This is a genomic window from Pararhizobium sp. (genome assembly GCF_035497515.1).
Lineage (GTDB): Bacteria > Pseudomonadota > Alphaproteobacteria > Rhizobiales > Rhizobiaceae > Pararhizobium.
On record NZ_DATJDJ010000246.1, the window covers coordinates 1 to 48,921 of the forward strand.

The following is a 48,921-nucleotide window of genomic DNA, read 5'->3' on the forward strand; positions in this document are numbered from 1 at the left end:
TCCGGCGGTTCCGGCTTGCAGAAGATACAGCCGAGCAGCCTGCCATCCTCGACCGCGGCATAGGATTTTTCGACCATCGCCTTTTCTCGCAAGGAAGCGAGTGTCAGCCGCAAGGCCGATGACGGCGGATCGATGCGTGGACGCATGTAGGCGAAGGAATCGAGGATCAGCGCCAGCAGCGCGCCCCAATCCTTGAACGTTTCATCGATCGCCAGGAGCTGCATCGGGCGCTTTCTTACGGCTGTATTTGATCGTCTCGAACCGCGCGGCGAGCGCGTCATACATCAAAAGGCGCCCGATCAGTGGTTCGCCGGCGCCGCTGATGATCTTGATCACTTCCATAGCCTGCAATGTGCCGAGCACGCCGGTCAGCGCCCCGACAATGCCGGCCTCGGCACAGGATGGGACGACGCCCGGCGGCGGCGGCTCTGGAAAGAGGTCGCGGTAACGCGGGTTCTGCCGTCCGTCCTGTGCGGTCTTCCAGGGCTGCAGGACGGTCAGAGATCCATCGAAGCGACCAACGGCTGCCGACACCAGCGTGACCTCCATCCGCTCGGCGACATCGGCGGCGAGATAGCGAGTCTCGAAATTGTCGGAACCATCGACGACGATCTCGTAACCGCTGAAAAGCTGTTCGACATTGTCGGTGCTCAGCCTTTCGGCATGGCGGATAACCGTCACATGCGGGTTGATTCGCTGGATGGTATCCGCAGCGCTGTCTATCTTCGGTCGGCCGATATCCGGCGTGCCATGGATGACCTGCCGCTGCAGGTTCGACAGCGAGACCGTATCGTCATCGACGATGCCTAGGGTGCCGATCCCCGCGGCGGCAAGGTATTGCAGCACCGGCGCACCGAGGCCGCCGGCCCCGATGACCAGTACACGGGCAGCCTTTAGCGCCTGCTGGCCGCTACCGCCGATCTCCGGCAGCATGATATGGCGCGCATAGCGTTCGATCTCTTCGGAATTGAGTGTGCTCATGCTGGAATGTCACCCCGAAACGCTGCCATTGGCAACCGTCAGATACCGCGCCCGCGCCCCGAGCGCCGAGAACATCGATTGATCCGTGCCGGTCATGAAGGCCTGGCCACCGAGACCATCGACCAGATCGAACAAAGCCGCCCGCCTGCCCTCGTCCAGATGGGCGGCGATTTCATCGAGCAGCAGGATCGGCGCATGGCCGGTCATGTTGCCGACGAGGCGGGCATGGGCAAGCACAAGGCCGACGAGAAGCGCCTTCTGCTCTCCGGTCGAGCAGCGCGCGGCTTCCATGTTCTTGGTGCGGTGACGGATCAAAAGATCGCTGCGATGCGGGCCATCGAGCGTGCGCCCGGCCGCGGCATCCCGGTAACGCCCCGCTTTCATCATGTCGAGATATTGTTCTTCCAGATCGAAGGCCGGGCGGTTCCATTCGCCGTCGAGAAAGCCGGATAGCGCGAGATCGGCGACGGGAAACACGCCGCCTTCCTGATTGCGCTCTACCAGCCCGGCCAGCAGGCCGAGCATTTCCTGCCGCGCCAGCGCCATGGAAATCCCAAGCTCCGCCATCTGGCGCTCCAGGCCTGTCAGCCAGACGGGATCGGGTCGTCCTTCGGACAGCAGCTTGTTGCGGCTGCGCATGGCGCGCTCGTAGTCGGTGGCGCGGCGGCCGTGCTCGGGATCAAGCGACAGGACAAGGCGGTCGAGGAAGCGGCGGCGATCGCTGGAGCCCCCGGTAAACAACCCGTCCATGGCAGGCGTCAGCCAGAGCACACGGGCATGGTCGAGCAGTTCGTCAACGGTTTTTGCCGTCGTGCCGTTCAGCCGCAAACGGCGCGCCTGTCCATCCTCCGCACCGGCCGTTCCCGTGCCGATTTCCACCGGTCCGTCCATGCCTTCCAGTTCCGCAAAGACGGAAAAGCCCGTCTCGGCGCCGACGCGTGCAACATCCGCATAGGCGGCGCGGCGCAGTCCCCGGCCGGGAGAGAGGAATGAGACAGCTTCCATCAGGTTGGTTTTTCCCGCCCCGTTTTCGCCGGTCAGCACCACATGGCGCGCGTCGAGGTCCAGCGAGAGGCCCACGTAATTGCGGAAATCGCTCAGCTTCAGACGAGAGAGGGAAACCTTGTGCGGCATGAAGAATCCGGTTGCGTGTCGCCCGAGAGCTAAGCGCGCGAACCGCCAATGGCAAGATGGAACGTTGTTTTTCGATATGCTCAATTCGATGCCGAGGCTTTTCACGCAAGATTGCCGCAACGCACATACCCTTATTGCGCATCTGCGGAAATTCAAATAAGAATGCTTATCTTATGCATGCTTACTATATGGCGCCCTCCCCATGAACCTTGCTCCCACCGTTGGCTTCCTGCTGCACGACGTTGCGCGCCTGCTGCGCAAGCGGTTCGAACAGCGGGCGAAGCATATGGGTCTGACCCGCTCGCAATGGCAGACGATCGCCTATCTGGCGCGCAATGAAGGCATCCATCAAAGCGGCCTGGCGGAGCTTCTGGAAATCGAACCGATTACCCTGATGCGCGTTCTCGACAAGCTGGCCGAACGCGGCTTCATCGAGCGCCGGCGGCATGAGACCGACCGCCGCATTTCGCTTCTCTACACAACCGAACTGGCGCGCGGGCTGCTGTCCGACATGCGCGCCATCGGCGACGCCACCCGCAGCGAGGCGCTGCTGGGCATTTCCGACGACGACCGGGAACGGTTGCTCGCCATCCTCGACCTGATGAAATCCAACCTCCTGCAGGCCTGCCGCGCGCCGGCCGACAAAGAAACGCAAAATGGCTGACACATCTTCTCTTCGCGTCCCCGCAAATGCCAATGTCACCGCTCTGGAGCCCTCGGAGCCCCCGACGGCGGAAGCCAGGATCGCCGTGCCGACAGCCGCCGAGCCTGGTTCCGGTTCCGTTGCCAAGCGGCGCCGCAGCCTCAAGCGACCGATCCTCTTCGCCCTGCTGCCGATTGCCCTCGTAGCGGGCGCTTACTACTACGTCACCGGCGGCCAGATCATGGAGACGGACAATGCCTATCTGCAGGCCGACATGGTCGGCGTCTCCACCGACGTCGCGGGTATCGTTGCTTCGGTCGATGTGCACGAGAACGAAGAGGTGAAGGCAGGGCAGGTGCTGTTTCGCCTGAAGCAGGATTCGTTCCGCATCGCGCTTGAGGGCGCTGAGGCAAAGCTTGCCGCTGCCCGTAACCAGCTTTTGAACCTGAAGGCGAGCTATGCGCAGACACTTGCGCAGATCGCACAGGTCGAAGCCGATATCCCCTATTACCAGACCGTCTTCGACCGGCAGCAGACGCTGATTTCGAATGCGGCGGCATCGCATGCGACCTATGACGAGGCCAAGCACAATCTGGATGCCGCAAAGCAGAAGGTTTCGGTTGCCAAGGCCCAGGCGGCAACCACGCTGGCCCAGCTCGGCGGCGATGCCGATCAGCCGGTCGAGAAGAACCCGCTCTACCTGGAAGCGAAATCGGCGGTGGACGACAGTCAGCGCGAGCTGGACAATGCGACGGTCCGGGCGCCTTTCGACGGGGTCGTCACCAATGTCAACGCCCTGCAAGTCGGCAGCTATCTCGACGAGGCGCAGCAGGCGTTTTCGCTGGTCTCCACCAGGAATATGTGGATCGCTGCGAATCCGAAGGAAACCGAGCTGACCTATGTGAAGCCCGGCCAGCCGGTGAGCATCACCGTCGATACCTATCCGGGCGTCGAATGGAAGGGCAGGGTCGAAAGCGTCAGCCCGGCCTCCGGCTCGAGCTTCGCCCTGCTTCCGGCACAGAACACATCCGGCAACTGGGTGAAGGTGGTGCAGCGGATTCCGATGCGCGTGACGCTCGACGATACGGAGGGCAAGCCGCCGCTGCGCGTCGGCATGAGCACGCTGATCGCCGTCGATACCGGCCATGCCCGCGGCCTGCCTGATTCGATCCGCAATCTGCTCGATCATTCGACCGCGCAGGCGCACGAGTAAGCACTGTCATGAGCAGCACCCCATCCGCGGCCACGACGCCGGTCGCCAATCGCGGCGCGATCACGGCCTGCATCATCCTTGCCGTGATCATGCAGGCATTGGACACGACGATTGCCAATGTGGCGCTTCCCTATATCCAGGGCAGCGTCGCGGCCAGCGCCGACCAGATCAACTGGGTGCTGACATCCTATATCGTCGCCGCCGCGATCATGACGCCGCCCTCCGGATTTCTGTCGCAGAAATTCGGCCGCAAGCGCGTGTTGCTGGTGGCGATCGTCGGCTTCGTTGTCGCGTCGGTTCTCTGCGGCCTTGCCCAGTCCCTGCCCCAGATCGTCGGCTTCCGGCTGTTGCAGGGCCTGTTCGGCGCAGCGCTCGTGCCGCTGTCGCAGGGCATCCTGCTCGACATCTATTCCGTCGAGGAACGCGGCTCGGCCATGGCGCTGTTCGGTGTCTCCGTCATGGTCGGCCCGGTGCTCGGGCCGGTGATCGGCGGCTGGCTGACGGAGAATATCAGCTGGCGCTGGGTGTTCTACATCAACGTGCCGATCGGCGCGCTCGCTTTCGCCGGCATCAGTATCTTCGTCAAGGAAACCAAGATCGACGCCCAGGCGAAACTCGACTGGTTCGGCTTCGGCATGCTCAGCCTCGGCATCGCCTCGCTGCAGCTCTTCCTCGATCGCGGCGGCCAGCTCGACTGGTTTTCCTCCGGCGAGATCATCGTCGAGGCGGTCGTCTGCGCCAGTGCCTTCTATCTGCTCTTGATCCACACGCTGACGACGGAAAAATCCTTCATCAATCCGCGCCTTTTCCGCGACCAGAATTTCACGGTGAGCATGCTGTTCATCTTCGTTGTCGGCGTCACCTATCTGGCATCGCTGGCGCTGATGACGCCCTATCTCCAGTCGCTGATGGGCTATCCGGTCATCACGGCCGGCCTCGTCATGGGCCCGCGCGGGCTCGGTACCATGGTCTGCATGTTCGTGGTCGGCCGGCTGATCGGCAAGGTCGACACGCGCATCCTGTTGTTCACCGGGCTCGCGATCACCGCCTGGGCGATGTACGACATGATGGGCTGGACGCCGGATGTCTCCCAATGGACGATCATATCGGTCGGTTTCGTCCAGGGCGCCGGCCTCGGCTTCCTGTTCGTGCCGCTGACGACGATCGCATTCGCTACCCTGCCTGCGGACATGCGCGGCGACGGCACCGGGCTCTATAACCTGTCCCGCAATGTCGGCTCGAGTGTCGGCATTGCCGTGGTCGCGGCGCTGCTGGTGGAAAACACGCAGGCCAACCATGAAGCCATTGCCAGCTATGTGACCCCGTTCAACCATGCCTTCCAGGCACCGGCGGCAGCCGCTCTCGATCCCATGACCGCCGTCGGCCGCGCCTCGCTCGACAGCATCGTCACGCTGCAGGCAACGATCATTGCCTATATGGACGATTTCAAGCTCCTGATGGTGATGTCGCTCGCCGTCATGCCGCTGGTCTTCCTGTTGCGCAAGCCGAAGGCACCCCCCGTGATCGACCACAGCGCGGCGATGGAATAGCGAACTATGCCCGGTCCAACTCTGGATAATACCGGAAGATGCCGCCCTCGTTGAAAGCGAGTCGGCGGCCGGATGACAGATAGGCCTCGATGCGCGGCAGGGCCTTCACCTGCGCGTGGAGGGCAACCATCATCGGGTAGTCCGGCTCGGCCGTCGCCATGGCTCTCGGGAAGGCATAACGCAGGCCTTCAACGACATGAAACAGCGACAGATCCACATAGATCAGCGCATCGCCGACCGCGTGGATCTCGCCTTTTCCATTCTTGCGGAGTTGTCTCTCGAAATAGCCGAGAAATTTCGGCAGGCGCTCGTCGCGAAAATCCTCCGCCCGACGCAACGCCTCGTCCTTCTGGTCCTCATAATACAACGAAACGCCGATCGGATGGTGCACGTCGTGGATCTCCGCCACGAAATCGGTGATGCTGAGCTGCAATCCATTGGCTTCGAGGCGGCCCGCCTCGTCCTTCGGCGCGAGACTGAGCTTGCCGCCGAGGTGCTGCAGGATATTGGCGACATGGGAAACCAGCAGATCGCCATCTTTCAGGAAGGGCGGCGCGAACGGCACGAAACCGTTGGCCCTGCCCTTCAGCACCGCCATCATCCGCGCCATGCCACCCTCCTCGCGAACGACATCGACATAATCGGCGCCAGCCTGCTCCAGCGCCAGCCGGACGAATTCGCCACGGCCTGGAATTCCGTCCCAGTAATAGAGTTCGTAGGTCAAGGGGCACCTCTCTCGCTATCGGGTTCGGTTCGCGCGCCGCGACCGTCCACATCTGCCGGCGGCTGAAAATGAAAAGGCCGGAAGCATTGCTGCTCCCGACCCGGATATACCGCCGATCGTCTGTTCGACCAGTCGCGCCGCGACAGTCATTCGATATCGAAGAAATCCTTCATGCGGGAGAAGAAGCCCGCCGATTCCGGATTGTTCTCTTTCGAGGACAGGTCTTCGAATTCCTTCAGCAGCTCGCGCTGACGCTTGGTCAGCTTCTGCGGCGTCTCGATCTGGATCTGGATATAGAGATCACCGACCTGGCTGGAGCGTAGCACCGGCATGCCCTTGCCCTTCAGGCGGAACTGCTTGCCGGCCTGCGTGCCTTCCGGCACCGAAACGCGCGACTTGGTTCCGTCGAGCGTCGCCACGTCGAACTTGCCGCCGAGCGCCGCCGTGGTCATCGAGATCGGCACGCTGCAATAGAGGTCCGCGCCGTCGCGCTGGTAGAACTCGTGCGGCTTGACCGACAGGAAGATATAGAGATCGCCGGCCGGGCCGCCACGCGCGCCTGCCTCGCCCTCGCCCGACAGGCGGATGCGGGTGCCGTCCTCGATACCGGCCGGAATGTTGACCGAGAGCGAGCGCTCTTCGGTGATCCGGCCATGGCCGTGGCACTTGGTGCAGGGATCGGCGATCGTCTGGCCGCGCCCCTGACAGGTCGGGCAGGTTCGCTCGATCGAGAAGAAGCCTTGAGCCGCACGCACGCGGCCGGAGCCCTGACAGGTGGCGCAGGTCGTCGGCTTGGTACCCGGCTTGGCGCCGGAGCCGCTGCAGAGGTCGCAGGTGATCGACGTCGGCACGCGGATCTGCGCGGTCTTGCCGGAATAGGCTTCTTCCAGCGTGATTTCCATGTTGTAGCGCAGGTCGCCGCCGCGTTCGCGGCCACCTGAAGACCGCCGCTGGCGGCCGCCGCCCATCATCTCGCCGAAAATGTCTTCGAAGATGTCGGAGAAGCCACCGGCACCACCCATGCCCGCGCCGGCGCCACCCATGCCGCCCTGCTCGAAGGCCGCATGGCCATATCGGTCATAGGCTGCCCGCTTCTGCGGATCCTTCAGCGTCTCATAGGCCTGGTTGATTTCCTTGAAGGTCTTTTCCGATTCCGCATCGCCGGGATTCTTGTCCGGATGGTATTTCATTGCCAGTTTGCGGAAAGCGCTTTTCAGCTCCTTTTCATCCGCTGTTTTCGCAACGCCGAGCGTTTCGTAAAGATCACGTTTCATACTTGCAGGTTGTCCCGTTGAATAGGCGCGTCAAAACCGGCTGCCCGGTGGTCGCCAAATTTCCTTGCACAGGATTTAGTGAACCTTCACCCGCGATACCATAGGCAATACAGCATCATTGCCGTTTTTTATTGGAAAAGACCGGGTTCCCGCGGCTTTCAGGTCGCGGCTGCGCCCGCATGCGCTTTGCGTGCGCTCCTGTCCCAGCCGCAGAGGCGATTGATGCGCTCGCTCACCGGTTTTTCAAAGTAGCGATCGGAGCCCATGGCAACGAGAACGGCGATGATCATCGGTACGATCAGGAACTGGTAGAAGCTGATGATGCCGAGCGGCTCGATACCGTGACGCCAGACGAGGGCGAGCACGATGGTCTCCACCACCGGATGCCAGAGATAGATGCCGAACGAGACCTTGCCGACCGGCGAGAAGAACGACAGGATCTTCGCACCCCCGGGATTGTTGCGCTCCACCACGGCAGCGGCGAACATGGCGATGCCGAGCAGCCCGACGATGACATAGGCAGGCCACAGCATCATCATGCCGGCCATGGCGAAGGCGAAGAGACCCCAGGCGAGTGTATGGGAGCGCCATTTGAGGCGGCTGTCGCGAGCGAGCAGCATGACCAAGCCGCCGATGGCGAAGTCGGCAAAGGCGCGATAGGCGCCCCAGGTATCGGCCAGCAGCCAGCTCTTGAACGGGATGAGACCAACCCGCGTCGCAACCTCCAGCAGGACGACGCTGACCACGGCAAGTGCCGCCAGCCCTCTCACGCCGGCACGGCGGATGACGAACACATAGACCGGCAGCAGCAGGTAGCAGAACCATTCGGCCGATAGTGACCAAGAGACATAGTTGAAGCTCAGCTCCTTCGTCGTCCCCCAGGCCTGCAGCAGCAGGATATTCTGCGGCAGGATGCTGTAATCGTAGCGTTCCGGCACCGTCGATGACACCAGCCCCAGATGCAGCATCACGCCGACGAGGACGAAGAAGGTCAAGGTAACAAGATAAAGCGGATAGAAGCGCGCAAGGCGGCGGACGATGAACGACCTGTAGCTGGGCCAGTCCTTCAGCTTGTCGCCGTAGCGCAGCAGGATGAGGAAGCCGGAGATCATGAAGAACATGTCCATCAACGGCAACAGGCGCTCGAGTACGTGGCTCAGGTCATATTGGAAGGGATCGCCGGGTCCGAACCGCAGGAAATGGTAGGTCATCACCAGAATGGCCGCCATGAGCCGCCAGGATTCGAAAATTCTGAAATGCATGACACAATCCCCGCCGACATGGTCGCGACACTGTTCATTGGCACGGTTCTTATATCAGCGTCTTGCAAATCATCCGTTAAGGTGAATCCGCCGTCGCAGTTCCTCAAATGAAAAAACCCGGGATGCTTTCACATCCCGGGTTCGGTGTTCGGTCGTCGAAGACTTATGCGGACTTCTTGCGATCGTCCTCGTCGTTGACTTCCTCGTAGTCGGCATCGACGATGTCGCCATCGCGGGCCGCATCCGCCTGCGCATCGGCATTGGCGGCGTCGGCCTGCTGGGATTCGTACATCGCCTGGCCAAGCTTCATCGAGGCTTCGAGAAGCGTCTGGGTCTTGGTCTTGATGTCCTCTGCATCCGGATCGGAGGCTTCGACGGCGGTCTTCAATGCAGCAATCGCATCGGAGATCGCCGTGCGCTCGACTTCCGTCACCTTGTCACCGAATTCCTTCAGCGACTTTTCCGACGAGTGAATCAGGCTCTCGGCCTGGTTCTTGGCTTCTACACCTTCGCGGCGCTTCTTGTCGGCTTCGGCATTGGCCTCTGCGTCCTTGACCATCTTTTCGATATCGGCGTCGGACAGACCGCCCGATGCCTGGATCCGGATCTGGTGCTCCTTGCCGGTGCCCTTGTCCTTGGCCGAAACCTGCACGATGCCGTTGGCGTCGATATCGAAGGTAACTTCGATCTGCGGAACGCCACGCGGTGCCGGCGGGATGCCGACCAGGTCGAACTGGCCGAGCAGCTTGTTGTCCTGCGCCATTTCGCGCTCGCCCTGCGAAACGCGGATGGTCACGGCGTTCTGGCTGTCTTCGGCCGTCGAGAAGGTCTGGCTCTTCTTCGTCGGAATCGTCGTGTTGCGCTCGATCAGGCGGGTGAAGACGCCACCGAGCGTTTCGATGCCGAGCGACAGCGGGGTCACGTCGAGGAGCAGGACGTCCTTGACGTCGCCCTGCAGAACGCCGGCCTGGATGGCGGCGCCGAGAGCGACGACTTCATCCGGGTTGACGCCCTTGTGCGGCTCCTTGCCGAACAGCTGCTTGACGACTTCCTGTACCTTCGGCATGCGGCTCATGCCACCGACCAGAACGACTTCATCGATCTCGGCCGCGGTGACGCCGGCATCCTTGAGGGCTGCCTTGCACGGTGCGACGGTGCGCTGGACGAGATCATCGACCAGGCTTTCGAACTTGGCGCGCGACAGCTTCATCGTCAGGTGCTTCGGGCCGGACGCGTCAGCCGTGATGAACGGCAGGTTGATTTCGGTCTGCTGCGAGGATGACAGTTCGATCTTCGCCTTTTCGGCAGCTTCCTTGAGGCGCTGCAGGGCAAGCTTGTCGTTCTTCAGGTCGATGCCCTGGTCCTTCTTGAATTCGGCCGCGAGATATTCGACCAGACGCATGTCGAAGTCTTCACCGCCGAGGAAGGTGTCGCCGTTGGTCGACTTCACTTCGAAGACGCCGTCGCCGATTTCGAGAACCGAGATATCGAACGTACCGCCACCCAGGTCGTAGACGGCGATGGTCCTGCCGTCCTTCTTGTCGAGGCCGTAGGCAAGAGCAGCTGCGGTCGGCTCGTTGATGATGCGCAGGACTTCGAGACCGGCAATGCGGCCGGCATCCTTGGTTGCCTGGCGCTGGGCGTCGTTGAAGTAGGCCGGCACCGTAATGACGGCCTGCGTGACCTTTTCACCAAGATAGGATTCGGCGGTTTCCTTCATCTTCTGAAGGATCATGGCGGAGACCTGTGACGGCGAATATTTTTCGGCATGCGCTTCGACCCAGGCATCGCCGTTATCGCCCTTGACGATATTGTAGGGAACGAGGCCCTTGTCCTTTTCCACGAGCTTGTCGTCGTAACGGCGGCCGATCAGGCGCTTGACGGCGAACAGCGTGTTTTCCGGATTGGTGACGGCCTGGCGCTTGGCCGGCTGGCCGATCAGACGCTCCCCGTCGTCGTTGAACGCAACGATCGAAGGGGTCGTGCGCGCGCCTTCCGCATTTTCAATAACCTTCGCGTCCTTGCCGTCCATGACGGCGACGCAGGAATTGGTCGTTCCCAAGTCGATACCGATTACTTTTGCCATGTCATTCTCTCCTTGAAGCGGACTGTCAGAACCCGGTCAGGCATTCATTTGACAGCCCCTAACGGGATGGGTCTGTGGGATGTTCGCAGCGATAGCCACGGTGATGGGGCGTATATAAGGACCAGTGTTTCGGACTGCAAGACATCTCGCGGGCCGAAAACGCGCGAAAACAAAGCGACTGGGCGCAAAAACAACGAAAAACACGCATCGAACAAAAGGCTCTATTTCACACACGGCCTGCCTCGCTTGAAAGGCGCCGTCCGGCAGCAACGAGTGCTGACCCTCATGTCCAGAAATGGGGATGAAAGACGGCGGTTCAACCGCCCGTCAGGATATCGAACAGCGTCGTCCGGCGAGTGGCGCCCGTCGTCTCGCCGACATCGGCCGGCGGCAGGAGGCCGGAATTGGCGGCATCGGCCGGCTGCTGCACTCCCTGACCATTGGCGATCTGGCCATCAGAAACCGGCGCCTGCGGGAACTCGTCGATCGCACCGCCAGAAATGACGTTCCCGATGCTTTCGGGGGATGCCTGATTGTCCTCGAACACCGGCTGGACGCCCGTCGTGCCGAAGATCGGCGACGGCGACAGGCCCTCATGCGCGGCTGTCATGTAATCGTGCCAGGCCTTGGCCGGCAGACCGCCGCCCGTCACCTTCTTCATCGACTTGCCGTCGTCGTTTCCGAACCAGATGCCGGTCGTCAGGTTGCTGGTGAAGCCAACGAACAGCGCGTCGCGGAAGGACTGGGTCGTGCCTGACTTGCCGGCCGCCTGCCAGCCCTTCAGCCGGGCAGCCTTGCCGGTACCATGATCGATGACGCCGACCATCATCCGGTTCATCTCGCTGACGATGGCGGGATCCAGCACGCGTGGCGGGCTGTCATAGGTGTTTTCATACAGCACCGTGCCGTCGGCAGTCGAAATCCGCTTGATGACATGCGGCGTCGCCTTGAAGCCACCATTCATGAACGGTGCATAGGCCGATGTCAGCTCGACGAGGCTAACTTCGGACGTGCCGAGCGCGATCGAGGCATTGGACTGCATCTCCGATTCGATGCCGAGCCGGCGGGCGAGCTTGATGACGTTCCGCGGCCCGACCTCCATCACCAGTTGGGCGGCGATGGTATTCAGCGAATTGGCGAGGGCCGTGGCAAGCGAAACCTCGCCGCGATATTTCTGGTCGTAGTTTTCCGGCGTCCAGTTGCCGATGCGCACCGGCCCGTCGTTGCGGATCGACATCGGCGTGCGACCGATTTCCATGGCCGCGGCATAGACGAATGGCTTGAAGGCCGAGCCCGGCTGGCGCTTGGCCTTGACGGCGCGGTCGAACTGGCTGTCGGCATAGTCGCGGCCGCCGACCAGCGCGCGGATGGCCCCGGTGCCGTCGATCGAAACGAGCGCGGCTTGGCTGACATTGAGCTTCTGCCCGGATTCGTCCAGGCTCGCGGCCAGCGTCTCTTCGGCCTTCTTTTCGAGGTCGAGATCGAGCGTGGTATCGACGATCAGGTCCTGGCTGATGTCGCCGACCATGCCCGGCAGCTGGTCCATGACCATGTCGGCGGCATAATATTGCGCGCCGGACCAGAAGCTCTTGGCCTTGGTCGGAGGTTGCGACATCGCCGTCTTGATCTCGGCATCGGTAATGAAGCCTTCCTCGCGCATCGTGCCGAGAACAACCTGCGCCCGCTCTTCCGCCGCCTTCGGATCACGCGCCGGCGACAGGCGCGAGGGTGCCTTGAGCAGACCGGCCAACAGCGCTGCCTCGCCGAGGTTCACATCACGCGCGGATTTGTTGAAATAGCGCCTCGACGCCGCCTCGACGCCATAGGCGTTCGAGCCGAAAAACACCCGGTTCAGATACATCGCGAGAATCTGGTCCTTGGTGTATTTCTGCTCCAGCCAGATGGACAGAAGCACTTCCTGCACCTTGCGCTCGAGCGTGCGCTCCGGCGAGAGGAAGAGGTTCTTGGCGAGTTGCTGGGTGAGCGTCGAACCGCCCTGCACCAGGCGGCCGGTGGTGATATTGGTCAGCATTGCGCGCGCCAGGCCGAGCGGATCGACGCCAAAGTGCGAATAGAAGCGCCGGTCCTCGATGGCGATGACCGCCTGCGGGATATAGGGCGACATGTTTTCGAGAGACAGCGCCTCGCCGCCGGTGGCGCCGCGATTGGCGATGATCTCGCCATTGACGGACAGGATCTTGACGTTCGGCGGCCTGTCCGGAATGGCCCAGCTGGTGGCGCTCGGCATGCGGGCACCGTAATACAGCACCAGACAACCGATGCCGACGGCGCCCCAGATGCCGAGAACCACGCACCAGTAGACCAGCGAGCGGATCAGCCCGGTAATCCCGCCGCCGCCCCGCGAGCCACGACGGCCGCTCCTTGATCTGGCTTTCCGCGCCGGCGGTTTCGAGTTTCTCGAGCCACCCGACTTCTTGCCCCCGCCGGCAACACGATCGCGGGCATCCGCGCGCAGTTCCCCATCATCACGCCTTCCCCGTCCGCCTTCGAAGGAAGGCTCGATCCTCTGCGATGATGTGCGATTTCCTGCCATGTCGGGACGGGGCGGCTCCGGATGAGCGTTTCAGGAGCGCAAGCCGAAGGCCGCGCCGATTTCAATCGGTGCGATGAAGTGTAAATACGGCGATTTAAGGGGGAGTTAAATTCAGGCGGGAGAAAACACTGGCGGTTCATGGGCTTGCACTTCGGTCCCGCTCCCGCGATGGCCCGACCGTACGGACAGATTCGGCACGGTGCGGAAGGCATTTGATTTCGAAGGCGTCTCAGCCTCATAGAAAACCCTTCGGCATCATTGCCGGCAACATCAGTGCCCGGCGATAATTTAAAGATGAATAATACATAATTGAATAATTATCTAATTAATTGCGATTATTGAGAAAAATATTGAAATTAACGGATTGTTAACCAAGAAGGCGGTCTATTATCTGCAGATCATCCGCCCATGATGGGCAATCAATCCATTTATCAGTGTGCCATTTTGACCAGCATCCATACGAATGCGGGCGCTATTGCTGCGCTCCAGACTTTGCGCTCGATCGACAGCGACGTGACATCCACGCAAGCGCGGGTCTCCTCCGGGCTGCGCATCCAGACGGCGGCTGACGACGCCGCATACTGGTCGATCAGCACGACCATGAAATCGGACAACGGGGCAATGTCAGCGATCTCCGACGCACTTGGCTTCGCGGCCGCGAAGGTGGACACCGCCTATATGGGCCTGAGCGCGGTTATCGACATTCTCGGCGATTTCAAAGCCAAACTCGTTGCGGCGAAAGAACCCGGTGTCGACAAGGGAAAAATCCAGAAAGAGTTGAGCGAACTGAAGCAACAGGTTCAAAGCGTCGCCCAATCTTCCAGTTTCAGCGGCCAGAACTGGCTCGTTACCGACATTTCAAACATATACGACTACGATCTGAACGCGGCCCCGAGCGCGGCCTCCTTCGCGCGAAGCGCCTCGGGCAGCGTCTCCGTGAAGACCATGAACATCCACCTGTCTGACGTTTCGCTTTTCAACAGCACCGGCGGCGGGCTGTTGCAAGCCGACGCGCGCGATCTTGAGACGCTGGGCGGCATGCGCAATCTCAGCCCCGGCACCACTCCGCCGACAGCTATCGATTCCACGCCCTACGATGGAAACCAGGGTGCCGGCTGGATGTATCCCAGCCGTTCAATGGGTGTGGCGGGCAGCTTCAGATTGAACGACTTTCCCGTCGGATCACCGCTGGACTTCAATGCGCCGGGTGCCCAGATCAGCTTCGACATCATCCTGGACAAGGAAGACACCAACCCGCACGGCTATACGGGCACGATGGCCGATCTCGATGAACTGCCCGGCCCATATTATCCGGGGTATTCAAAAACCATCACGATCAACAAGGCGGTGATCGACGCGTACAATGCAGCATTGGGCGGAATCATCTCGACGAACACAGACTTCGCTGGCGTTCTGAACTCCGTACTGAATGCGGAAGGCGCTTTTGTATCTGCCAACGCCATCATACAGGATCCTCCGGGCTCGGGTCCTTGGGTACATGATAAAAAGACGATGACCATCAGCACGAACCAGATCCACGGCGACGGTTCCTATGTTGAGATTGCGAACCTGAGCAGCGTTGCCGTAGGCACGGGTGGCCTGACTACCGGTTTCAAATACGGCACGAGAGGCTCGGGGATGGAGCTGAGCTTCCAACAGTTCATTGTTCACGAGGACGGAGACAACGAGGACGGCGTAAACATCAATTTTTCATTCTCGCTAAACGGCGCTCCGCCCAAGTCATATTCGTTCGACAGAACCTATGTGAACACGCTCTTTGGAAAGGACAGCGGAAAGGTCGAGACGGCCGGAGAGATGGCGACGCTGTTGAACTCGCTGCTCGCGCCGGATTGGCCGGATCTCATCATCGCGGCAAACTCCGCAACGACCGTCATGATGAAGTCAGATCCCGCTTTGGACCGGACATGGGGCAGCGGAACGGACATCAATTTTGATCAGATCCGTGTCAGCATCGAGCCCATCCCAACGATCAATTTTCTCGATATCGACATCGCGCAGAACCCTGACAAGCTCGACAGCTACATTGCCTACATCGACATCGTCAGCGAGAGAATAACGGATGGCGCGACCGCGCTCGGAGCCTTCCAGAGCAGGATCGACATGCAATCCGATTTCGCGTTCGAGTTGATGTCGATCATCGACAAGGGTATCGGCCGCCTCGTCGATGCCGATATGAACGAGGAATCTACCCGCCTCAAAGCGCTGCAGACGCAGGAACAACTCGGCGTTCAGGCGCTGCAGATCGCCAATTCGAATTCGGAAAATATCATGGCGCTCTTCCGCTGAGACCGGCGCGGCGTAGCGCCTGCTCCCCGTCAACCGAAGCGCGCCACACCTCAATTCGCATTCGCGCGAGCGATCCGGTGCGTTGCGTCGTCCAGGGCATGGCTGGTCTGGACGCCGTCCTTCTGCATTCCGCGCACCGTGTTGCCGCAACCGGCAAGGGCGAGCACGGAAAGGCAGGCCAAGGCGATCATGATTTTCGACATCGTCATTCCTCCAACAAAATGCCGATTGATCGGCAGAATCGGAAATGATGCAGGAGCGGCGCAAATCAACGCGGCGAAAGCACAATCAGCCTGCATTGGCCGACATTTTCAGGACAGTCGGTTCGCGTCGGGCGCCGCCGGCAGAAAAAAATCCGCCACGTCGGGCGCAAAACCCAATGAAAACAACGGCGATGACGAAATAAAAATAATAGAACTTGACTGCGCCACCTCGGTAAACTATCTGAGCCTTGATCGATATTTGTTAGATGACTTTGGTTTTTGCGACTTTGTGCGCAATTGGACGAACTTTCCTTCAGATTCGAACATCAAGCCTCGCTGTAATACCACGGCTTGGTCACTATAATTTGCTAGAGAAAGGGATCGTTATGGCCACTGGCACAGTAAAATGGTTTAACTCGACAAAGGGCTTCGGCTTCATTCAGCCGGACGACGGCAGCCAGGACGTTTTCGTCCACATTTCGGCTGTAGAGCGCGCTGGCATGCGCGGCCTCAATGACGGCCAGAAGATCAGCTTCGAGCTGGTCAAGGACCGCAAGTCCGGCAAGATGTCTGCTGACAACCTGCAGGCTGCCTAATACCAAATCTGGCGCGATGATCCGCGCCGGGGAAATGCGCTTCCGCGGTTGACCACGGATGTACTGGAAAGTGTGTCGAAGCGCATTGTGAAAGGTCGGGATTTCCCGGCCTTTTTGTTTTTTTACGGGGTAATTTCCCCGAAGACACCTCCCGATCTTCAAATCGCCCCATCGGCGTTGAACGGTGCGCTCTCAACACGGGAGCGACGCGCATGAAGACGATTTTGATTTCCACCGCATTGCTGGCGGCACTGTTCGCGAGCGCCCTTCCGGCGCAGGCGCAGGACATTCCCTATATCGACGATCGCTCGGATGGGGCGGCGCTCGTCAAGTCGCTCTACAACGCCATCAACCGCAGGGAATTTTCCCGCGCCTACAGCTATTTCAGCGAGCCGTTCGATGACTACCCATCCTTCGTGAAGGGTTATGCCAAGACCGTCGATGTCGAAGTGATAACCGGCAAGGTGACGACGGAAGGGGCAGCCGGCAGCATCTACGCGCCGGTGCCGGTGGCGATCAAATCGACTGAAGAAGGCGGAAAGGCACGTGTCTTTGCCGGATGCTACATTACCCGCATCGTCAATGCCGCGATCCAGGAGCCGCCTTTTTCACCGCTGCACATCGAGAGCGCCGAACTCGAAGAGGTCGACGGACCGCTGGAGAAGGTCCTGCCGAAGGTCTGCCACTCGCCGTCATGACAGCTGGCCCACTGCATAATTCCCTAAATCGAAATCGATTTAAGGATCAGATTATGCAGCATATCTAAAGTGCTACAGCGACCTTTGCGCGTCCGATTTGACGCGCGCGCTTTAGCGGAGGTCCTTGACGTCTGCCCGCTTGGCTTTACGCGCGTCAAGAAACTGCTCGCGCTCGAAGATGACGACGACGATCAGCGCCATGGCGAAGGGGATGACAAGATAGAACAGCCGGAAGATCACCAGCCCGGCCAGCACCCCGGCCGGGTCCATCTCCGGCAGGCCGGCGATGAACATCAGTTCCAGAACGCCGAGCCCGCCTGGCGCATGCGACAGGAGGGCTGCCGAAAACGAGGCGAGGAAGACGCCGAGGATCACCAGGTAACCCGGGTTTCCGGCCTCAGGCAGCGCAAAATAGATAATGGCCGCCGCCGCGATCAGTTCGACCGGCGCGATCAGCAATTGCCGCAAGGCCAGCGAGGGTTTGGGATATTCCAGCTTGAACCAGCGCGTCTTCAGCGGCCGGAAACCGACAAGGCTTCCGACGATATAAAGCGCGATCAGGCCGAGGAGGACCAGCCCGGTGGAGATCGACGCGCTAACCGGCAGGAACTTGGCAAACCGGGCAGTGATGTCAGGCTCGACCAGAAGAACGATCGCAGACAGCATCAACGTGCCGAGTACGAATGTAAACGAACAAAAAGCGACGAGAACACCGGTTTCGGCGGCTGTCAGCCCTTTTGATCCATAAGCACGATAACGAACCACAGCACCCGAAAACACCGAGGCGCCAACCGTATGCGACAGGGCATAAGCGGTAAAGGAAGAGACGGTGATGAACCAAAGGGAAATTCTGTGGCCGAGATGCTCCAGTGCCAGATGGTCATAGGCTGCAAGCGCGGCATAGGCGCCCAGCGTCGCGCATCCGGCAAGCAGCCAGGCCTTCAGTGACACCGCCTCGACGCTCGAAAGGAAATCATCGGTCGAGAGACCGCGCAGCTCGTGATACAGGCCGTAGAGCGAAAACAGGATGGCGGCCAGCCCGATGACCGGCCAGGCAAATTTGCGGACCGTTTTCATGAGGCGCGGATTCTGGGAAAATGCAGGCAAAATGTCATCTTGACGATGAGAACACCCCCGACCGATGGGGTCAAGGGTGCTAACCGTTAACAGCGGGGCGTTCAGGCAGCCAGCGCGTCGAGAATGCGGATCCAGGAACGGATACCCTTGTGGAAGGACTGCAACTCGTATTTCTCGTTCGGCGAATGAATGCGGTCGTCGGACAGGCCGAAGCCGACCAGCAGCGATTCCATGCCGAGCATCTTCTGAAAATCACCGACGATCGGGATCGAGCCGCCCATGCCGATGACCACGGCGGGCTTTGGCCATTCGTCCGACAGGGCAGACTTCGCGGTGTTGAGCAGCGGCGAATCATAGGGCAGCTGGATGGCTGGCGAGCCGCCATGCTTGTGGAACTCGACCGAGCAATCCGCCGGGATTTGTGACGTGACATAGGCGCGGAAGGCTTCGCGGATCTTGTCCGGGTTCTGGGTACCGACGAGGCGGAACGATACCTTCGCGGAAGCCTGCGCCGCGATCACGGTCTTGAAGCCCTCGCCTGTATACCCGCCCCAGATGCCGTTGACCTCCGCCGTCGGGCGCGCCCAGGTCAGTTCCAGCACCGAGCGGCCCTTTTCGCCGGAGGGGATGGACAGGCCGATTTCGCCGAGGAATTTTTCGGCCGTCTGGCCCAGCGTTTCCCAGGCAGCCTTGATCTGGGTCGGGGTTTCCTCGACGCCCTCGTAGAAGCCGTCAAGTGTAACGCGGCCGGTTTCGTCATGGAGGCCGGCAAGGATTTTCGTCAGAATATGAATGGGATTGGCCGCAGCCCCGCCGAAATAACCTGAATGCAGATCGCGATCCGCCGCCGTGACGACGATCTCCTCGCCGACGAGGCCACGCAGTCCGGCCGAGATCGCCGGCGTATCGCGGTCCCACATGCTGGTGTCGCAGACCAGTGCGTAGTCGGCCTTCAATTCCTCGGCATTGGCTTCCAGGAACGGCTTCAGCGATGGCGAGCCGGATTCCTCCTCGCCTTCGAACAGGATGGTCACCTCGCAGGGCAGCGCACCTGTGGTTTCCTTGTAGGCCCGACAGGCTTCGACAAAGGTCATCAACTGGCCCTTGTCGTCGGCCGTGCCGCGCCCGGTGATAACCTTGCGGCCGCCATCCAGTTCCTTGATCGACGGCTCGAACGGCGCCGTATCCCACAGGTTGAGCGGATCGACCGGCTGGACATCGTAATGGCCATAGAACAGCACATGCGGTGCGCCGGCCTTTTCGCCGGCATGATGGGCGACGACCATCGGGTGACCGGGCGTATCGCGCACGGAAGCCTCGAAGCCGAGGCTGACCAGTTCGGCCACCAGCCATTCAGCCGCCTTGCGGCACTGGGCCTTGTAGGCCGGGTCGGTGGAGATCGACTGGATGCGCACGAGATCGAAAAGCCTGCCGAGGCTCTTGGGGAGGTTTTCATTCGCGCGGGCGAGAGTGCTGGCCGTCTCTGTCATGTCCGAATCCTTCGTGTTTCGGGCGAAACCTAGAGCGTTTCACATCCAAACGGAAGCAATTCTGTTGGCTCAATTGCGCGTCCCGTTGGCGATCGCCATGCGCATGTATTCGAGCAGGAGTTCGCGCTCGAAGCTCCGGAAGCCGGAAAACAGCGATTGATCGGCGGCCTGCGCCGCTGCCTTCGCCGCCGTTTCCATCTGCTTTGCCCTGTCGGTCAGAAAAATCTGCTGGGCGCGTTTGTCGGTCGGATGTTTGCAACGGACAATCAGACCATCGCGCTCCATGCGCGCCAACGTGTTGGCCATGGTCGCCTGTTCGATGTCCATACGGTCAAGAAGCTGTTTCTGGGTCAGCCCCTCCTCGCTCCAAAGTTCCAGGAGGACGGGAAACTGGCCGGGCGCAAAGCCGAGTTTCTGGCCTCTCTCCTGCAGCGCGCGGGAGAAACTCTTCGCCAGAAGACTAGCCAGGTATGTCGCGGAATCCATACGATCGAAGGCCATGTCTATGGGTACCTCTCGCCTGCCTCGAACACAAGTTGCATTGCAGGCGATGGACCATCCGGAAACAAGATTCACGCTGTTGTGATGGCCCGCGCCTACTGCATGATTTGCGCGTCATATTTGGCGCGCGGCGTTGTCAGCAAACAAAAACCGCCATGGCGGAGGCGGAGCCACGGCGGTCTTGTTAGATTTGGACAAAGGCCCGGAGAGGGGGATAGGCCTTTGTCCTTACATCTGGCTTCGGCGGGGGACAGGCCTTTGACCAGATGACGGCGTGTTCAGGTGCCGTTGGGTATGATTTGTGGTCTCAAATGTGGCTTTTCAAGGGAGCACGGCAGGAAGCGCGCATTACAAATTGGTAACATTCCCGTGAGGGCCCTCAGTTCTTTCACCCGCACAAAAGTCGCTGCCTGCCAGAATGAAATATGGACGCCCATCGCGGCCCGCGCTATCCCTTGTCGCCATGAAAAAAGGTGATCATCTCTTCCTCGTCGACGGCTCCGGATTCATCTTCCGGGCGTTCCACGCCATCCCGCCGCTGAACCGGAAATCGGACGGCCTGCCGGTCAATGCCGTCTCCGGTTTCTGCAACATGCTGTGGAAGCTGCTGACGGATGCGCGCGATACGTCCGTCGGGGTGACGCCGACCCATTTTGCGGTGATCTTCGACTATTCGTCCAAAACCTTCCGCAACGAACTTTATGACCAGTACAAGGCCAACCGCACAGCGCCGCCCGAGGATCTCATTCCGCAGTTCGGATTGATCCGGCATGCGACCCGCGCCTTCAATCTACCCTGCATCGAGAAAGAAGGCTTCGAGGCCGACGACCTGATCGCTACCTATGCCCGGATGGCGGAGGCGGACGGCGCCGACGTGACGATCGTTTCTTCCGACAAGGACCTGATGCAGCTCGTGAGCGCCAATGTCTCCATGTATGACAGCATGAAGGACAAGCAGATCTCGATCCCGGAAGTGATCGAGAAATGGGGCGTGCCGCCGGAAAAAATGATCGACCTGCAGGCGATGACCGGCGATTCGACCGACAATGTGCCGGGCATTCCCGGCATCGGCCCGAAGACCGCGGCGCAACTGCTGGCGGAATTCGGCGATCTCGAGACGCTGCTTGCCCGCGCCGGCGAGATCAAGCAGCAGAAGCGCCGCGAGAACATCATCGCCAATACGGAGCTTGCCCGGCTATCCCGCCAACTGGTCATGCTGAAGACCGATACGCCGATCGACGTGCCGCTGGAAGATTTCGAGCTTCATCCACAGGACGGGCCGAAGCTCGTCGCCTTCCTGAAGGCGATGGAATTCACCACGCTGACGCGCCGCGTCGCGGCCGCGACCGAGACGAATGCGGATGCGGTCGACGTCGCCAGCGTTCCCGTCGAATGGGGAGCCGCCGCCCACGGGCCGGACCTCGACAAGGGCGAGCTGTCATCTCCGCCGCCGCCCTCTGCCCTGTCTTCGGCAAAATCCGCGGCCCTCGGCAGCGCTGAAGACGCAGCGGCGACACTTTCGGGTGCAATCGATAGCGGACCGCCGGTCGCGACGCCCGGAAGCCTTGCCCAGGCCCGCGCCGAACTGTTCGCCAAGGCCAGGATCGACCGCAGCACATATGTGACCATCCGCGACGTCGCGACGCTCGACGCCTGGATCGCCGCCGCCCGCGAAACCGGCCTTGTCGCCTTCGACACCGAAACGACCTCGCTCGACGCCATGCAGGCCGAGCTTGTCGGCTTCTCGCTTGCAATCGCCGACAACGGCAGGAACCCCTCTGGCACCGATATCCGCGCCGCCTATGTGCCGCTGATCCACAAGACCGGCGGCAACGACCTGTTCAGCGATGGCTTGAAGCTGGCGGAAAACCAGATTCCGGTTCCCCTTGCGCTGGAACGACTGAAGGACCTGCTGGAGGACCCATCGGTCCTCAAGATCGCCCAGAACCTCAAATACGACTATCTCGTCATGCGGCGCCACGGTATCACAATCGCCAGTTTCGACGACACGATGCTGATGTCCTATGTGGTCGATGCCGGCGCCGGCACGCACGGCATGGATTCTCTGTCCGAAAAGTGGCTCAATCACCAGCCGATCCCCTACAAGGACGTTGCCGGCACGGGCAAATCCTCCGTCACTTTCGATTATGTCGATATCGACAAGGCGACGGCTTATGCCGCCGAGGATGCCGACGTGACGCTGCGACTCTGGCAGGTGCTGAAACCGCGGCTGGCGGCGAAGAACCTCAACACGGTCTATGAGCGGCTGGAACGGCCGCTGGTTCCGGTACTGGCGCGCATGGAAGAGCGCGGCATCACCATCGACCGGCAGATCCTCTCGCGCCTGTCTGGCGAACTGGCGCAGGGTGCCGCCGGCCACGAGCACGAGATCTATGCGCTGGTCGGCGAGAGTTTCAATATCGGCTCGCCAAAACAGCTGGGCGACATCCTGTTCGGCCGTCTCGGCCTTCCCGGCGGTGCAAAGACCAAGACCGGCCAGTGGTCGACCTCGGCGCAGGTGCTGGAGGAACTCGCCGCCGAAGGCCACGAACTGCCGCGCAAGATCGTTGATTGGCGCCAGCTGACCAAGTTGAAATCCACCTATACCGACGCCCTTCCCGGCTTCGTCCACCCCGAGACGAAGCGCGTCCACACCTCCTACGCGCTGGCCGCGACAACCACCGGCCGGCTGTCCTCATCCGATCCGAACCTGCAGAACATTCCGGTTCGCACCGCCGAGGGCCGCAAGATTCGCACGGCTTTCATTTCGACGCCGGGACACAAGCTGGTATCGGCCGACTACAGCCAGATCGAACTGCGCGTGCTTGCCCATGTGGCTGAGATCCCGCAGCTGAAACAGGCCTTTTCGGACGGTATCGATATTCATGCCATGACGGCGTCGGAAATGTTCGGCGTACCGGTCGAGGGCATGCCAAGCGAAATCCGCAGACGCGCCAAGGCGATCAACTTCGGCATCATTTACGGCATTTCGGCCTTCGGCCTTGCCAACCAGCTGTCGATCGAGCGCTCCGAGGCGGGCGATTACATCAAGAAGTATTTCGAGCGCTTCCCGGGCATCCGCGACTATATGGAAAGCACCAAGGCTTTCGCACGCGAGAACGGCTATGTCGAAACCATCTTCGGCCGGCGGGCGCATTATCCGGATATCCGCTCGTCCAACCCCTCGCACCGCGCCTTCAACGAACGCGCCGCCATCAACGCCCCGATCCAGGGCTCCGCTGCCGACATCATCCGCCGTGCCATGGTGAAGATGGAGCCGGCGCTGGAACAGGCCGGCCTTTCACAGCGCGCCCGGATGCTGCTGCAGGTGCATGACGAACTGATCTTCGAGGTCGAGGATGCCGATGTCGAGCAGTCGATCCCGTTGATCGTCGAGGTCATGGAGAATGCCGCCATGCCGGCGCTCGACATGAAGGTACCGTTGAAGGTTGACGCCCGCGCCGCCCATAACTGGGATGAAGCGCACTGAAGCGCGTCGCGATCTTGCAGATTCGCTCTCGCGCTTTCGTTTCTTGTTTTATCGCATGCCGCGCAGAACCGCTGCGCACTTTTGCGCGACATGCTTTAGGACGGCAAAAAGCTGCGACTTGCGTCGCGGCTTTCCGGCTGCATGATGGGCGATACCCCTCGTATGCGGAGACTGCTGAATGACCGATCGCGCTTTTCCTGTTTTCGACCTCGGTACTTTCGAGACGGCCGACAGCGCCACGAAACGGATACTCGGCGACAGGGTCGATGCGATCTGCCGCGAAACCGGATTTCTCGCCATTTCCAATCATGGCGTGCCGCAGACGGTGATCGACGCCGTCTGGCGGAAGGCGCACCAGTTCTTCGACCTTTCCCCGGACGACAAGCAGAAAGCCCGCGCGCCCTATAAGGGCTATCCCTATGGCTATCTCGGGCCGGAACTGGAGGCATTGGCGAAATCGCGCGATGTCGATAGCCCGCCCGATCTCAAGGAAAGTTTCAACGGCGGCCCGCTCCGGCAACCGACCTCCATCACCGATCCGGAAGCGCTTGCCTTCTGCTACGCGCCGACGATCTGGCCGGAACAACCGAACGGCTTTATCGAGGCCTGGAAAGCCTATTATGCCGCGCTTGAGGATCTTGCCGCCCGCGTCATGCGGCTCTTCGCCGTGGCGCTGCGCCTGCCGGAAGATTATTTCGAGAGCTTCATCGATGCGCCGATCAGTGCGCTCAGGGCACTCAACTATCCGGAACAGCCTGTGCCGCCGAAGCCCGGTCAGTTGCGCGCCGGCGCCCATACCGACTATGGCAGCCTGACGATCCTCTTGCCGCAGGAAGGTTCGAAGGGCCTGGAGATCATCACGCCGGATGGTGGATGGACGGCTGTTCCGCCGGTCCCCGGTGCCTTCGTCATCAATATCGGCGACCTGATGGCACGCTGGACCAACGATCGCTGGGTTTCCACCCTCCACCGCGTCGTCAATCCTTCGCCGGAGGATGGCGGTACGGCGCGTCGGCAATCACTCGCCTTTTTCCACCAGCCGAACTGGGATGCACAGATCAGTGTGCTCGACGCCTGCCTCGTCGAAGGCGAAACGGCGAAATATGGCCCGGTCCTTTCTGGCCCCTATCTGATGAGCAAGTTCAAATCCACAGCCGCTTGATGTTTTTCAATGAACGGCGGCCATATCGGCACCAGCATGGACGGGACGGAAACTGTCGAACAGCCGCTTCAGTCCTTCCTTGCCCTCGACCGCCAGATCGAAGCGGCGGCCGAACAGCAGCCATTCGCTGCACAACCCTTCCATCATCCAGCGCAGCGCCTTGGTCGCCGATTGCGGCGTCCAGTTTCCGCTGAGGAAACCTTCGCTCTTTGCGCGAGCGAAGGCATTGTCGAGCATGACGGTGTGCCGGTCGTCGACCTCGCGCTGTTTTTCGAGGACCGGCATCAGGTCCTCGCCATAGGGGCAGCGCAGCAGGATGGTAAAGATACGCTGGCGATGCTCGTCGGCAGCCAGTTCGTCCAGCCAACTGCCGGCCGACGTCTCGATGACGCCGAGAACATCGGAGGCCGGCCGTTCCGTGTCGCGGACGACCATGTCTTCCAAGGGGAGCGATACGGTGTTGTAGAGTTCGAGGAAAAGGTCGGTCTTGTTGGCGAAATGCCAGTAGATCGCGCCACGCGTCACGCCGGCAGCCTTGGCGACATCGTCGAGCGAGGTGTTGGAGACACCCTTTTTGAAGAAGACCCGCTCGGCGGCATGGAGAATGCTGCTACGCGTCTCTTCCGCCTCGGCCTTTGTCCTGCGCATCGCGCCCTCCCCTTTTGAAAAAGGCCCGCCTCCCGGCGGGCCGCTTCCATTATTCCGTCGGCGCCGTTACCGCTTCGTCGGCGCCGATCGGCTTCAGCGTCGTCCGGCGGAAGAGCTTCATGATGAAGACGAAGAACACCGGGACGAAGAAGATCGCCAGGACCGTCGCCGAGATCATGCCGCCCATGACGCCGGTGCCGATGGCGCGCTGGCTGCCGGAGCTTGCGCCGGTGGCAATCGCCAATGGCAACACGCCGAGCGTGAAGGCGAGCGAGGTCATCAGGATCGGCCGGAAGCGCAGGTGCGCCGCCTCGATGGTCGCGTCCAGAAGCGGTTTTCCGGCCTCCATCTGCTCCTTGGCAAACTCGATGATCAGAATGGCGTTTTTAGCCGATAGACCGATGATCGCGATCAGGCCGACCTTGAAGTACACGTCGTTCGGCATGTCCCGCAGGGTCACAGCCAGCACGGCCCCGATGACGCCGAGCGGCACCACCATCATCACCGCCACCGGAATGCTCCAGCTTTCATAGAGGGCGGCAAGGCACAGGAAGATCAGCAGGCAGGACAGCGCCACGAGAAGCGGTGCCTGCGTACCCGAGGCAATTTCCTCGCGCGACTGGCCGGTCCACTCGTAGCCGAAGCCGGGCGGCAACTGCGAGAAGAGACGTTCCATTTCGGAGATCGCTTCACCGGAGGAATAGCCGGCATTGGCCTGGCCGCTGATCGGCACGGACGGATAGCCGTTATAGCCGACCGTTTGGGTCGGGCCGCTTGTCCACTCGATGCTCGCGAAGGCCGACAACGGAACCATGCCGCCATTCGAGTTGCGAACATTGAGCTTCAAAAGATCGGCCGTTTGCATGCGCCGGTTCTCGTCGGCCTGAACCGTCACACGCTGGAGACGTCCGGCATTCGGGAAATCGTTGACATAGGACGAACCGAGATTGGTCGAGATCGTCGAATTGATATCAGTGAAGGCGACGCCGAATGTGTTGGCCTTTTCACGGTCGATGATCAGGTTGACCTGTGCCGCATCCGGCAGGCCGTCGACGCGAACGCCGGAGATGACCTGGCTCTGTGCCGCAAGGCCCAGAAGCTGGTCACGCGCCGCCGCAAGCGCCGCGGAACCCTGGCCGCCGCGATCCTGCAGGCGGAATTCGAAGCCGTTGGAGGTGCCGAGACCCTGGATCGGCGGCGGCGACAGCGCAAAGCTGATCGCATCCTTGATCTGGGACATGGCCCCCGATGCACGGCCGGCGATGACGGCGGCGACATCGTTGGGTCCGCGCTCGGCCCAGTCCTTCAGCGTCACGAAGGCGAGGCCGGCGTTCTGGCCGGTGCCGGAGAAGGAGAAGCCGCTGATGGCGATGATACGCTCGACAGCCGGTTCCTTGCTGAAGATGGCTTCCGTCTGCTCGATGACCTCGGTCGTACGGTTGCCAGTCGCTTCCGACGGCAGTTGCATTGAGACGATGACGAAGCCCTGGTCTTCATCCGGAAGGAAGGACGACGGCAGTTGCATGAACAGGTAGCCGAGGCCGCCGAGCAGCACGACATAGATCAGCATGAAGCGCCAGGTGCGCGTCACCATGCCGGCGACCCAGCCGCTATAACCATGCGACGCCTTGTCAAAACCGCGATTGAACAGGCCGAAGAAGCCCCGCTTGGCATGGTGATGCCCCTTCGGAACCTGCTTCAGGAAGCTGGCGCAGAGCGCCGGCGTCAGCGTCAACGCCAGAAGCGCCGAGAACAGGATAGACACGACCATGGTCAGCGAGAACTGCTGATAGATGACGCCGACGGCGCCGGGGAAGAAGGCCATGGGAATGAACACGGCGGACAGCACCAGCGTGATGCCGATGACCGCACCGGTGATCTGTTTCATCGCCTTGCGGGTCGCTTCCTTCGGCGTGATGCCCTCCTCGGACATGATGCGCTCGACGTTTTCGACGACAATGATGGCGTCATCGACGAGAATACCGATGGCAAGCACCATGCCGAACATCGTCAGAACGTTGATCGAGAAGCCCATGGCCAGCATGGCCGCACAGGTGCCAAGTAGCGCCACGGGCACGACGAGCGTCGGAATGATGGTGTAGCGGATGTTCTGCAGGAACAGGAACATCACCAGGAACACAAGCGCCACGGCTTCGAGCAGGGTATGGAGAACCTTCTCGATGGAAATCGCAACGAAGGGCGACGTGTCGTAGGGCACGGAATATTCGACGCCCGCCGGGAAGAAGGTCGCCAATTCGTCCATGCGCGCCTTGATGGCCGTGGAGGTGGAAAGCGCATTGCCGGTCGGTGTCAGTTGCACGCCGATGGCGGCGGACGGCTTGCCGTTCAGGCGGGTCGAGAAGCTGTAGTCCTGGCCGCCGATTTCGATGCGCGCGACATCGCGCAGGCGCACCGTCGATCCGTCGAGATTGGCGCGCAGGATTATCGCCCCAAACTCTTCGGCCGATGTCAGCTGCCCCTTGATCAGGACGGGAGCGCTGATCTGCTGCGTGATCGGGTTGGGCTGCGCCCCGATGCTGCCCGAGGCGACCTGGGCATTCTGCGCCGTGATCGCGGCATTGATGTCGCCGGCCGTCAGGTTGAGGCCACGCATCTTGTCTGGGTCGAGCCAGATGCGCATGGCGCGTTCGGTTGCAAACATCTGCGCCCGGCCGACGCCCTCGACACGCTGGATTTCGTTGAGCACGTTGCGGCTGAGATAGTCGCCCAGCGAAACCGCATCCATGGACCCGTCCGTGGAGGTGAGCGCGACAATCATCAGGAAGCCGGAGCCGGCCTCCTCGACCTCGATGCCCTGCTGACGCACGGCATCGGGAAGGCGCGCCTCGACGCGACGAACGCGGTTCTGAACGTCGATCGACGCGTCGCCGGAATCGGTGCCCGGAGCGAAGGTCACGTTGATCGATACACGTCCCGCTGCACTGGACGTGGACGAGAAATACTGCATGCCTTCGATGCCGTTCAGCTCATTTTCGATGAGCCGGGTGACACTCTGGTAGGTTTCTTCCGAAGAGGCGCCGGGATAGCTCGTATTGATCGAAATCTGCGGCGGCGCGACGTTCGGATATTGCGAAATCGGCAGCAAGGGCAGCGCGATGATGCCGGAAATCATGATGAAAAGTGCGACGACCCACGCAAAGATAGGCCGGTCGATAAAGAAACTAGGCATCGATCAGGTCCTCAATTCGCCTGTGCGGCAGGCTTGGCGTCGGCAGGCTTGGCGTCAGCGGGCTTGGCGTCAGCGGGCTTGGCATCCGCGCCGTCAGCAGGCTTCTTGTTGCCGGCTGCTTCCGTTGCCGGCTTTGCCTCCCCTTCCTTCGCTTCAGCCGGCTTTGCGTCGCCCGCCTTCCACTCCGCGGGAACGACGGGTGCGCCGGGACGCAGCTTCTGGAAGCCTTCAACGATGACCTTTTCGCCGGCCTTCAGACCGTCGCGGATAATCCAGCGATCGCCCAGAACAGTGCCTGCGGAGACCGTGCGCAATTCAGCCGTATTGTCGTCCTTGGCGACATAGACCTGCGCGACGCCCGATGTATCGCGCTGCACGGCCTGCGTCGGCACGGCGATGGCGTCCTTCTCGATGCCCTGCTCGATCAGCACGCGCACATACATCCCCGGCAGGAGATCGCCGTCCGGGTTCGGGAATTCGCCACGCAACGTCACCTGGCCGGTGGTTTCATCGACGGCTGCTTCCGAAAACAACAGCTTTCCGGCATGCGCATAGGCACTGCCGTCGTCCATGATCAGGTTGACCTTGGCTTCCTTCTTGCCGTCGGCCAAAGCGCCAGCCTGCAGCGACTTGCGCAGGCGGATGAGGTCGGTCGCGGACTGGGTGAAGTCGGCATAAACAGGATTGAGCTGCTGGATCGTCGCCAGGTTTTCCGAACCATTGGCGCTGACCAGCGCACCTTCGGTGATCAGCGCGCGACCGATACGGCCGCTGATCGGCGCGGTCACATTGGTATATTGCAGATTGAGCTTGGCCGTTGCGAGACCGGCCTCGGCGATCGCGACATCGGCATCCGCCTGCGCCAGCTGTGCCACGGCATCGTCAAAATTCTGGCCGGTCGCCACGCCGGACTTGCGCAGCTGTTCCTGGCGCTCGGCCGCCTGGCGCGCCTGAAGCTGAACGGCTTTCGCGCGCCGCAGCGTACCTTCGGCGCTTTCGACCTGGACCTGGAAGGAGGCCGGGTCGATGCGATAAAGCACGTCGCCTTCCTTCACCAGCGAGCCCTGCTCGAACACGCGCTCGATGACGATGCCGGTGGCGCGCGGACGAACTTCCGAGATCCGCGTCGCGGCGATACGGCCCGGCAGGTCGTTGGTGATCGGGATATCCTCGGTCTTGGTGGTGATCACCGAGACTTGCGGCGGCGGATAGGAGGGCGCAGCCTGCTTTTCGCCCTCGCCTTCCTGGCAGCCGGAAATGATCAGCAGGGCGGCCACGGTTGCAGCCAGTATCGGTCGGTTCATCCGCATTGTCGGTTCCACGCAAAAGGCCAGCCCCATGGCCGACGGTCTTGGGAAGACGTCAGCCGCAGCTGGATTTCAGAAAAATCAATATGATGCGCAGGGCCAGGTTTTCCATTTGGCGAGCGCAATCAATTATACAAACGCAGTCGTATGTTAATTTTTCCGCGCGTGCAAGCCGATGATGCGCCGCACAATAAAACGTTACCGAACAATAGCGGCCGTTAACATTCAGTTACAAATCAGGGTCCGCACCTATCGAAGGATCCGGTCATCCGCACCGAAGCGATGCATCGCTGCCTTGTTGGGCGTTGAATAGACCACGTCATCGACTTCGTATTTATGCTCACCGAACAGACGCACCGTCAGAAGGCCGGTGACTTCGGTTTCGAGGTAGAGGATCGTGTCGGCACCCAGATGCTCGACATGGATGACCTTGCCCTTCCAGTCGCCGCTCTCGCGCGACAGGATGATATGTTCGGGACGGATGCCCACGGTCTTGGCCTGGCTATCACCCAGCCGACCAGCCTCGATGAAGTTCATCTGCGGCGAGCCGATAAAGCCGGCGACGAATGTGTTGGCCGGCCGATTGTAAAGTTCCATCGGCGAGCCGACCTGCTCGATCTGGCCGGCATTCAACACAACGATCTTGTCGGCCAGCGTCATCGCCTCGACCTGATCATGGGTCACGTAGATCATTGTCGCCTTGAGGCTGCGGTGCAGACGGGCGATTTCGAGACGGGTGTTGACGCGCAGCGCCGCATCGAGATTGGACAATGGCTCATCGAACAGGAACAGCTTCGGCTCGCGCACGATGGCGCGGCCGATGGCGACGCGCTGGCGCTGGCCGCCGGAGAGTTCGGACGGTCGGCGAGCGAGATAGGGTTCCAGCGACAGCATCGCGGATGCCTTGCCCACCTTGGCATCGACCTCAGCCTTGGGAGCGCCCATCTGCTTGAGGCCAAGCCCCATATTGTCCTTGACCGTCAGATGCGGATAAAGCGCATAGGACTGGAAGACCATGGCGATGCCGCGCTTGGCGGGCGGCGTGTTGATGACTTCCTGCCCGTCGATCCGGACACTGCCGGATGTGGCATCCTCAAGTCCGGCGATAACACGCAGCAGCGTGGACTTGCCGCAGCCGGACGGGCCGACGAAGATGACGAACTCGCCGTCCTTCACCTCGAGGTCGATGCCCTTCAGGACTTCGTGATTGCCGAAGGCCTTGCGGATGGATTTCAGATTCAGTGATCCCACGTGAGGCCCCTTACTGTCGTTGTCGCTTGCCCTGCCCCGACCTGATCGGGTGGACAATCATCGGATTAAAGCTTGACCGGCTGGCCCGTCCGCACGCTCTCATCGGCCGCAAGGCAAATGCGCAGCGACTGGACGGCATCGTTCATATGCCGCTCGAGATCGAGGTTTTCGGTAATCGCCTTCAACACATAGGCCTGCTCGAAATCGCAGAGTTCCTGGTGACCCGGCTCGCCGTCCATCTTCAGGTCTTCGTCCTTGTGGACGAACTTGCCGTCAGCACCGGTTTCAGCCTTGTGCACGCGAATGACGGCCGTCTTGGTATGGGTGTCGATATCGTCGGATTTCGCGTTCGGATCCATGACGATCGAGACCGAGCCGTTGGGCGACATGACGTCCTTCACGAAGAAGGCAGTCTCCGAGATCATCGGTCCCCAGCCGGCCTCATACCAGCCGACCGACCCGTCTTCGTAGATCACCTGCAGGTGGCCGTAGTTATACATGTCGGCGGCGATCTCGTTCGACAGGCGCAGACCCATGCCGCGCACCTCGACAGGCTTCGCATCGGTGATCTGGCACATGACGTCGACATAATGGACACCGCAATCGACGATCGGCGGCGTGGTTTCCATCAGCGACTTGTGCGTCATCCAGGTCGGGCCGGAGGATTGCTGGTTGAGGTTCATGCGGAAGACATAGGGGCCGCCGAGCTTGCGGGCTTCAGTGATCAACCGCACCCAGGACGGATGATGGCGCAGGATATAACCGACGACCAGTTTCTTGCCGGCCTTCTTCGCGGCGGCGACGACCCGTTCTGCGTCGGCAACCGTCGTCGCCAGCGGCTTCTCGATGAACACGTCGCAGCCGGCCTCGAACGCCGCGACGGCATAATCGGCGTGGCTGTCGGAATAGGTGCAGATCGCGCAGAGATCAGGCTTGAGTTCTTTCAGCGCCTTTTCGAAATCGGGAAGAATTTCGTATTGGCTCAGTTCCGGCGCCAGTGTCGGCTTGGAACGGTTGACCAGGCCGACAATCTCGAAACCGGGATTGTTGTGATAGGCGAGCGCATGGCTGCGCCCCATGTTTCCAAGGCCGGCGACGAGGACACGAACGGGCTTTACCATTATTTGACTGCTCCTGCGGTGATGCCGCGGATCAGTTGCCGCGAGAAGATGACGTAAAGGATGAGAACCGGGAAGATCGCCAGCGACAGGGCGGCAAGAACCGCATTCCAGTTGGTGACGAACTGGCCGATGAATATCTGGGAGCCGAGCGTCACCGTCTTGGTGGCTTCGCCGGGCGCGAGGATCAGCGGGAACCAGAGATCGTTCCAGATCGGGATCATGGTGAAGACGGCCACCGTCGCCATGGCCGGACGGATTAGCGGCAGGACGAGGCGGAAGAAGATGGCATATTCCGACAGGCCGTCGATGCGCCCGGCATTCTTCAGGTCGTCCGAGACGGTGCGCATGAACTCCGACAGGATGAAGATCGCCAGCGGCAGGCCTTGCGCGGTATAGACGAGGACCAGCGCCGTCAGCGTATTGACGAGACCGGTCGCGACCATGCCCTGCAGGATGGCGACCGTGCCGAGCCGGATCGGGATCATGATGCCGATGGCGAGATAAAGTCCCATCAACGTATTGCCGCGAAAACGATATTCCGACAGCGCGAAGGCGGCCATGGCGCCAAACAGCAGCGCGAAGAAGATCGAGACGACGGTGACGATGAGGCTGTTCTGGAAATAGCCGATGAAATCACCCTGTTTCAGCACGGTCGTGTAGCCGATCAGGCTGAAGGTCTCGGCCGTCGGGGGTGCCAGCGGCGTACGGAAGATCGCGTTCTTGTCCTTCAGCGAATTGAGGATCGTCAGGACGACCGGGAACAGCGCGATCACCGTATAGCCGGCAAGGGCCAGGTGGACGAAACTGGAGCGTAGCGGCGAGATGCGTGCTTTTGACATTGCGTCCTCCCTTAGAACTGGTAGCGGCGGACGCGCCGCTGGATGCCGAAGAGATAGAGCGAGACGCCGGCAAGGATGATCAGGAACATCACGGTGGCGATGGTCGCGCCCATGGAACGGTCGCCAAGCTGCAACTGGAAGCCGAAGAAGGTGCGGTAGAGCAAGGTTCCAAGAATATCGGTCGCCCCGTCCGGACCGGCAAGGGCCCCCTGCACCGTATAGATCAGGTCGAAGGCATTGAAATTGCCGACGAAGGTCAGGATCGAGACCATGCCGATCGCCGGCAGGACCAGCGGCAGCTTGATCTTCCAGAACTGGCTCCAGCCGGTGATCCCGTCGCATTCGGCCGCCTCGATAACCTCGTCCGGGATATTCAGAAGGGCCGCATAGATCAGCATCATCGGGATGCCGACATTTTGCCAGACGGAGATCAGCGACACCGTGATCAGGGCCGAGCCGGGTTTGCCGAGCCAGGGACCGAACAGGGATTTCAGGCCGACGAGGTCCATGAAGAACGGCGTGATGCCCCAGATCGGCGACAGGATCAGCTTCCAGATGAAACCGACGATGACGAAGGACAGGATCGTCGGCATGAAGATCGCCGTGCGATAGAAGGCGGCGAGCCTCAGTCGCGGGATCGACAGCATGGCGGCAAGCGCGATACCCAGCGGGTTCTGCACCAGCATGTGGATGGCGAAGAAGATGAAATTGTTCTTCAGCGCCCGCCAGAAATCGGCGGCCCAGCGATCGTCCCCGAACAGGACCTGGAAATTTGCAAGCCCGACGAAGGTCGACTGTCCGTCCACCGTGTTGAACAGCGACAGGCGCAGCGTCTCGATCAGCGGCAGGATCATCACGGCGGAATAGACGATGAAAGCCGGCAACAGGAAGATGAGGATATGCCAGCGTCTTGGCCGTGCCGGCATCTCGATTGTGTCCTCAGACGATATGGCGCTGCTCATGGCTTCTGCCGCTCCGACCCGTTCTTCGTCGATTGCCGCATATGCGGCAAGGCTCTGCGCCGCCGGTCCCCGCCGCACATGCCGTCGCCAGCAGGCCCGAGAGCGCTGGCAGAATGTGATTTCAGATTACATGTTTTTGCGGGAGATTCTGCTTTTTCGCGTCAGCAAGCCCCGCCTCGAGTGCTGCCCCTCATCCGCTCCTCCCTCATCATCAAAGGGCGGGCACCTTCTCCCCGCGAACGGGGAGAAGGGAGGAACCACAAACTCAGTAATCCCCTCTCCCCGCATGCGGGGAGAGGGCGAGGAGCAATACCCCGAAACCCAAACTTACTTCGCCGGCTTGTACCAGCTGTCGAGGCCCTTCTGCAGCTTCTCGCCAGCGACTTCCGGCGTGTCGGTGCCGTTGATCACGTTGGCCGATTCAACCCAGGTCTCGTTTTCGAGGTTCGGGGTGCCGCGCGACAGGATCTGGTAGGTCGAGCGGATCGTCGGCTTGCACTTTTCACGCCAGGAGACGAATTCCTGGGCGAGCGGATCGGCCATCTTCACCGGCGTCGAGTTCAGGCTGAAGAAGCCCGGCAGCGAGTTGGCATAGATGTCGGCGAATTCAGGCGAGGCGATCCAGGTGAGAAGCTTCTTGGCTTCTTCCGGATGGGCGCTCTTGGCATTCAGGCCAACGCCGATGTCGTTGTGGTCCGAGATGTAGCAGGCGTCGCCAGCGGCTTTGACCGGCGGCGGGAAGGCACCCATCTTGAATTGTGCCTGCGTGTTGAACAGGCCGATTTCCCATGAGCCGGCCGGATAGATGGCAGCGCGACCGAGCGTGAAGAGGTTCTGGCTGTCCGGATAGGTCTGGGCTTCGAAGCCGTCGCCGAGATAATCCTTCCACTTGGCAAGAACCTTGTAGGGCTCGACCCAGCCGGCGTCGGTGAGCTTCTGCTCGCCCTTGATCAGGGCAGCGCGGCCTTCCTCACCCTTCCAATAGGTCGGGCCGATGTTCTGGTAGCCCATGGTGGCGGCTTCCCAGAGGTCCTTCGTGCCCATGGCGAGCGGGATATAGGTGCCGTCAGCCTTGATCTTGTCGAGGGCCGCGAAGAAATCCGCTTCCGTTGCCGGAATGGCAATGCCGAGCTTGTCAAAGGCATCCTTGTTGTAGATGAAGCCGTGGATGACCGAGGCCATCGGCACGCAGAAGGCGGCTGCACCATCGTCCGTCGTCCAGGCCGCCTTGGCGACCGGCGAGAAGTTTTCCATACCGGGCAGACTGGTCAAGTCGGCCAGATGCTTCTTGTTGTAGAGTTCGAGAGACGCATCGAACGGACGGCAGGTGACGAGATCGCCTGCGGAGCCGGCGTCGAGCTTGGCGTTCAGCGCCGCATTGTATTCGGTCGGCGCGGTCGGTGCGAAGACGACCTTGATGCCCGGATTCTTGGCTTCGAAGGCCGGGATCAGTTTTTCCTGCCAGATGGTCAGGTCGTCGTTGCGCCAGCTCTCGATCGTCAGCGTGACGTCTTCCGCATGCGCCAGCCCGGCGGAGCCGAGGATGCTGGATGCAAGCAGCAAGCCTTTCAAGGTAGTGCGGGTCATTACGTTCTCCCTTTTATATGCGCCAGCTGGCGCGGTTTTGGAACCCTTGGAATCATTGTGTCGCGACTAGAGACAAGGCACGGCGCAAGCTTTGACCGGCTTCAGCAAGTGCGGCTTGCGCCGCCGCCACATCCGTTGCCCCAGCAGCAAGGAGGATGGCGATCTTTACCGAACCCGATGACAGGTTGAGATAACGGCCGGCTTCCGCAGCGCCAATCCCGGCAATATCCGAGACGATGCGCGCGGCGCGGCCGCGCAGCTTCGCATTGTCAGCCTTCAGGTTGACCATATGTCCGTCATGGACATGGCCGAGATGAATGCCGACCAGCGTCGAAAACATGTTGAAGGCGATCTTCTGGGCTGTGGCGGCGCCCATGCGGGTCGATCCGGAGATGACCTCCGGCGGTGTTTGCAGCAGGATGGATATTTCGGCATTCTGGAAAAGCACCGCACCGGAATTGTTGGCCATCGCGATCACGCGCGCCCCACGCTGGCGCGCCTCATCGGCGGCGGCGAGCGCGTAAGGTGTCGAGCCGCTGGCGGATACGGCAATGAGACAATCGCCCTTGCCGATGCCGGCGTCGCGCACATCCTTGCGCGCCAGTTCCATGTCGTCCTCGTAACCGCCGGCGAGATCGGTCAGGCTTGCAGCACCGCCGGCCAGAAGGACCACAACCTTGTCGAGCGCGATGCCATAGGTGCCCGGCAATTCCAGCGCATCGGTCATGGCCATCAGGCCGGAGCTGCCAGCACCCGCATAGGCGAGACGTCCACCCTTCTCAAGAGATTCGGCGGCGATCGCGGCGGCAGCGGACAGGGGCTCGATCGCCGCATCGACGACCTTTGCCGCAGCCTGCTGGCCGGATGCGAGCAGACGAAGCGCGAGCGCCGGATGCATCACATCCAGTCCCATTGCCTTGTCATGACGCTCTTCGGTCTCCACTGACGGCATTCGCTTAATCTCCCTCGCCGCAAATTAATGCCAAAAAAATACCAATTGTCCAGAAAAATTAACTTCTAACCAGAGAAAAATTTCAATTTTTAAAATACCTTTGTTATATCAGGATATTAAACGATAATTCCAATTAAAGACCAAATCCCCCTTGGTTAATGGTATTTTTTTGGTATCCTTTTTTCCGGAGGTATCCATGCCACATTATATTCTGGGAATCGATGGCGGCGGCACGAGTTGCCGCGCCGCAGTTGCCGACGCGACGGGACGCATCCTCGGGCGCGGCAAGAGCGGTGCGGCCAACATCCTGACAGACCCCGACAACGCCCTGATCCATATTGTTGGCGCGTCCAAGGCCGCGTTCGAGGAAGCCGGCATTGCGCCCTCCGTGATCAACTCGGCCTCGGCCCTTCTCGGCGTGGCAGGCAGCAATGTCGGCGATGCCGTTCATTATGTGAGGGAGCGCCTGCCCTTCGCCAAGGCCGATATCGAATCCGACGGCCTTATCGCGTTGCAGGGCGCGCTTGGCGACAGCGACGGGGCGGTGGCGATCCTCGGAACCGGTTCGATCTATATTTCCCGTCTCGGCGAGGAGATCAGCTATATCGGCGGCTGGGGCTTCCAGATCGGCGATCTCGGCAGCGGCGCCCGCCTTGGGCATGCCCTTCTGCAGGAAAGCGTGCTTGCCTTCGACCATATTCACCCGTCCTCGCCGCTGACCGATGCGATCATGGCGGAATTCAATTCCGATCCGCGCGAGGTGGTTGAATTTGCCCGCGCCGCCCATCCCGGCGAATATGGTCGTTATGCGCCAAAAGTATTCGACTATGCCGACCGGGAGGATCCGGTCGCGATCGCGCTTCTGAAAGCCTCGGCGCAGACGATCAACGAGGGGCTCGATGTCGTCGTGAGGCGCGGTAGCGCCAAGCTTTGTCTGCTGGGGGGGCTCGCACCGCTCTACCGCCCCTGGCTGGCCGAGCGGCACCAGCCGCTGTTCGTCGAAAGCGCGGCCGACGCCCTGACCGGCTCGGTGGCGCTCGCCGCCAAGCGATTCGGTGTGCGGACGGGGGGGCAGATATGACCCAGCACCTCGAAGCCATCCTGCCGCTCGACGGCCTGCAGGCGGGTGGGTCCGGGCCGCTCTATCTCAAGCTTCGCCAATCGCTGGAAGACGCCATCCTCTCGGGCAAGCTCAACCACGGCGATGCCCTGCCGGCGGAACGGGACCTGGCGGACTATGCCAGCATCAGCCGCGTGACGGTGCGCAAGGCGGTCGACGATCTCGTCAGGGACGGGCTGCTGGTGCGCCGGCACGGGTCCGGCACCTTCGTCGTCAAGCCCGTCCACAAGGTGCAGCAGTCGCTGTCACGGCTGACCTCTTTTACCGAAGACATGCAACGGCGGGGGCTGACCACCACGGCGCAATGGATCGAGCGCGGCCTTTTCCATCCCTCGCCGGACGAGATGATGGTGCTCGGCCTGCAGGCGGATTCCCTGGTTGCCCGCCTCGGCCGCCTGCGCATCGCCGACGACATGCCGCTTGCCATCGAGCGGGCGAGCATATCGGCCGAATTCCTGCCCGATCCCGTCCGCATCGGCTCTTCACTCTATGCCGAACTCGACAAGACCAAATCGCGACCGGTTCGCGCCGTGCAGAGAATTTCCGCCTGCAGCCTGAAGGATCCCGACGCGGCCATGCTCGGCGTCAAGGGGGGGGCGGCGAGCCTGTCCATTGAACGCATTTCCTACCTCGCCTCCGGGCGCGTGGTGGAATTCACCCGCTCGCTCTACCGGGGCGATGCCTATGACTTTGTCGCGGAACTGACCCTGTCGGATTCCTGAGAGACGTCCAGAAGAAAGACACGACCATGCAGACGAATATGCGCCGCGAAATCGATGAAATTCCGGAAGCGGCAGCCCGCCTCCTCGATCAGTCGCGCGAAGCCGTGAGAGAAACCGGCGCGGCGCTGCGCGAAAAGGACCCGGCCTTCTTCGTGACCATCGCCCGCGGCTCGTCAGATCATGCGGCGCTTTTCCTGAAATATGCGATCGAACTGACCACCGGCCGGCCGGTCGCTTCGCTCGGACCATCGCTGGCCTCGATCTATGGTGCGAAAATGCACCTGCAGGGTGCTGCCTCGATCGCGGTCTCGCAATCCGGCAAGAGCCCGGACATTGTCGCAATGGCGCAAGCCGCGACCAGGGCCGGCGCGGTGACCATCGCGCTCACCAACACGCTGCCCTCGCCGATCGCCGAGGCCAGCACGCATCCGCTCGACATTCATGCCGGTCCGGAAATCGCCGTCGCCGCCACCAAGTCCTACGTCAATTCCATCGTCGCCGGTCTTGCTATCCTCGGCGAGTGGACGGGGGACGCAACTCTCCAGCGTGCCGTGGCGGACCTGCCGGCGCAGTTTTCCAAGGCTGTGAAGCTGGATTGGCAGATGCTGGCCGACGAACTGGGCGATGCGGAATCCCTTTTCGTGCTCGGCCGCGGCCCGGCGCTGGCGATCGCCAGCGAGGCAGCGCTGAAGTTCAAGGAAACCTCGGGCATGCATGCCGAGGCCTATTCGGCCGCCGAAGTGCTGCATGGCCCGGTCGCCCTGGTCGAAAAGCGCTTTCCGGTGATCGGCCTTGCTGCCCGCGATGCAGCGCAGGCTTCCGTCACCGGCATCCTCGATGGCCTCAGCGCCAAGGGCGCGCTCGCCTTCGTCACTTCTTCGGAAGCAAAATCGGCCAAGGTCCTGCCCTTCGTCGAAACCGGACATCCGATCACCGACGCGCTGACGCTGATCTTGCCGTTTTACGGCTTCGTCGAATCCTGGTCACGATCGCGCGGCCTCAATCCCGACGCGCCCGTCGCCCTCAAGAAGGTCACGGAAACACGATGAGCACACGCACAGCAATCACCGGCGCCCGCATCTTCGACAGTCAGTTCTGGTACGACGACCAGGCCCTGCTGCTGGACGGCGGCAGCGTGATCGGCATCCTGCCGGAAAAGGACCTGCCATCCGGCACGACGCTGATCGAGGCCAAGGGGCAGTTGCTCATTCCGGGCTTCATCGACCTGCAGGTCAATGGCGGCGGCGGCGTGATGCTCAACCACCATCAGACCGTCGAGGGCATCCGCACGATCTGCGCCGCCCATGCCAAATTCGGCACCACGGCGCTCCTGCCGACGCTGATCACCGATACATTCGAAATCCGCCGCAAGACGATCGAGGCCGGCATCCAGGCCAAGGCCGAGGGCGTGCCCGGTTTTCTCGGCCTCCATATCGAAGGCCCACATCTTTCCTTAGCCCGCAAGGGAGCCCATGACCCGGCGCTGATCCGGCCCATGGACAGCGCCGATCTCGACGCGATGCTCGCCTGCGCCGGCGTCTTCGATGCGATGATGGTCACCGTCGCGCCGGAAAACACCACGGTCGATCAAGTCAGGGCGATGGCTGAGGCAGGACTGATCGTCAGCATCGGCCATACCGACACCGGTTATGCGACGGTCGCGGCCTATGCTGAAGCCGGCGCCCGCACCGTGACGCATCTGTTCAACGCCATGAGCCCGCTCGGCCACCGCGAACCGGGCGTGGTCGGCGCCGCGCTCGATATCGGCAGCCTGCATGCCGGGCTGATCATCGACGGCTTCCATGTCGATCCGGTTTCGATGCGGCTGGCGCTTCGGGCCAAGAACGGCCCAGGCCGCATCTTCATGGTCACCGATGCGATGTCGACGATCGGCTCCGACCAGACAGGTTTCCTGCTCAACGGCCGGCAGATCTTCCGCAAGGACGGCCGCCTGACCTTGGCCGACGGCACATTGGCGGGTGCCGATATCGACATGCTGTCCTCGGTGCGCTTCGTCCACGAGACGCTGGACTTGCCGCTTGACGAGGCAATCCGCATGGCGTCCGCCTATCCCGCCGACGCCGCCGGGGTTTCCACCCGCAAGGGCCGGCTGATACCGGGGCTCGATGCAGATTTCGTGCTGCTGACGGAAAATCTCGACATAGTCTCGACCTGGATCGGCGGACAGCGCGTCTTCCAGGCCTGACTTGACTTACCGCGCGGCGCCTAGCCGCGCTTTCAGCGCCTTGACGAGACCTGCATCGGTCATCCGCGCGCTCGGCGCCACGAAGCCGAGCGAAACCAGCCTGTCATCCTTCGCCGGCTCACTGCGCGAGCAGGACGAATGCACCTCGCTGACTTCCATCCGCTCCAGAAGGCTGCCGACGGTGTCGATCGTCACCCCGGACCCCGGCATGATCGAGAGACGGCCGCCCGCCATCCGGATGACCTCGGCGAGTGCCTCGGCACCCTCCGGCGCAGTCCTGGCGCCGCCGGAGGTCAGGATACGCTCGAAGCCGAGCGTCACGGCAATGTCCACCGCCTCGGCGAAATCGGGCACAAGATCGAAAGCGCGGTGCAGCGTCGTACCCAAGCCGGCGGCGTGGCGCGACAGCCGTTCGAGAGCCGCCACATCGAGGCGGCCATCCGCAAGGCTGGCACCGAGCACCACGCCGGCAAGCCCCACCGATCGCACCGCATCGATATCGCCACGCATGATATCAAGATCATCCGGACCAAACACAAATTCGCCGGCGCGCGGACGGATCATCGCATAGACTGGAATGCCGGCCCTAGCCGCCAAGGCCATCAGTCCGGCGGATGGCGTCAGCCCGCCGACGGACAACGCCGAGCAGAGTTCGATACGGTCGGCGCCGCCGGCCACGGCGGCCGCCAGCCCGGCTGCATCCTCGACGCAGACTTCCAGCCGAATCTCCGTCATGTGCGCGCCCCGCCAAGACCAAGGATAGCCGCGCCGATCAGGCCCGGCTCCACATGGCATTCGCCCGGCACGACCAGTGGCCGGTCGAATTTGCGCAGGATACGGGACCGCACGGCCTTGTCGATCGCTGATATCAGTGGCGTCACGTTCGAAAGCCCGCCGCCCACCGGTACGATCGTCGCGCCGGTAATGTTGATGGTCAGCGCCAGCGGCGAACCGACGAGGTCGACAAGCACGTCGATCGTGCGCGCCGCCTCGGCGTCGCCCTGCTGCCAGAGCGTGGTGATCTCATGGCTCGGCAAGCTTTTGCCATGCAATGCGCGGTGCAGGCGTTCCATGCCACGCGCACCGCCGATCGTATCGACGCAGCCGCGCTGGCCGCAGCCGCAATCGAAGAGGGGGATGGCAACGGGCGGCGTTCCGGCCATCGTCGCGACGGCAGGACCATGCCCCCATTCCCCGGCAAAACCGCCCTCGGCATTGATGAGCCGGCCATCCACAACGAGACCTCCACCCACGCCCGTACCAATAATGACGCCAAGCACGATCCGATAACCCCGCCCGGCTCCGGCACCGGCTTCAGCGAGCGCAAAGCAATCGGCGTCGTTGGCTATCAGTACCGGCATGCCGAGACTATCGGACAATTCCGCCGCGAGCCTGCGGCCGTCGATGCAGGGAATATTGGCGCATTTGATCGCCTGGGTTTCGGGATCGACGACACCGGTGATGGAGATGGCGATGCGATCAGGCTTCGCGCCAGCTTCCGCAATGACATCGCGGAGCGTAACGACAAATGCATCGAAATCATCAAGCGGAGTGGCACGCCGTTCCATCGGCTCGATCCGCTCGGCGGAATAGGCAACCGCGCCCTTGATCGCCGACCCGCCGATATCGAAACAGACGATCACGCCTCACCCCGAATGACGGCTTCGAGGCTGAGCGCTGCCGAAAGCAACCGCTCGTCTTCTCCGGCTTGCCCCGAGATCAGCAGGCCAACCGGCATGCCCGCTTCGCCGGTGCCGCAGGGAATGGAGACGCCGCAGCCATCGAGGAAATTGCCGATCAGCGTGTTGCGCAGCGTCTTGCCGTTGATCTTGAAAAACAGGTCGTCATCGGCGATGAGCGGCGCGATCGGCGGCGCCACATGCGGCAAGGTCGGATGCACGATCAGCTCACCGGGGTTCAGGCTTGCCTTGAATTGTCCGATCAGGCGGCGGCGAGCCTCGAGGATCGCAATGTAATCCGTCATGCCGATCTTTTCGCCAAGGCGCGCGCGGGCAACGACGCGCTGGTCCATGCGCGCGGCAGCATCGCCGTGAAGCCGCTCCTTGTGCAGTGCGTAGGCCTCTGCCGTCACAAGCGCCCCATGTCGGGCCATGAGTTCAAAGATCTCGGCGAAAGCCGGAAAGGCGCGCCGTTCGACCGCGACACCTGCCGCCCGCAGCCGCCTGACAGCCTGCTCGAAAGCAGCAACGACGCCAGCCTCCGCATCGTCGAAGACGATCGTTTCGGCAATGACGAGCTTGATATCGCCCCCGTTCGTTCGGGCGATATTCGGAGCGGCCCGCCCGCGCATCGCGGCATCGATCCAGACCGCATCCTGAACGGAGCGGCAGAGTGGCCCGAGCGAATCGAGACTGCTCGCCAGTGGAAAGACGCCATCCATCGCATACCGACCGCGCGTCGCCTTGTAGCCGACGATGCCGTTGAAGGCGGCGGGAATACGGATGGAACCGCCGGTATCGGTTCCCATTGCCACCGGCACAAGGCCGGCCGCGACAGCGACGGCCGATCCCGACGAGGAACCGCCGGGGATACGCGGCACGTCCTGCGAGCGAGGATTCTGCGCGGTGCCATAGTGCGGATTGATACCGAGGCCGGAAAAGGCGAATTCACTGAGATTGGTGCGCCCGACACTGACCATGCCGGCACTGGCCAGGGCCCTGACCACGGGCGCATCCTGTTTTGCGGGCGTACGATCGGAAAGAACCACGGAGCCAGCCTTTGTCACCGAGCCTGCGGTGTCAAACAGGTCCTTCCACGCCATCGGTATGCCGTCGAGCAGGCCGAGCGAACGGCCCGAGCGAATACGGGCGGAGGCGGCTTTCGCCTCCGCCAGGGCGCGCTCGCCGAGGACTTCGGTGAAAATCGATTGATCCTTGTAGCCGGCTATCTTGTCGAGCACCGCCTCGGCCAGCGTGACCGGATCGAGCGCGCCGGATTGCAACAGGACCGACAGGCCCGCAACCGACATGTTTCCGTCCACTTCAGCCATTGTCCTGCCTCTCCAAATCATCTCTTGTTTTGCCGGTAGCATATCGGCGCGGCCGCCGCCATGGCAGCATCTTGCCGCGCATATGCAGTTGATGTTCGCCCAACTTGAGGTGACCGCCGGCCTTGCCCACTCGGCATGGTCTGCCTACATGCGAATTCAGCGGCGAGCCTTGCCGCGGCAGGGAGATCAGAATGATATTCGACGCAGCGCGGCTTGCCTTTGCCAATCTCTTCGCGCCGGAAACGCGCTCGGTCTTCTGGAAAGTGCTGGGGTTGACGATCCTGGCACTGGTCGGATTGTGGCTGGCGCTGCGCGAAGTGTTTGTCTATCTGGCATTGCCGTGGCTCGACGCGCTCATTCCCGGCACGGCGGGCTGGGAAGGCTGGCTGACCTTCGTCATCGGCATTTTCGCAAGTTTCGGCCTTGCCCTTGCGCTTGCTTTGCTGCTCGCCCCCGTCACCGCCCTGATCGCGGGTCTCTTCCTCGATGATGTCGCCGAGGTGGTCGAGCGGCGCGACTATGCCGGGGAGCCGGCGGGTAGGCCGTTGCCGCTCGGCGAGGCGATTGCGGGCACACTGAAATTCCTCGGCGTCATCATCGTCGGCAACATCATTGCGCTGTTCCTGCTGCTCATTCCCGGCATCAACCTGATCGCCTTCTTCCTGGTCAACGGCTATCTTCTCGGGCGTGAATTCTTCGAATTCGCCGCCATGCGCCATCGACCGGCGGCCGAGGCGCGGCTGTTTCGGGCCAAGTACGCCGGCACGGTCTTTCTCGCCGGGCTGATCCTCGCCGCCTTCCTCGCAGTCCCCCTGCTCAACCTGCTGACACCGCTCTTTGCCGCCGGCATGATGGTGCATCTTCACAAGAAGCTGTCGCGCCGCGACCCCGCCTTCAGCCAGCAGATAAGAACCGCGTCGATGGGATAAACCGTCTTATTTGTCTATATTGACAAAATGTCTAAATCAGCGGATAAGGCGACATGCCTCATCCGTTGAGCCCGTTCATTCCCGTTTGCGACGCCATCGCCACGTTGTTTTCACCGCATGTGGAAGCGGTTCTTCATGATCTCGAAACAGGGCTGATCTTTCACCTCTCCAACGCCTTTTCCAAAAGGCGGCCGGGCGACAGTTCGCTCAACGAGGCTGGGCTGGTCTCCTCGCTCGATGCCGACGTGATCGGCCCCTATGCCAAATCCAACTGGGACGGCCGCCGGCTGAAGGCGATTACCTCGGTATTGCGCGACGACAGCGGCAAGCCGATCGGCCTTCTCTGCATCAATCACGATATCCAGGCTTTCGCCGGCCTCTTCGACCAGCTGAAATCGATGGTGGACTTTGCGGAGACGACGCCGAAGACGTCCGCCTTGATGACCGAGGACTGGCGCGAGGCAGTCAATGCGGTGATCGGCGACTTTCTCGCCGCGCGCCGAACGACGCTGGCGGGCCTGACGGGATCCGATATGGACGGCCTGATCGGCATGCTCGATGCGCGCGGCGTCTTCGCGATCCGCAAGGCTGTTCCCTATGTCGCCGAAATCCTCAAGCTTTCGCGCGCGACAATCTACAACCGGCTTGGCGCCATCCGACAAAGACAGGACTCCGAGGGAGATAACAGATGACGGTTCCAATGCGTCCGATGCGGGATTTTGCCCTTGAGACCTATATGTCCAAGTGGGAATTCGTCGCGAAATACAACATGACCGGCTCTGACGCCGAGAGCCTGCGGCTGCCGGCGTTGCTCGACATGGCCGATGATGCCGACCGCGCCGATTTCGAAAATCTCAGCCTCGGCTATACCGAGACCTTCGGCGCGCCCGCGCTGCGGCAGGAGATCGCCGCGACCTATGACACGGTCACGCCGGAAAACCTGCTTTGCTTCGCCGGTGCCGAAGAGGCGATCTACATCGCCATGAAGGTGCTGCTGACGCCGGACGACCACGCGATCGTCGTCACGCCCAATTATCAGGCGGCCGAAACCATTCCGCTCAGCATTTGCCCCGTCACCGGCGTGGCGCTGGAGATCGACAATGACTGGAACCTCGATCTCGGCCGCATCGAGGCCGCGATCCGTCCGAACACGAAGCTGATCTCGATCAACTTTCCCAACAACCCAACCGGCAAGATCATTTCACGCACCACCTTCGACGCCCTGATCGCGCTCTGCCGCAAACATGGCATCTGGCTGTTCAGCGACGAGGTCTATCGGCTGATCGAAAAGGACAAGGCCATGCGGCTGCCGCAGGCAGTGGATGTCTATGAACGCGGCATCTCGCTCAACGTCATGTCGAAAGCCTATGGCCTGCCCGGCCTGCGCATCGGCTGGCTCGCCTGCAAGGATCGCGATTTCCTGGTGCGTTGCGAGCGCTACAAGCACTTCCTGTCGATCTGCAATTCCGCCCCCTCGGAAGTCCTGGCGCGGATCGCGCTGAAGAACCGCGACCGGATCCTGTCCCGCACCCGCACGATCGTGCGCGATAATATCGGCCAGCTGAATACCTTTTTCGCCGAATTCCCGCATCTCTTCGACTGGCGCGAACCCGACGGTGGCTGCGTCGCCTTCATCCGCTACAAGGGCGCCGATGGCGTGGAAACCTTCACGCAGCGGCTGGTCGAGGAGGCCGGCGTATTCTTCCTGCCCTCCCCCGTCTACCGGTCCGATCTGACACCTGTGCCGGAAAACTGCCTGCGCGTCGGCTTCGGGCGCCTGCATGTGCCGGAAGGCATCACCGCCCTGCGCAACTGGCTGCGGCGCAACGGCGCGTAGGGAGTCGGCTAAAATCCGCCCCGCAGTCGATATCCGACGCCGGTCTCGGTGGTGATGTATTGTGGCTGGTCGGGCATCGCCTCGATCTTCTGGCGCAGCGGGCGGACATAGACGCGCAGGTGCAGGTACTGCACGTCATCGACATTGCCCCAGACCTGCTTCAGCAGGAACTGATGGGTCAGCACCTTGCCGGCATATTGCACGAGGATGCGCTTGACGAGGCCGCCGACCGCCGAAAATCGGAATGCGGGACCTGAATTCCACGCGCATTCTGCCGCCGAACCGCATCAAGGGTCGAGATGGGCGTCTCGGGAGAGATATAAAAATCCCATAGGAGTTTTGGGGGCATCGGTGCGTATCGGATGCGGTCGATTATGACGAATTTCTTATATATCGGTGCAAGTCTGTTGTCGGCTCGGTTCCTGTATCACCAGGAACAACTCCATTTGAATTTCTGTGTTTCCCTATTAATACACCCTGGCCGCAAAGCAACGCAGAGAGGGTTGTTCCGCTTGACTTTTCACGCGGTGAAATTCAGTGATCAGGTGTGCATTCATTGGGGTTCTTGCATGAAATACGCATCCGTGGGGGTTGTGTATACATTGGCTGCGTTCTGTCTGACTGCTCCGGCCCGGGCGGACCCTTTGCCGCGCCCATCACCTGCCGCCGGTTCCGTGATTGCCCGCAAATCGGGTGAGGAAGTCCGCTTCGTCGATATTTCCGGCTGGCGCTATGTCGACTTGCAGCAGGACCTTCTGAGCGGCGACGTCTTGCGCACCAACGCTACCGGCCAGCTCGCCGTCCTCTTTTCCGACCGCACTCAGGTTCGTCTCGGCCGCAACACTTCGCTGCTGGTCAAGCAGATGGATGGCACCGGCGATACCGGGCTGGAGCTCCAGTCCGGCACGATCTGGGCGCGCGCCGAACGCGGCGGACAGGGCGTGACCATCGATACCCCCGCCGCCGCCGCCGCCATCCGCGGCACGGACTGGACCATGACCGTCGCCGACGGCAAGACCTCGCTGATCGTGCTGGAAGGTCTGGTCGAACTGAAGAACGAGTTCGGCAGCGTTCAGGTGGCGCAAGGCGAAGGTGCTGTCGCCGCCATCGGCAAGGCGCCGTCGAAGATCATCATTGCGAAGCCGAAGGACAGGGAACAGATGCTGTTCAACCTGTCGCTTCGCGATTCCTTCCGCTGGATGCCCCCGACCGGCCTCACGGCTCAGGAGCAGCGCCGGCTTAGAGACGCGGTGGAAGCCAAGCCGGCGCAAAACCGCACGGCGGAAGACTGGCTCGGACTTGCCGAAAGCTCGGTGTCGCTTGAAGGCCGGCAGAAAACGCAGGCAGCACTGGAGGCCGCGCGGAGGATGGGCCTTGACCGCCGCCAGGAAGCGCGGGCAACCCTTGTCGAAGCCATGCTCACCGGCACGGAAAACCGCTATGCCGAATCGGCGGAACTGTTTGCAAAAGCTCAGAAGGGGCTGGATGCGCGGCGCGCCAATATCGCCCGTTATGGCGGCTATATTGCCCGGTCGCTCGCCGATGCCAACCATGTCGAAGCGCCGCCCAGCACAATCGACAGTGTGTCATCCGCGATCGGCGCGGCTTGGGTCGCCGGCTTCCGTCAGGACGTGCGCGCCGCGCTTGATATCGTCAAGAAGGCCGAGCGCGCGCATCCCGATGACGCCATGCTGCCCGCCGCGCGGGCGCAACTTGCCATCCTGCTTGCCGATGAGGCCGAGGCAAAGGATGCCATCGACCGGGCGCTCACCCTCGACCCGGGCAACCCAGGCGCACTCGATGCGCGCGCCGAGTACAAGAGTGGTATCTCCTTCGACAGAAAAGGGGCAATCGCCGATCTCCTGCTTGCGGTTGCGGCGGCGCCGGGTGACGGCAACATCTGGAACAGCCTGGGCAACGCCTACTCCAGCCGTGACGACAATCGCAAAGCAGAGGAAGCCTACAAGAAAGCAATCGAACTCGACCCCCTGGATCCGGTCCCACACTCAAACCTTGCCATCCTCTATCTCGACGAGATGCGCATGGAGGAAGCCAAGCGCGAAATCGATCTGGCGATGAAGATCGACCCGAGCTTCGACATGGTACTGCTGGCACGCGGCCGCTACCATCTGCAGATGGGTGATCATGAAAAGGGCCTGCAGGATCTGCTGGCCGCTTCTGCCGCCAACCCCGGCGTATCCAATACGCAGTTGCTGCTCGCGGCCGCACACTCTGCCAGAAATGAGCGCGACCCAGCCGCACAGGCTCTCGACAACTCGCAGCGACTCGATCCTT

General features: G+C 61.6%; 40 protein-coding genes and 2 pseudogenes. 17 read left to right on the forward strand and 25 right to left on the reverse strand.

The features are described from left to right. From VL202_RS25415 to recF, 3 genes and pseudogenes are all read right to left on the reverse strand, one after another. Window positions 1-224: pseudogene (locus VL202_RS25415) on the reverse strand (GNAT family N-acetyltransferase); the annotation flags it as partial. Then, entirely contained in the window at window positions 202-981 is a 780-nt protein-coding gene (locus tag VL202_RS25420; protein WP_325466839.1) for a molybdopterin-synthase adenylyltransferase MoeB, read from the reverse strand. The gene VL202_RS25420 and the pseudogene VL202_RS25415, both read right to left, overlap by 23 nt. A gap of 9 nt (window positions 982-990) precedes the next feature. Further along, on the reverse strand, window positions 991-2,115 hold the full coding sequence (gene recF, locus VL202_RS25425; RefSeq protein WP_325466840.1) for a DNA replication/repair protein RecF: 1,125 nt from the start codon (window positions 2,113-2,115) through the stop codon (window positions 991-993). A gap of 202 nt (window positions 2,116-2,317) precedes the next feature. On the opposite strand from recF, the gene VL202_RS25430 reads away from it, so the two are divergent. From VL202_RS25430 to VL202_RS25440, 3 genes are read left to right on the forward strand one after another with little or no spacing between them, the layout of a single operon-like run. Next, a complete protein-coding gene (locus VL202_RS25430; protein ID WP_325466841.1) occupies window positions 2,318-2,779 on the forward strand; it encodes a MarR family transcriptional regulator in 462 nt (153 codons plus the stop codon). Beyond that, entirely contained in the window at window positions 2,772-3,971 is a 1,200-nt protein-coding gene (locus tag VL202_RS25435) for an HlyD family secretion protein (protein ID WP_325466842.1), read from the forward strand. Before VL202_RS25430 ends, VL202_RS25435 begins: the two co-directional genes overlap by 8 nt. A gap of 8 nt (window positions 3,972-3,979) precedes the next feature. Beyond that, complete coding sequence (locus VL202_RS25440) at window positions 3,980-5,521, forward strand: DHA2 family efflux MFS transporter permease subunit (RefSeq protein WP_325466843.1); 1,542 nt, start codon at window positions 3,980-3,982, stop codon at window positions 5,519-5,521. Window positions 5,522-5,525: 4 nt separating this feature from the next. Here the strand turns inward: VL202_RS25440 and VL202_RS25445 are convergent, their stop codons facing one another. From VL202_RS25445 to VL202_RS25465, 5 genes are all read right to left on the reverse strand, one after another. After that, a complete protein-coding gene (locus VL202_RS25445; RefSeq protein WP_325466844.1) occupies window positions 5,526-6,245 on the reverse strand; it encodes a glutathione S-transferase in 720 nt (239 codons plus the stop codon). Window positions 6,246-6,391: 146 nt separating this feature from the next. After that, complete coding sequence (dnaJ, locus tag VL202_RS25450) at window positions 6,392-7,519, reverse strand: molecular chaperone DnaJ (protein WP_325466845.1); 1,128 nt, start codon at window positions 7,517-7,519, stop codon at window positions 6,392-6,394. 158 nt (window positions 7,520-7,677) lie between these two features. Further along, window positions 7,678-8,781, reverse strand: a complete 1,104-nt coding sequence (locus VL202_RS25455; protein ID WP_325466846.1) for an acyltransferase — start codon at window positions 8,779-8,781, stop codon at window positions 7,678-7,680. Window positions 8,782-8,944: 163 nt separating this feature from the next. After that, complete coding sequence (gene dnaK, locus VL202_RS25460) at window positions 8,945-10,867, reverse strand: molecular chaperone DnaK (protein ID WP_325466847.1); 1,923 nt, start codon at window positions 10,865-10,867, stop codon at window positions 8,945-8,947. Between the two features lie 316 nt (window positions 10,868-11,183). Further along, window positions 11,184-13,421: a transglycosylase domain-containing protein gene (locus VL202_RS25465; RefSeq protein WP_325466848.1), complete on the reverse strand. Its 2,238-nt coding sequence runs from the start codon at window positions 13,419-13,421 to the stop codon at window positions 11,184-11,186. Between the two features lie 408 nt (window positions 13,422-13,829). Here VL202_RS25465 and VL202_RS26035 point away from each other — a divergent pair, with 408 nt between their 5' ends. Further along, window positions 13,830-15,728, forward strand: a complete 1,899-nt coding sequence (locus VL202_RS26035) for a flagellin (RefSeq protein WP_414692950.1) — start codon at window positions 13,830-13,832, stop codon at window positions 15,726-15,728. 50 nt (window positions 15,729-15,778) lie between these two features. Here VL202_RS26035 and VL202_RS25480 read toward each other — a convergent pair whose 3' ends face one another. Then, entirely contained in the window at window positions 15,779-15,931 is a 153-nt protein-coding gene (locus VL202_RS25480) for an entericidin (protein ID WP_325466849.1), read from the reverse strand. On the opposite strand from VL202_RS25480, the gene VL202_RS25485 reads away from it, so the two are divergent. The 3 genes from VL202_RS25485 (at window position 15,918) to VL202_RS25495 (ending at window position 17,225) form a co-directional block, all read left to right on the forward strand. Continuing rightward, entirely contained in the window at window positions 15,918-16,295 is a 378-nt protein-coding gene (locus tag VL202_RS25485; protein ID WP_325466850.1) for a hypothetical protein, read from the forward strand. The genes VL202_RS25480 and VL202_RS25485 overlap by 14 nt on opposite strands. Window positions 16,296-16,317: 22 nt before the next feature. Next, entirely contained in the window at window positions 16,318-16,527 is a 210-nt protein-coding gene (locus tag VL202_RS25490; protein ID WP_037103743.1) for a cold-shock protein, read from the forward strand. A 212-nt stretch (window positions 16,528-16,739) separates the two neighbouring features. Then, window positions 16,740-17,225, forward strand: a complete 486-nt coding sequence (locus tag VL202_RS25495) for a hypothetical protein (RefSeq protein WP_325466851.1) — start codon at window positions 16,740-16,742, stop codon at window positions 17,223-17,225. 111 nt (window positions 17,226-17,336) lie between these two features. Here the strand turns inward: VL202_RS25495 and VL202_RS25500 are convergent, their stop codons facing one another. The 3 genes from VL202_RS25500 to VL202_RS25510 form a co-directional block, all read right to left on the reverse strand. Continuing rightward, entirely contained in the window at window positions 17,337-18,302 is a 966-nt protein-coding gene (locus tag VL202_RS25500; protein WP_325466852.1) for a lysylphosphatidylglycerol synthase domain-containing protein, read from the reverse strand. A gap of 101 nt (window positions 18,303-18,403) precedes the next feature. Then, window positions 18,404-19,792: a dipeptidase gene (locus VL202_RS25505; RefSeq protein WP_325466853.1), complete on the reverse strand. Its 1,389-nt coding sequence runs from the start codon at window positions 19,790-19,792 to the stop codon at window positions 18,404-18,406. Window positions 19,793-19,861: 69 nt separating this feature from the next. Next, entirely contained in the window at window positions 19,862-20,293 is a 432-nt protein-coding gene (locus VL202_RS25510; protein ID WP_325466854.1) for a MarR family winged helix-turn-helix transcriptional regulator, read from the reverse strand. Between the two features lie 463 nt (window positions 20,294-20,756). Between VL202_RS25510 and polA the strand changes: the two genes are divergently transcribed. Next, window positions 20,757-23,783, forward strand: a complete 3,027-nt coding sequence (gene polA, locus VL202_RS25515; RefSeq protein WP_325466855.1) for a DNA polymerase I — start codon at window positions 20,757-20,759, stop codon at window positions 23,781-23,783. A gap of 178 nt (window positions 23,784-23,961) precedes the next feature. Continuing rightward, window positions 23,962-24,945 (forward strand): isopenicillin N synthase family dioxygenase, encoded by a 984-nt coding sequence (locus tag VL202_RS25520; protein ID WP_325466856.1) that lies wholly within the window; start codon window positions 23,962-23,964, stop codon window positions 24,943-24,945. Window positions 24,946-24,951: 6 nt separating this feature from the next. On the opposite strand, the gene VL202_RS25525 is transcribed toward VL202_RS25520, so the two are convergent. The 9 genes from VL202_RS25525 to VL202_RS25565 all read right to left on the reverse strand — a co-directional run bounded on the left by VL202_RS25525 (window position 24,952) and on the right by VL202_RS25565 (window position 36,802). Continuing rightward, window positions 24,952-25,593 carry a TetR family transcriptional regulator gene (locus VL202_RS25525; protein ID WP_325466857.1) on the reverse strand — a complete coding sequence of 214 codons (642 nt, stop codon included), beginning with the start codon at window positions 25,591-25,593 and terminating at the stop codon, window positions 24,952-24,954. A gap of 49 nt (window positions 25,594-25,642) precedes the next feature. Further along, complete coding sequence (locus VL202_RS25530) at window positions 25,643-28,783, reverse strand: efflux RND transporter permease subunit (protein WP_325466858.1); 3,141 nt, start codon at window positions 28,781-28,783, stop codon at window positions 25,643-25,645. 11 nt (window positions 28,784-28,794) lie between these two features. Next, window positions 28,795-30,093 carry an efflux RND transporter periplasmic adaptor subunit gene (locus VL202_RS25535; RefSeq protein ID WP_325466859.1) on the reverse strand — a complete coding sequence of 433 codons (1,299 nt, stop codon included), beginning with the start codon at window positions 30,091-30,093 and terminating at the stop codon, window positions 28,795-28,797. Between the two features lie 246 nt (window positions 30,094-30,339). After that, a complete protein-coding gene (locus VL202_RS25540; RefSeq protein WP_325466860.1) occupies window positions 30,340-31,341 on the reverse strand; it encodes an ABC transporter ATP-binding protein in 1,002 nt (333 codons plus the stop codon). A 65-nt stretch (window positions 31,342-31,406) separates the two neighbouring features. Continuing rightward, entirely contained in the window at window positions 31,407-32,465 is a 1,059-nt protein-coding gene (locus tag VL202_RS25545) for a Gfo/Idh/MocA family oxidoreductase (RefSeq protein ID WP_325466876.1), read from the reverse strand. Further along, on the reverse strand, window positions 32,462-33,301 hold the full coding sequence (locus VL202_RS25550; protein WP_325466861.1) for a carbohydrate ABC transporter permease: 840 nt from the start codon (window positions 33,299-33,301) through the stop codon (window positions 32,462-32,464). Before VL202_RS25550 ends, VL202_RS25545 begins: the two co-directional genes overlap by 4 nt. A gap of 11 nt (window positions 33,302-33,312) precedes the next feature. Continuing rightward, window positions 33,313-34,263: a sugar ABC transporter permease gene (locus VL202_RS25555; RefSeq protein WP_325466862.1), complete on the reverse strand. Its 951-nt coding sequence runs from the start codon at window positions 34,261-34,263 to the stop codon at window positions 33,313-33,315. Window positions 34,264-34,590: 327 nt separating this feature from the next. After that, the gene (locus tag VL202_RS25560) at window positions 34,591-35,850 is read right to left on the reverse strand and encodes an ABC transporter substrate-binding protein (protein WP_325466863.1); all 1,260 of its coding nucleotides are present in this window, start codon (window positions 35,848-35,850) and stop codon (window positions 34,591-34,593) included. Window positions 35,851-35,902: 52 nt separating this feature from the next. Beyond that, window positions 35,903-36,802, reverse strand: a complete 900-nt coding sequence (locus tag VL202_RS25565; protein WP_325466864.1) for an N-acetylmuramic acid 6-phosphate etherase — start codon at window positions 36,800-36,802, stop codon at window positions 35,903-35,905. Window positions 36,803-36,998: 196 nt separating this feature from the next. Here VL202_RS25565 and VL202_RS25570 point away from each other — a divergent pair, with 196 nt between their 5' ends. Genes VL202_RS25570 through nagA form a run of 4 tightly spaced genes read left to right on the forward strand, consistent with a single transcriptional unit; the run spans window position 36,999 to window position 40,850 of the window. Further along, complete coding sequence (locus VL202_RS25570) at window positions 36,999-37,883, forward strand: N-acetylglucosamine kinase (RefSeq protein ID WP_325466865.1); 885 nt, start codon at window positions 36,999-37,001, stop codon at window positions 37,881-37,883. Next, entirely contained in the window at window positions 37,880-38,644 is a 765-nt protein-coding gene (locus VL202_RS25575) for a GntR family transcriptional regulator (RefSeq protein ID WP_325466866.1), read from the forward strand. Before VL202_RS25570 ends, VL202_RS25575 begins: the two co-directional genes overlap by 4 nt. Window positions 38,645-38,670: 26 nt before the next feature. Beyond that, window positions 38,671-39,693: an SIS domain-containing protein gene (locus tag VL202_RS25580; RefSeq protein WP_325466867.1), complete on the forward strand. Its 1,023-nt coding sequence runs from the start codon at window positions 38,671-38,673 to the stop codon at window positions 39,691-39,693. Continuing rightward, window positions 39,690-40,850, forward strand: a complete 1,161-nt coding sequence (gene nagA, locus VL202_RS25585) for an N-acetylglucosamine-6-phosphate deacetylase (protein WP_325466868.1) — start codon at window positions 39,690-39,692, stop codon at window positions 40,848-40,850. The genes VL202_RS25580 and nagA overlap by 4 nt, the downstream gene beginning before the upstream one ends. Window positions 40,851-40,856: 6 nt before the next feature. Here nagA and VL202_RS25590 read toward each other — a convergent pair whose 3' ends face one another. Genes VL202_RS25590 through VL202_RS25600 form a run of 3 tightly spaced genes read right to left on the reverse strand, consistent with a single transcriptional unit; the run spans window position 40,857 to window position 43,851 of the window. After that, a complete protein-coding gene (locus tag VL202_RS25590) occupies window positions 40,857-41,585 on the reverse strand; it encodes a copper homeostasis protein CutC (protein ID WP_325466869.1) in 729 nt (242 codons plus the stop codon). Continuing rightward, on the reverse strand, window positions 41,582-42,493 hold the full coding sequence (locus VL202_RS25595) for an ROK family protein (RefSeq protein ID WP_325466870.1): 912 nt from the start codon (window positions 42,491-42,493) through the stop codon (window positions 41,582-41,584). The genes VL202_RS25590 and VL202_RS25595 overlap by 4 nt, the downstream gene beginning before the upstream one ends. Further along, window positions 42,490-43,851 carry an amidase gene (locus tag VL202_RS25600; RefSeq protein WP_414692951.1) on the reverse strand — a complete coding sequence of 454 codons (1,362 nt, stop codon included), beginning with the start codon at window positions 43,849-43,851 and terminating at the stop codon, window positions 42,490-42,492. The genes VL202_RS25595 and VL202_RS25600 overlap by 4 nt, the downstream gene beginning before the upstream one ends. Before the next feature lie 200 nt (window positions 43,852-44,051). Here VL202_RS25600 and VL202_RS25605 point away from each other — a divergent pair, with 200 nt between their 5' ends. Genes VL202_RS25605 through VL202_RS25615 form a run of 3 tightly spaced genes read left to right on the forward strand, consistent with a single transcriptional unit; the run spans window position 44,052 to window position 46,626 of the window. After that, on the forward strand, window positions 44,052-44,789 hold the full coding sequence (locus tag VL202_RS25605; protein WP_325466872.1) for a sulfate transporter family protein: 738 nt from the start codon (window positions 44,052-44,054) through the stop codon (window positions 44,787-44,789). A gap of 53 nt (window positions 44,790-44,842) precedes the next feature. Next, entirely contained in the window at window positions 44,843-45,481 is a 639-nt protein-coding gene (locus VL202_RS25610) for a helix-turn-helix transcriptional regulator (protein WP_325466873.1), read from the forward strand. Window positions 45,482-45,489: 8 nt separating this feature from the next. Further along, a complete protein-coding gene (locus tag VL202_RS25615; RefSeq protein ID WP_414692952.1) occupies window positions 45,490-46,626 on the forward strand; it encodes an aminotransferase class I/II-fold pyridoxal phosphate-dependent enzyme in 1,137 nt (378 codons plus the stop codon). 8 nt (window positions 46,627-46,634) lie between these two features. Here the strand turns inward: VL202_RS25615 and VL202_RS25620 are convergent. Next, a pseudogene (locus tag VL202_RS25620) lies at window positions 46,635-46,844 on the reverse strand (winged helix-turn-helix domain-containing protein); the annotation flags it as partial. A gap of 351 nt (window positions 46,845-47,195) precedes the next feature. Between VL202_RS25620 and VL202_RS25625 the strand changes: the two are divergent. After that, window positions 47,196-48,921 (forward strand): FecR domain-containing protein (locus tag VL202_RS25625; protein ID WP_325466875.1); only part of this gene is annotated, 1,726 nt, incomplete at its 3' end.

Bases quoted from the DNA above. Each gene is read 5' to 3' on its own strand.
- nagA (WP_325466868.1), top strand. From the start codon at position 39,690: ATGAGCACACGCACAGCAATCACCGGCGCCCGCATCTTCGACAGTCAG.
- VL202_RS25590 (WP_325466869.1), bottom strand. From the start codon at position 41,585: ATGACGGAGATTCGGCTGGAAGTCTGCGTCGAGGATGCAGCCGGGCTG.
- VL202_RS25505 (WP_325466853.1), bottom strand. From the start codon at position 19,792: ATGACAGAGACGGCCAGCACTCTCGCCCGCGCGAATGAAAACCTCCCC.
- VL202_RS25565 (WP_325466864.1), bottom strand. From the start codon at position 36,802: ATGCCGTCAGTGGAGACCGAAGAGCGTCATGACAAGGCAATGGGACTG.
- VL202_RS25560 (WP_325466863.1), bottom strand. From the start codon at position 35,850: ATGACCCGCACTACCTTGAAAGGCTTGCTGCTTGCATCCAGCATCCTC.
- recF (WP_325466840.1), bottom strand. From the start codon at position 2,115: ATGCCGCACAAGGTTTCCCTCTCTCGTCTGAAGCTGAGCGATTTCCGC.
- dnaJ (WP_325466845.1), bottom strand. From the start codon at position 7,519: ATGAAACGTGATCTTTACGAAACGCTCGGCGTTGCGAAAACAGCGGAT.
- VL202_RS25570 (WP_325466865.1), top strand. From the start codon at position 36,999: ATGCCACATTATATTCTGGGAATCGATGGCGGCGGCACGAGTTGCCGC.
- VL202_RS25455 (WP_325466846.1), bottom strand. From the start codon at position 8,781: ATGCATTTCAGAATTTTCGAATCCTGGCGGCTCATGGCGGCCATTCTG.
- VL202_RS25610 (WP_325466873.1), top strand. From the start codon at position 44,843: ATGCCTCATCCGTTGAGCCCGTTCATTCCCGTTTGCGACGCCATCGCC.
- VL202_RS25490 (WP_037103743.1), top strand. From the start codon at position 16,318: ATGGCCACTGGCACAGTAAAATGGTTTAACTCGACAAAGGGCTTCGGC.
- dnaK (WP_325466847.1), bottom strand. From the start codon at position 10,867: ATGGCAAAAGTAATCGGTATCGACTTGGGAACGACCAATTCCTGCGTC.
- VL202_RS25615 (WP_414692952.1), top strand. From the start codon at position 45,490: ATGCGTCCGATGCGGGATTTTGCCCTTGAGACCTATATGTCCAAGTGG.
- VL202_RS25480 (WP_325466849.1), bottom strand. From the start codon at position 15,931: ATGTCGAAAATCATGATCGCCTTGGCCTGCCTTTCCGTGCTCGCCCTT.
- VL202_RS25495 (WP_325466851.1), top strand. From the start codon at position 16,740: ATGAAGACGATTTTGATTTCCACCGCATTGCTGGCGGCACTGTTCGCG.
- VL202_RS25500 (WP_325466852.1), bottom strand. From the start codon at position 18,302: ATGAAAACGGTCCGCAAATTTGCCTGGCCGGTCATCGGGCTGGCCGCC.
- VL202_RS25485 (WP_325466850.1), top strand. From the start codon at position 15,918: ATGATTTTCGACATCGTCATTCCTCCAACAAAATGCCGATTGATCGGC.
- VL202_RS25430 (WP_325466841.1), top strand. From the start codon at position 2,318: ATGAACCTTGCTCCCACCGTTGGCTTCCTGCTGCACGACGTTGCGCGC.
- VL202_RS25605 (WP_325466872.1), top strand. From the start codon at position 44,052: ATGATATTCGACGCAGCGCGGCTTGCCTTTGCCAATCTCTTCGCGCCG.
- VL202_RS25510 (WP_325466854.1), bottom strand. From the start codon at position 20,293: ATGGCCTTCGATCGTATGGATTCCGCGACATACCTGGCTAGTCTTCTG.
- VL202_RS25525 (WP_325466857.1), bottom strand. From the start codon at position 25,593: ATGCGCAGGACAAAGGCCGAGGCGGAAGAGACGCGTAGCAGCATTCTC.
- VL202_RS25535 (WP_325466859.1), bottom strand. From the start codon at position 30,093: ATGCGGATGAACCGACCGATACTGGCTGCAACCGTGGCCGCCCTGCTG.
- polA (WP_325466855.1), top strand. From the start codon at position 20,757: ATGAAAAAAGGTGATCATCTCTTCCTCGTCGACGGCTCCGGATTCATC.
- VL202_RS25420 (WP_325466839.1), bottom strand. From the start codon at position 981: ATGAGCACACTCAATTCCGAAGAGATCGAACGCTATGCGCGCCATATC.
- VL202_RS25440 (WP_325466843.1), top strand. From the start codon at position 3,980: ATGAGCAGCACCCCATCCGCGGCCACGACGCCGGTCGCCAATCGCGGC.
- VL202_RS25465 (WP_325466848.1), bottom strand. From the start codon at position 13,421: ATGGCAGGAAATCGCACATCATCGCAGAGGATCGAGCCTTCCTTCGAA.
- VL202_RS25435 (WP_325466842.1), top strand. From the start codon at position 2,772: ATGGCTGACACATCTTCTCTTCGCGTCCCCGCAAATGCCAATGTCACC.
- VL202_RS25520 (WP_325466856.1), top strand. From the start codon at position 23,962: ATGACCGATCGCGCTTTTCCTGTTTTCGACCTCGGTACTTTCGAGACG.
- VL202_RS26035 (WP_414692950.1), top strand. From the start codon at position 13,830: ATGATGGGCAATCAATCCATTTATCAGTGTGCCATTTTGACCAGCATC.
- VL202_RS25530 (WP_325466858.1), bottom strand. From the start codon at position 28,783: ATGCCTAGTTTCTTTATCGACCGGCCTATCTTTGCGTGGGTCGTCGCA.
- VL202_RS25550 (WP_325466861.1), bottom strand. From the start codon at position 33,301: ATGTCAAAAGCACGCATCTCGCCGCTACGCTCCAGTTTCGTCCACCTG.
- VL202_RS25580 (WP_325466867.1), top strand. From the start codon at position 38,671: ATGCAGACGAATATGCGCCGCGAAATCGATGAAATTCCGGAAGCGGCA.
- VL202_RS25555 (WP_325466862.1), bottom strand. From the start codon at position 34,263: ATGAGCAGCGCCATATCGTCTGAGGACACAATCGAGATGCCGGCACGG.
- VL202_RS25575 (WP_325466866.1), top strand. From the start codon at position 37,880: ATGACCCAGCACCTCGAAGCCATCCTGCCGCTCGACGGCCTGCAGGCG.